The organism is Embleya sp. NPDC020630 (genome assembly GCF_044334985.1).
Lineage (GTDB): Bacteria > Actinomycetota > Actinomycetes > Streptomycetales > Streptomycetaceae > Embleya.
Genome location: NZ_JBIRUB010000031.1, coordinates 1 through 55,267, shown reverse-complemented (window position 1 = coordinate 55,267; position 55,267 = coordinate 1). Strand labels below are relative to the sequence as shown.

Here is a 55,267-nt window from a genome sequence, read left to right as displayed (position 1 = left end):
CGGTCGCCGGCGAGGTAGCGGCGGGCGCCCTCGACGAGCCAGGCAAGGATGCCGGGGCCTTCCTCGGAGACGAGGACCTGGGCGAGGTTGTCGACGCGGTGTTCGTCGGCGACGACGCGTTCGAACGGGACGAGGCGCATGCGGCGCCAGAACGCGAAGCCGCCGCTGGTGACTTCGGGGCGGTGGTTGCCGAGCAGCCAGAGCTTGTGGGTGGGTTCGAAGCTGAAGAAGTCCTGCCGCATGCGGCGGGCCTTGAGGCGGTCGCCGCCGGTGAGGAGTTTGAAGCGGGCCTCGTCGAAGCGGTCGCCGGGTTTGAGTTCGGAGCAGACGATGACGCGGCGGCCGTGGAGTTCGGCGAGGTCAGTGGGGTGTCCCTCGAACGGTTTGGCCATGAGGAATCCGGGTGGGGCGGCGTCGGCGTAGTCGCCGAGGAGTGTCACCAGCACGTCCAGGAGGACGCTCTTGCCGTTCTTCCCGAGGCCGTACAGGAACGGCATGATCTGCGCGCCGACATCGCCGGTGACGGAGTAGCCGAGGAGCAGGTGGAGGAAGTCGATCATCTCCGCGCCTTCGGCGTCGTCGCCGAAGGTGTCGGCGAGGAAGCGGTTCCAGCGCGGGGTGGGCATCGCGGCGGGGGCGACGGTGCAGGAGCGGGAGTGGTTGTGTTTCTCCGGGTCGGGGGCTTCGACTGCTCCGGTGTGCAGGTCGACGACGCCGCCGGGCGTGCACAGGGCGTAGGGGTCGGCATCGAGGTGCTCGGCGCGGAGCACCATGCCAGGCGCGGCCTGGGCCTGCATGAGCATGGATTTGAGGCCCGAGGTGGACAGCGATCGGCGGCGGTGTTTGCGCAGTTCGGCATCGGAGTGGACCCGGTGGGGGTCGGAGGTGGCAAGGGTCTCGGCCATGTCGCCGGCCGCCCACAGTACGGTGTCGTCCTCGTCGAGTTGCCAGCGGTGTTCGGCCCACCGGTACCAGCCCAGGCCGGGGACGTGGCGGAAGTCCGCGCCGTACAGGGCGACGAAGGCCTTCGCGTTGCCGCGGTCGGAGAGCGAGTCGGGGACCAGGCCGTGGCGGGTCGCTCCGCCCGGCCCCGGGGTCGGTACGGGGCCGGTGTCCTGGGTGGGGAACAGCGGCAGGGTCGCCTGGATCTGCGCGGCGACCGCCGCGGCGTCGAAGCGAGGTGAGGGCGGGGTACCGCTCACGGGCGGCCTCCGGGATTCAGGGGCCGGGCGCGGCCGGCGGTCATGCCGCCGCGGATGGTGGACAGGGACCGCTGGGCGTGGCCGGGGCGGGCATGTTCGGCGGCCTCCAGGAGCAGCCGTTCGGCATCGGCCGGGTCAAGGTGCCCGGCGGCGATCAGGCCGCCGGCGGTGTAGGCGGCCCGGTTGAGTTTGTCGTTGAATCCAGCGCCCGAGGGCACGAGCGCACAGTCGGCGACGTCCTGCAGGACGGTCGCCAACGCCTTGGCCGCGAGGTGTGCCCCGCCGCCCGCGGCCGCCACCGCGAGCCGGGCGCGTGGCGGTACCCGGTGGTGGCGGGTGGTGGGGTCGGGCCGGTCGGCGTGGCCGGTGCGGGCGAGTTCGGTCGCCAGCCATGCGGGCAGCGGCGCCGGGACGCGGCAGGAGCCTTCCGGGGTGTAAATGCCGACGGGGGTGCGGGTGCCGGGGGCAACGATGTAGCCGCCGACACCGCGTACGTCGACCTGCCAGGCCAGGGCGCGGGCGGTGCTCGATCCGCTGGAGCACAGCCACTTGCGGGTCGGGGTGGTGCGGTACCAGATGTGCATGCCGCCGGAGGGTGTGCGTACGCGGAGGGTGTCCTCGTCCTCCGTGGGGTCCGGGGCGCCGCGAAGCGCGGCGAGCAGGGCCAGGCTGTCGAAGCCGCTCGCGAGGCCGGTCAGGTCGACGTGGTCGCCGATGGTGATGCCCGGCAACAGGCGGTCCCGGGCGGGCAGGGGCGCGTCGTGGGCGTCGACGTCGATGACGACCAGGTCGGCCGGGCCGCACGCCACGCCCACGCCGAAACGCGATCCGCGGCCCCACCAGGCGCGGATGCGTTCCGGGTCGAGCGTCGCGGCGTGGAAGCCGTGGCACCAGCGACCGGCCGCCAGGCACGGGCACCCGAGGTGGGTGTGGCCGGGCTCGTGGCAGGCCTCGCAGTTCGCGGGCGGTGTCTTGCGTTGCGGGGCCAGTGGGTGCACCGGCCATCCGGAGCGTGCGCACCAGCGGGCCACCGCCAACGCCCCGGGCACCGCGTCCCGTTGCTGCCCCATCACACCGGCCTCCCCGATACCCGAGCCCTCGTGTCGACCGGCGACCGAGGCGTGACGACAACCGGAGCGAGGATCCGGCGGAGGGCGCCGGATGCCTCGGCGGGGTCGCCCGGACGGCGCGGTACGTGTACACCGATGGCCCTCGGTCCGGCCTCGGCCGCTCGCGCACGGTCGCTGACTGAACCTGTCGATCGGGCGTCGTCCTTTCGGTCGCTGACCGAACGGCCAGGTCACAGGGCTGTGGAGCAACAGTAGCGACCGAAGCGACTGAAGCTCCCAATTGGTTTCAGGGACGTCAGGGTAGCGGAGACCCCCACTCGGAACGGCTCGGACCGGTATTCCGCGTGTCAGCTACCCAAGACTCGCCGGACCAGCGACCGAAGAGATCGGTCGCTGACCCGACCGATACGGAAAAGGCCCAGGTCACAGCCCTGCGAACCAGGGATCAGCGACCGAAGCGACTGAACGTCGGACTCTATGACGCACACGCGCACACGCGAATGTCCTCATAATCCGGAAGTTCGGTCGCTTCGGTCGCTATCCGAAGGAACGCAACGCTGTGACCTGCGGATTCGCACAGCGACCGAAGCAACGACCGAAGGTTCCGGTCGCTCGCCGAGCGATGCCACGCACGTACCCCCACATACGGAAAACACAATTCCTCTTGTGAAGTTCGGTCGCTTCAGTCGCTCCGGCCGCTCCACCGGCTCACGGCGGCGCGTTCTCCGGCTCGTCGTCGCTCCAACGCCACGAGAAGGCGGCCGGGGCGGCGGAATACACAAACGTGTTGCCGATGTCCCGGCAACGGCCGTTGCAGCTACCGCAACACCCCACACCCGACCGAGGCTCGTCGCCGACACCGGCGGAAACGGCATCGGAGGTCCCGGGAACACCCTGTCCGAACAGCCCACCCCAGAGTCGGAACACGAGCAGGAGCCCGTACCTGGCCCACCCCCGTCGCGGCACCGACGACGCGTCATCGCACTACTCGGCCTGCTCCTGGCTACCGCGAAAAACTGCCGAGTACGGCGGAGCTCTTCCAGATCGTCGTCCTCGCCTACCGACTGGCCTGGCAAGCACGCGATGTTGTCGAGATCTACGAAGAGACCAGTAGGCCCCGGCCGTAGCCCTCTTGGTTCAAACGAGGTCGGCGGAGTTGTTGTCGTTCCAGCCGTCCTCGATCTGCATGTAACCGTGAAGGGAGTGGGAATGGCGGACCCCGGCCGCCCTGGTCGGCAATGGCCACCGCGTCGCGGCCCTTGCGGCGGGACATCGAGGCGTGGCCGACGCACAGCGAGTGTCCGGTCCAGGCGACCGCGACCCCGGCCCGGGCGCTCACGCGCTTCACCGCGCGGGTGATCGAGTCAGGGGTCATGCCAGCGGTGACGTGGCCCCATTGGTCGATGCCGACGAACGCCGAGGCCTCAGGCACGGACCAGCGGGCCGCCGCGTCGGTGGCGAGACGGGCCCGATAGGTCTCCCAGGCTCGGATTGTGGCCGCGCTCGTACTGCTCGCCCACCTGGAACAACACAAGCGCCCGCCCACCGCGCCAGCGCGATGGACACGGTGCGCCAGCTGTCGGGGATCCGGATACCTCGCGTCCCGTTGGACGAGCCTTTGCCCAGGGTCCCCAGGATTCCGCGTCCCCGGGACGCCTTCCGCGACGAACGCCGTCACGCGTCGCGGATGCGCGTGGTGGTGGATCGGTGCAGGAGCGAGGCGGCGGCGGGAACGCGGGCGTGAGGGCGGAGCCGGGCGCGCATGAGGGCGATCGCGGTGTCGGCCCGTCCGCAGCGCAGGTCCGCTTGGTCGTCCACGAGTACATTCCACGCTTCGCAGGCCTCCTCCAGGCGGCCGAGGTCGAGGAGCGTCTCGGCGAGGATTCCGGAGGAGACGGCGCGGTGGCTTCGTTCGTGGGAGGGGCGGGCCCGGTTGCTGCGGGCCATCGCGGCAGCCGCGGCCTTCAGGTCGCCCATGCCGCGGTGGGTCAGGGCAGCGGTGTGTTCGAGGGAGGCGGTGTGGAAGCCGCCGCTGGGGCCGGAGGTTTGGTCGGCGTGTTCCAGGGCGCGTTCAGTGGCGGCGAGGTTGCGCAGGGCCGCGCGGCGGTCGCGGGCGCCGCCGGTGGCGGTGGCCATCGCGGCGGTGACGAACGCGCGGTGCAGGGGTTGCGCATTGATGCCGCCTGCGGCGGTGACGGCCTGTTCGGCGAGGTGGACAGCTGCGTTGTGGTGGTGCAGTCCCCGGGCCTGGACGGACATGCCGCGCAGGACGGTGGCGTAGGCGGGTCCGTCGTCGGCGGACGCGGCGAGCCGTAGCGCGAGGATGTACAGCTTCTGCGCGGCGGGGTGTTGTTCGGAGTCCCAGAAGTACCAGCCCACGAGGTAGGCGAGGGTGGACGCGGCGCGGTGCAGGTCGCGGCGCACGCCGTCGGCGGCGTCGGCCTTCAGGTCGACGGCGACCTCGTTGGTTAGGTAGGCCAGGGCGGTGTCGCGGACCGCGCCGGAGCCGTGCATCTCGTCGACCTGGGTAAACACGCGGGTCATCGCGCGCACGGCGGCCACGTCGCCGATGCCGATGCGCGGGCCGGCCGCGCTGGCGGTGAGGGTTCCGCGTTCGGCGATCTCCCGCCAGTCGGGCAGTCCCCAGGCAGCGGCGAGGGAGTAGGCGCCGGTGGTGATCAGCGTGCGTCGTCGCATGGTGCTCCCGAGTTCGGCGAGGGCGGCGGCGGGATCGAGGGCGAGACCGATCCCGACTCCGGCGCTCAAGGGCGCCATGCCGATATCGGACACCGTCACGGGTTTACCCAATCGGCGGGTCAACGCCTCCGCCAACAGTTCGGGCACCGGGTCGCGCGGCCGAGTGCCGGCCAGCCATTGCGCCACCGAGGGCCGGGCGTAGTGCAAAGCGTGGCCCGCCTCGGCGCCGATCGTATTCACCGCGCGGGCGATCGCCTCGTACGGGCAGCCGCTCTCGGCGACCAGCGCCCGCAGTAACGCGTTGGGCGCGCGGCCCGTGTTCACCATCACGGCCACCCCCGTGGCAGACGACGTGTGACGTCGATTAACGCGCTTAACGCCCCCGGAACGCCAGAGGCATGGTCGCTCGGCGCGCTCGCGACTTCACTGTCACCAAGGGCCCCGCCCGCGGGCGGGCCACAGGAATTGGAAGAAGATAGGGGAACGAAATCATGACGCCGTTGATCCTCGGCCGCAGGGCCGCCGTCACGGGCGGCACCGGCCGGCCGCTGCCCGAGTACCGCTACGACCCGACCGTCTGCGCGAACGTGGTTGCTGACGGAACCCTGCTGGTCCGCGCCGTCGACCCGGCGCTGGTCGCCGACTACACCCAGACCCAGGAGCCCTCCGGGCTCAAGACGGATGACTGACCCTGTTCCCGGGGTTGTGGTCGTGGCCGCCGAGGACGATCTCACCGCCGACCTGGTGGTGGATCGGCTCGGCGGCCACGCCGCCGTGGTGCTGCGGCTGGACCCCGGCCGCATGCGCGAAGACTTGAGTGTCGTCGGCCGCCTCGACCGGAACCGGTGGAACACGCGTCTGTGCCAAGGGGATCGGTCCGTGGTCCTGGACGGCGGGTGCGCGGTGTACTGGCGCAAGCCCACCCGACCCGAGGCGCACCCAGGGGCCGACGAGCGGTGGCGGGCGCACGAGAACACCACCGCGCTGCTGGGGCTCCTCAAGGCGGCCCGGCTCAGGGTGTGGGTGGACGATCCGACGGTGGTCGCGGCCGTGCGGTCGAAACCGGCACAGCTCGCGGCTGCGGCCCGGGTCGGGTTCACCGTGCCGGACACGCTGCTGACGTCCGATCCGGACGCGGTGCGCACTTTCGTCGCCGCACATCGGGATCGGGTCGTGGTCAAGGCCCAGACCCAGCGGCACACCACGTTCATCCCCACCACCCGCCTGCGCGCGAGCGACAATCAGGCCGCCATCGCCGGGACCGTGCACTACCTGCAGGCCCTGGTCGAGGACCGGGCGTTCGACGCGCGGGTGACCGTGGTCGGCGACCGGGTCTTCGCGGCCGCGATCGCCCACGACGAACTCGACTGTCGGGACGCCCCCGTGGACCATCACGAGGCGATCACCGCTCCCGGGCACATTGCGCGGGCCTGCGTGGAGCACGTGCGCGATCTCGGTCTCGCGTACAGCGCGTTGGACTTCGTCGTCGACCGCCGCGGTGTGTGGCACTACCTGGAGACCAACGTGGTGGGCGAGTTCGGCGCGATCGAGACGTACACCGGCCTGCCCATCTCCGCCGCGATCGCCCGCCTTCTCGTCCACGGCCCCACCACACCACCCGAACCCGCAAGGATGTGATGCATGGACCCGCTCCTCGCCGCCGCGCTCACCGCCCTCGACGTCACCGAGACCCCGCAGCCCCTGAGCCCCCACCACACCGATGCCTGGCGCACCACCGACTGGAAGATCAAGACCGCCGTGAACCCCGGCGGCACGGCTTCGCTGCTGCACGAGGCCCGCGCCGTCGCGCTCCTGCGCGAGGCGGGCCTGACCACGATGACCGCCGCACACGGCGAGAGCGACGGCGGCGCCTGGGCCGCGTTCGGCTGGCTGCCAGGCACCACCCTGTGGCAATGGTGTCGGCCGACCCGGGACAACACCGCGCCAGCAGACTTCGCAGGGCGCCTGCGGGCCGTCGCGGCGGCCGCGTTCACTGCGCTGGAGAGCCGGCACGCGGCCGGGTGGCGCCACGGCGACATCCACCCGGACAACATCCTCATCTCCCCCGACGAAAGCCGGGTCGACCTCATCGACCACGACCTCGCGCACCACCCGCGCCTGTTGCCCCTCCCTGGCCCGTACCGGGGCGGCGGCGACCAGGCCACCGCACCCGAGATCGCCCGCCGGCTCTTGGACACCGCCCCGGACGTTGACCTGGAACTGACCGACGCCGCCGAGATCTACAGCCTCGGCGCGGCAATCCGGTGGGCCTGGACCGGTGCCACCCCGGCCACCGACCGCATGGCCGGTCCCGGTGTCGCGCCCGGCGACGTCCTGGAGGACATCGCCACCACCCGACGGCGCGTGCCCCTGACCGACGCCCGACCGTGGGTCGACGCCGAACTGGAGGCGCTGATCGACACCGCCATGACGCTCGAACCCGGCGAACGCACGGTCGCCGGTGCCCTCGCCCGCCTCTCCCCCCGGCGACCGTCCCTTCCGCGGGCTTGAGCGTCGACGGCCGGCCCCAGCCATCCGTCGCGGTGCCGGGACGGGTGGCCGGGCCTACACGGTTGCCCCGTGGAGACCGCGCACCAGCTGCGAGTGTCGATGCCGGACATCAAGCCGGTGATGTGGCGGCGGACCCATGTCCACTCGCACGCCGCTGTCCGGGCTGCACGCCGTTATCCAGGTCGCCATGGGCTGGGACAACGCCCACCTGTGGGAGTTCGGCGCCTGGTGGGAGACGTACGGGCGCAACGGCCGCGAACCCTCCGCGTACAGCGCGTCGTCCACCGAGGAGGTCTCCAACTGCCGCACTGCCACCAGCAGCGTCGCCGTCCGCCGCACCGGCTCAAGACCCGCAGCGTCGGCGCCTTCGACGCCAGCCCGTGCCGCCGCCCGGGAGATCAGGGCCCACCGCCGAGTTGCAGGTCGCGGCGTTGACCGTTCACCACGGCGATCCGCTGTCCGGGGGCCGCATGGCCGGCCAGGACGTCGACGTCCTTGTCCGCCGGTACGTAGAGCACGACCGATGCCAGCCGGTCCAGAACCGCAGGAACGGCAGTGGGATCCGGGCAGATTACCGCCCGCACCCGACCACCGATGGATACCGGCACGCCCCACGCCCACCGTGCTTGCGGCGGGTCGAACACCGCGGGCTCCCCGGTCTGCCGAGGCGCTTCCTCGGCGACCAGTTGCGCGATCCCCGCCTGATGGAGTCGGCGGCGCCGCACATCCGGTGGTGGAGGCGCCGGAGGAAGACCGCGCCGGTAGGCCGCGAGCGCCGCAGCCTGCGCGGCCTCCGCCACCTCCGTCGCCGCCACCTGTTCGGCTTCCAGCGCGGCGTACGCGGCGGTCGTCCACCGCACCACCCGGTCCTGCTCCCGCCACGCCTGGTGGACACCGCTGCGCAGGCGTAGCGGCCGGGTCGTGTCGTCGCGTATCGCGGCCGCCAAGCGCACCAGCGGCAACGGCTCCACCGGCTCCCAGTGCCCGTGTCCCGGACACGGGCCCACTGCGGCCAGGTGGCTGCACTTGTGCCGCTTCGGGCACCAGCTCGACACGAACCGGGCCAGCCCGTCGATGATCATCAAGGTGCCGTCGTCCGCCCGTTCGACGCGGATCGATGGGGCCTGGCCCAGCCACGGCAGGCTGCGGTCGCTCACCCAGCACACCCCGACGCCGTCCTCGCGCATCCGGCGGCCGCGTTCCTCGACGTCCTCGATGGTGATCGCCGCCAACTGCGCCTCCCACGCCAGCGGGCGCCCTTGCGTGGGGTGGGTGGACAAGACGTCGGCCCGCCAGCCGTGGCCGGCCACCTCCAGCGCGCACACCCATCCCGCCTCCCGGGCGGCGCCAGCGAGTTCGGCCTTGAGCAGGTGGTGGGCCAGGCTCTCGCCGTGGTGCGGGCAGTCGGGCGTGACGACGTCGTGGGCGAAGAACCGCAGTTTCTTCGGTGACCGCTTCGCGCGCACCGCCCCCGTACACCCCGGGCAGGTCAGCGGAGCCCGCGGCCGCACCCGGTGAATGTCCTCCCAGCGCGCGCCGCACCTCAGGTCCGGCAACGTCGCGTCCACCGGCCCCAGATCGGCATGCATGGACCGCCCACCTCCCTCCACACGGCAGGGCACCCGCCCGGATTCTCACCCGGCCCCTGTACGCGCCAACCCCATCGACTGGAAGAGACCGCCCCACCACCACATTCGGGCCGGCCTCGTTCCGAACCGGACCGAATGCCGCAAACCCCGGACGTACCGGGCCCGTGGCTGCAACCGTTCGGGTGCGCCTTCGAGGCGCACCCACCCCATCGAGGAGTGTGACCATGCCGAAGCCCACGGCCGAACAGGCAGCCGCCGTCGACGCGTTCAGCACCCGAGACGACCTCGTCCTGCAGGCTGGCGCCGGAACGGGTAAGACGACCACGCTCACCATGCTCGCCGCCGGCGACCGGCGGCCCGGCAAATACCTGGCGTTCAACCGCTCGATCGCGCACGCCGCCAAGCGCGTGTTCCCGCAACAGGTCGACTGCCGCACCGCGCACTCCCTGGCGTTCGCCGGGGTCGGCCACCGCTACGCCCATCGCCTCGGCGGCGCCCGTGTCCCCAGCTGGAAGATCGGCGAAAGGCTCGGCATGCGGCCGATGAGCATCGCCATGGGCACCCGCAAGGTGACCCACAAGGCGGTCTCCTACACCGCGCTGCAGACCGTCATCCGGTTCTGCCAGTCCAGCGCGGACGAGATCGGCCGCCACCACGTCCCCCACCTGCGCGGCCTCGACCCCGACTGGCACCACCACCTCGTCGACCTCGCCCTGCCGTACGCGCACAGGGCCTGGGCCGACGTCCAGAACCCCGAGAGCGACATCGTGAAGTTCGGCCACGACCACTACCTGAAGATCTGGGCCCTGCAACGCCCCCACATCCCCGGCGACTTCCTCCTCCTCGACGAGGCCCAGGACACCAACCCCGTCGTGGAGCGCGTCTTCCTCGATCAACGCCACCACGCCCAACTCGTCATGGTCGGCGACTCCGCCCAGGCCATCTACGGCTGGCGCGGCGCCCGCGACGTCATGACCGACTTCGACGGCAACCAGCTCACCCTGTCCCGGTCCTTCCGTTTCGGCCCGGCCCTGGCCACCGAAGCCAACCGCTGGCTGCGGATCGTCGACGCGCCCCTGCGGCTGACCGGAACCACCGCGCTCAACACCGAACTCGGACCGGTGGAGCGGCCCGACGCCATCCTGTGCCGGACCAACGCGGGCTCCATCCTCGAAATCATGCAACTGCTCGAACAGGGCACGCGGGTCGGTCTCGTCGGCGGCGGCGGGCCGCTCAAGTCCCTCGCCCTCGCCGCCCAGGACCTCAAGGCCGGCCGACGCACCAGCCACCACGAACTGTTCCTGTTCGAGTCCTGGGGCGAGGTCCAGGAGTACGCCGAGGAAGACCCCGGCGGCCGCGACCTCAAACCCTTCGTCGACCTCATCGACGACGTCGGCCCCGAAGCCGTCCTCGCCGCCGTCGACGCGCTCACCGACGAGAAGCGGGCCGACATCCTCGTGTCCACGGCCCACAAGGCCAAGGGCCGCGAATGGGACACCGTCCGCATCGGCGACGACTTCGCCGACTGCGAACCCGAAGACATCGAAGCCGATGACGGCCACACCTACCCCGGCTACATCCCCGACACCGAAGCCCGCCTCGCGTACGTCGCCGTCACCCGCGCCCGCCACCGACTCGACCTCGGCGGCCTGAACTGGATCAACCAACACCCCGACGGCCAACCCGACACCGGCGAAGCCAGCCCCGGCCACCAACCGCCGGACGACGCATCCCCCTGGGACTCTCTCGGACATCCGCCCGCCTGACCGACCGACGATGCGCCTGCCGGTGTCCGTAGCAGTCGTCCAGGCGTATGGCCATACGCAGGCGGTATACAGCCTGCGTATGGGTTCGAGGCTCTCGGTGGCGCAGGATCGCAACAAGCGCGGAGCAGACGCACCGCAACGATCCGGAAGGCCTTGATGGGCAGGCACCAGACCCGCCTCGGCGGTCTCAGTGGTGGACATGGGCCAGGATCCAGTCCACGGCGGCGCGGACGAGGGTGGAGACGACACCGCCCGCCACGAGATGCAGCAGACGCGGACGTTCGGAAGTACGCGGGGGCCGGGCATGCGGCATCAACGAAAGTCCCTTCGAGGAGTGGGATTGCGATACATCCAGCCTGGCCGTGGTGCGCGTGTGCCGGTCGTGCTCCGGGAGGCACGGGTACGAAACGAGGCGGGCCCGGTACGTGCATCGGCCTGCGCCCGGACGTGCGGCACACGAGACTGGGCGACATCTGGCCCGATCGGGCCCGACCCGGAGGGGGACAACCGTGGCCATCCCGATGCCCGACGAACGCGCGTTACCACTCGGAGCGCGAAGGGAGTTGGTCGAGGAGTTCCACCGGCTCTACCGCGACGCCGGCTGGCCCGGGACTCGTCGGATGGCCGAGGACATCCGACAGCACGACGCCTCACCCACGACAGTCGCACACGAGACGCTCGCCGGTCTGCTGCACGGCCGCGCCGTCCCGGACTGGCCCCGCCTGGAGAGCGCGGTGCGCCACCTGGCGTCCGTATCCATCCGGCGCCCCGACGCCGACGAACTCGTACTCAGGTTCCACGAGTTGTGGAACGCCGAACGCGACGCCGCACCGCCGCCCTCCGCCGACGAAGGCATGACCGGTGCCGAGTGGTTCGCGATCGCGATGCCGGACGATGACCTCAGCCTGTTCGGGGACATGACCGTCACGTCCATCCTGGCGGATGCCGACCTCGATCCCGACGCACCCCTGACGTTGCGGACCGCACTCGTGATGCTCGCCCACCTGGAACGCCAAAGGCACACGTCCGTGCGACGGGAAGAAGAAGGACCGGCAGGGCCGCGGTGATGCGCTCGGTTCCCCAGGAAACGCGGGACGAACCAATGTCCAAATGGCCGCAACGTCGGCCCAGCAGAATGACTCCTCCCCCGCACCTGTTCCCCAACGGTCGGGAGTGACGTCCACCGAACGAGGGCTACGGGAGACGGGTGATCGCTCCGGAGACGAACCACTGCACGAGGGTGGCGGCCGCGTGCACGGCAGCGCGGGCCTCCTCGAGGGTTTCCGGGCGGGTGGGGGTCTGCTTGCCGTGACGGGAGGTCTGGCCGTCCCCAGCAACTGCATCATCCCCGTCGGGATCGCGACCGGGTCGGTGCTCGCGGCGGCCGTGGCGGTGACGAAGGCGAACTTGTGCGGCACGTTCTTGAGTTCGCCGAACATCGTGCCGAGGGTGGCCCGCGCGTGGTTGGGCTGGACGACGGCGTGGGCGGCGCATTCCACGGCCTTGATGGCGTTGCTGTACGACGTCGACGGGTCGGGGTCGAGCCCGTAGACAGCCGTCCACGCCGCGGTGAGGTGTTCGGCGGCGGAGCCGGCGGTGCTCACGTTCGCGGCCTCGGTGACCGCCTCGCCCCGTCCGCCGTGGCCGACGTGGCGGCCGAGGCCGGGGCGGCGGCACCGTTGCCGACTCTCGATCACCCGGAGCAGCGAGAAACCGGACATTGTGAGGGGCTTTCCGGACGGGCGCGGCCGTTGCGGCAGCGGCGTGGGGGCGTGCGCGCGAGGGTGGCCCTGCTTCCCCGCGACGCCCGCCGACCGGTGCTGGCGGCGGTACTCGCGGAAGCGGTGCGCCCCGCGTCGGCGGCCCTCTCGGGGCTGCCGGTCCCTGCCGCCGGAACACGGGGATCGAAGGAGAGGACTCCGCGATGTCTTCCACGACCTTGTCCCGTCCGGCGCGTTCCCGGACGCCGCACAGGACCGCGGCCGCCCTCGTGTCCCTGGTCGTCGCGGCCGGCCTGGTAGCGGCGGCCGCGCCGGCCGCCCACGCGGCCGCGTCCACCACCTGCACCGGCACCGCCACCGTCGGCTACAGCCCCGGGCTGACGCTCACACCGCAGACGGTCACCCTGAACGAAAGCGACTCCGTCCCCTCCTGCGTGTCCACGGACCCCACCATCACCGGCGTGGTCACCGGCCCGTACTCGTACCCCCTCGCGAACGCCTCCTGCAACAACGTGCAGGTGGACCCCGGCAGCGTCCTGGTCATCCACTGGAACAACGGACGAAGCTCCACCGTCGGCGGCCTCACCTACGTGACGACCACCACCCTGGGCATCTCGCAGACCATCGGCACCGGCACCGTCTCCGCAGGCGAGTTCACCGGCGCCGCCGGGATCCTCACCTGGCTGTTCCCGCTCGTCAACCCCCTGTCGTGCCTGACACCCGGCGGCCTGACCGGCCAAAGCGGCACCATCGTCGCCGAGGTCGTCGGCTGACACGGCGAACGACGCCCGCCGCACACGACGACGAGGGACACCGGCGACAACGGCTCGCCGACGGGAGGACACGCACAACACGGCCGCGCCCTCCGCCCGGGCCGGAAGACGCGTGCCGACGTCGACACCGGCTGGCCGCCGCCCTCCCCATCGGGAGCCGACGACCCTAACGGGCGCCGACCGTTCGCGAGATCGACCGGGAACACCTCAATCGACGATGCGACCGCCCGATTCCCCGAAGGCGGGCACATCGTGGGGTGTCATGTCGTCCCGCAGGGCTGGTGACGGGTACGTACTCGGACCGTGCCGTATCCGGCGGCGGGCGAGGGCCCAGGCCCCCCGGAGGGGGTGGTGCAATGCTCCCGAGGTGTGGTCCTCGCCGTGTTCGGCGCCCGGACGTGGGCACCGTCGTGCGGGCCCGCTCCCTCGGTTCCGTCGCGATGGCGCCGGCAGCGGTTCGGGCAAACCGTGTCAGCCGGCCGCGATACGTAGCTCTTTGATCACCGCGTCGATGCCCTCCCGGGCGAGCAGGGTGGCCAGGCGGCCTCGGTAGGTCCGTATCAGCGAGAGGCCCTCGGCGCCGAAGTCGAAGATCTTCAAGGAGCCGTCCCGTGCCGAGGACAGCCGGAACTCCACGGCGCAGCGTTCGTCGGCGGATCGGGTGGTGGTGGCGGGAACCCTCCAGCCGCGGTCCCGGGGAAGCGGGTTCACGGTGCCGATGGCGGCGTCTCCGACCAGGACTTCGCCGAGAACAGCGTGAAGGCGTACGCCCGGGAGGTGACGTTGTTCGTGAGGTTTCCGGAGACGTCGCGGAACAAGAGGTCGATCCCGGAATGCGACAGCGAGGATCCGCGGGCCTGCGGCCGGGTCCGGTTGTGGTCGGGCGGCCCGGCCGCGAACGGTGGCACGAATCACCGCCCGCCGCGATCGGCGTCGCCGCGCGACGCCGATCGAGACGAGTGCCTTGATCCTGTCCGCGTCCAGGCCCGGTCGGGGGCAGGTGGCGAGGATGATCGAGACGACGGTGCAGGTGACGGTGTCGCTGTCGTTGGCCGCGTTCGCGTCGGTGGGTGCGGAGGCGGTGCGGGTGGCGGTGATGTGCCCGACGCCGAGGGGCCGATCGGCGGCTCGAACGTGGCGGTCGCGGTGGATCCGTCAGGTGGAGCTGATCTCCAGCACGATGGTCGAGGTGAGACCGGACACCGTTCCCAGGCCGAGGTTGCAGGTGAGGATGGGGGTGGCCGCGCCGATCTGGGTCTGTACGACCGTGTCGCCGGTGAACAGCCCGGCGGTGACGGTGCCGGTGATGACGGTGACGGTGGTCGCGCCGACGACGGTGGACACGCGGTTGCCGGTCACGGTGGAGGTCTGGCCGGTGTTCCAGGTGATGGTGGCCGAGATGGTTCCGCTGCCGAGCAGGTCGACGCAGGAGAAGCCGGGTGCGGTGTAGGTGAGGTTGCGTGCGCCGGAGGTCACCGCGGGGTCGGTGGACACGCAGGGACTGTAGGAGATCACGCGGGTGGTGGTGACGGTCTGGGGTGTCGAGGTGAGGGCCGGGTTGTAGGTCGCGGTTTCGCCGCCGGTGCAGGTGACGTCGAGGACGGAGGCGTGGGCCGGGGTGGCGGGCAGCAACAACACCGCGGCGGCCAGGACGAATCCGATCACGACGGCCGGGAGGGTACGGGTGCGAGACAGGGCGGACATGGTGCCTCTTTTCTCGCAGGTGGGCAGGTGGGCAGGTGGGCAGGTGGCGGGCGGCTCGGATGGGGCCGGTCGCGCGACCGGGGGCGGGCGCGAACGCGCCTCGCGACGGACGCGACGAAACCCCGATCCGCCGGACACGACGGAGACCACGCCCGGAGCCCCGGGCGCGGTGCGGCGCGATGCCGGGTTGCCCGGCGGGTGCGAGGAATTGCACGAGACCCCCCTCGTGGGGCGCCTGTTCGTCCGGCCTCGAGGCCGGAGAGAGTACGCCTCCCCCCAATTCCTGCACAATGTCCGCACCGATACGGGGCGTTTGCCACTAACCGAACCGCGCCCCGGCGCGAATGGCCTGATTCGCCAACAGCGCCGGAATCCGCCAGCCGGGCCGGCATCTCGCCCGGGACGGTCGCTCGCTCCGCAAGGATCGGGGACCACCGCCCCACGATCGGTACGCGCGCACCGGGCAGGACGGACGATCGGGTCCTCCCGACCCGACGCCTCCGGCGCGGATCCCCCTCGCGTCCTCGGGGCCCGTTCCGGAGCAGCTCGGTGCGGGCGGTCACGACGCCCCTGTCGGCGGGCGACACGGTCTCAGTGAGCTCGACGGAGCAGGACGTGGTCCACGGGCCGACCGGCGCGGTCGGCGTACCGATCGTGGGGCGCACTGCACGCGACTTCGGACCGCCCGAGGAATCACAGTCCCCTGCACATGGGCGACGAAGACCCAACCCACTCGCGCAGGCAGCTTCGGACATCAACACATAACGTTGCCCCGAGAGTCCGACTCGACCGACGCCGACGACGTCGAGCGCCACCCGTGCCCGAGGTGCGCGGTCGCGGCCGGGTCGCCGTGCCGCTCGCGCTCCGGTGCGGTCGCCGGCGCCTACCACACCGGCCGGTTCACCAAGGTCCCCCGACTGGCGAAGCTCCTGCGGGTGCCGACGCCGGCCGACCGGGGCCCGGGACGGTCGTGGCGGCCGGGCACCCCGGTCCCGCTCGCGATCGCGCCGGATACCCCGAGCGCCGACATCCGCATCGGGTACGCGCGTTGCTCGACGCTCACGCAGGAGCTCCAGTCGCGGTTGGACGCGCTCGCCGCGCACGGCGTCCAGAGGGACAAGATCTTCTCGGAGAAGATCAGCACTCGGGTGCGGGTGCGCCCGCAGTTCGAGGCCGCCCTCGCGCTCGCCCGCGAGATCAAGGCCCACGCCCCGCACTGCCGGGTGATCCTGGCGGTGTACGAGATGAAGCGGCTGGGGCGGGACGCGGCCGAACTCACAGCCCTGGCCGACCACTTGACCACGCACGGCCTGGTGCTGGAGATGCTCGCCGGACCGCTGCCCGGAATCTACGACCCCACCGGCCCCGGGCGCATCCTGTTCGGGTTCTTCGCGGCGATGGCGGAGACCGAACGCGAGAACGTCCGTGAGGCCACCCTCGAAGGACTCGACGCCGCCGCACGCAAGGGCAGGCACGACGGCCGCCCTGCGGCAATCACCGACGACATGCTGCACACCGTGCTCCGCCGCAAGGCCGCCGGCGAGAGCGTCGCAGCGATCCGCCCGGACCTGATCATCCCCACCCGCAAACGCAAGGGACAAAGCCCCAGCCTCGCCAGCGTCTACCGCGCACTCGCCGAGCACGACAAGGCCACGGCCTACCCCGAAGCCGTCGAACAGGCCCACGCCGACTTCGCCCACCGGGCCGACGACGACATCCCCCGACCCGTCCGGGCGCGCATCGCAACTCTCGACGCACCGCCGACACGCGAGGAGCTCGACCTTCGGCAACACCTGATCACACAACGAGCCGAACTGTCCGCGACCGAGGATCGACCCCACCACTGACCGGCAGTGTCAAGTGTTTTGACAGCAACGCCGGTTTTCCGTTCCGTTCCTACAACCGACCGCACCACTACGCGCTGCACTTCGTGACCACTACGTTCACGCCGCGGTGCCTGGCGCGGTCCGACCGGGTTACCTGTATCGGTAAGTCGGTAAATAGTTACCGGGGACACCGGCGGGTTCCTCACGGCCACCGACGACGAGGGAACCACGGAGTATCGACGGCTACGACGCGGCTCGCATCGAAGAGTACGCCGGGCACCTCGCCACGATGTCCCGGCAGCTCGGCGGGTACGCACGGCAGATCGTCGTGCCCTCGCAACCCGGTTCGGGCCGGTGTGTCAACGGCCTTTGAGTCCTCCCCGCTGGCGGCCAGATAATCAACGCGCTGGCGGCCGATATGCCCTCCCCAACGGCGGCCGGATAATTCCCCGCTGTTGGTGGGTGGGTCAGCGCAAGGGGATCACCCCTTGGCCGGAGGTTGCCTGGTTGAGCCGGAAGGAATCACCCTGGGTGACCACGACGTGGGCGTGATGCAGGAGTCGGTCGACGGTCGCGGTGGCGAGGGTCTTGGTCATGATCTCGTCGAAGCCGGACGGGTGGAGGTTGCTGCTGACCGCGAGCGCGCGTCGTTCGTAGGCGGCGTCGACCAGGCGGTAGAAGCCCTCGGCGGCGTCCGGACTGACGGGCAACAGGCCGATGTCGTCGACGATGATCAGGTCGGTGCGGATCAGACGGGCCATCGCGCGGGCGAGGGAATCGTCCGCCCGGTGTCGTCGGACCAGGGCGCCCAGGTCCTCGATGGTGAACCAGGCGACCGTCATGCCCGCCTCGATCGCGGCTTGCCCGAGGGCCTCGGTGAAGTGGGACTTCCCGGTCCCCGAGGGCCCGCAGATACAGAGATTCTCCTTGCGGGTGACCCATTCGAGCATCTTCAGCGAGTCCTGGGTCGGCCGCGGGATCGAGGAAGCGGTCTCGTCCCAGTCCCCGAAGGTCTTCCCGGCCGGGAACCCGGCCCGCTTTCGCCGGGTCCGCAGGTTGGCCGCGTCGCGGCCGGCGGCTTCCTCGGCGAGCAGGACCCGGACGACCTCGGCGGGGTCCCAACGTTGGGCCTTCGCCGTGGGGATGAGATCGGTCAACGCCCGCCGCATGTGCGGGAGTTTCAATCGTTTGGTGAGCTCGATGGCCTCGGACAGAGGGTTGCCATGGGCACCGGTGACGCGGATCGGGGTGGCCATCAGTTCTTGTCCTTCTCGTGGGCGAGACCGAAGTTGGACCAGGCGGAGGTGCCCGGCTGCAGGCTGTGTACTTCCGAGGCCCGGGTCGGTTCGATGCTTTCCAGACCGGATTGGTAGGTGAGGATGCGGATCAGGTCGTTCTCGGCGAACCGGCCGGCGATCGCCGCGGAGCCGAGCGCCCGGTCGACGTCGGCGGCCGAGTGAAGCTTGGCCAGCGCGACGGCCTCGGCCATCTTCGACTTGATCCGCCGGGCGCCCGCGGCTCCCGCTTCGACCAGCCAGGACGCCGCCCCCGGCCCGAGGGCCAGGAACGCGGCCTCCTCGGCCGAGTTCGCCCGCGGGGTCCGGTCGTTCTCCTTGTTCTCCCGCGGCGGGTAGTGCTCGTCGACGATCACCGGGCTGCCCGGGACGGAGCGCTTGTGGCGGGCGACCTCCGCCGGTCCCGCGTCGCCGACCGAGGTGACGATGAGTTCGTCGCCGTGGAAACGGGCCCAGACCCGGGTGTCGATCAGCTCGTGCGGGACCGAGTAGCGCACGCCCTCGACGGAGATGGTGGCGTCCCAGCAGACCCGGCGGGTGGTGCCGAACGCGACGGTGAACGGTTCCTTGGGCAACGGGTGCAGCCGGACCTGTTCCTCCACCAGCATCTCGGCGGGCGTGCGGCGGGTCTCGCGGTGGACGCGATCGTTGACGTCGTCGCAGAACTGGCGGCAGGCCGCCTCGAGTTGGCCGAAGCTCGCGTACTGGGCGAGCAGGTTCGCGTCGGTGGGCACCAGGTCGGCCTTCGCGATCCGCACGGTCGCCTCGGATCCGCCCTTGGACTCGGGGTCGGCGGGCAGGCAGGTGCGGATCGTCATGCCGTAATGCCGTCCGACCTCGACGATCTCGGGGTTGCGGATCGCGATGTTCGCGATGTGGGTGGCGGTGACGGTCTTCTCGTTGTCGGTCAGACCGTAGGTGGGAACCCCGCCGATCCGCCGCAACGTCGCGTCCAGGCAGGCCACGATCGTGGGCAGCGTCTTGTCGAACACCGGGATCACGACCCGGAACCGCGACCAGGACAACCACACGCACCACAGGGACGTTCGACGACCGCCGATCCTCGGACCCTCCCCCCAGTCCCATTGCATCCACAGTCCCGGCTCGACGATCCACGGCCGATAGACCCTGCGCTGTCCGGCTCGCAGAGCCGCCTTGGCCTCGGCGACCGCGCGGCGGGTGGTGCGTTCCCCGCCGGTGAAGCCCATCGCGGTGATCCGGCGGTGCACCACGTCGGCACGTATCCGGCCGCGCGAGTTGACCACCAACTCCTCGATCTTCCCCAGGTATTCATCGATCGGACGGGCCCGGTGGGCGCGGGCCACCGGGCGCTCCCCGGTCTCACGCATCCGGACATACCTGGCCACGGTGTGGTGGTCGCACCCGGCCAGCTCGGCCGCCGCACGGTAACTCCCCGTGAGGTCGTATGCCTCGAGGATTTCCATGATCTCCCTGCTGTTCTTCACACCGGTCAGCCTCGCCGACCGGTATATCCGTCCAGGTCCGGGGAGGTATCTGGCCATACGTGGGGAAGATCGTGGCCATCAGTGGGCCGATAAATGGCCGCCTACGGGGAGTATCCAATGACCGCTGTCACCGGTGAAAGCCGTCGGACGACGGCTCGATGTAGGTGGGAAACGACAGTGGTTGTGGGTGGTGGCGACGTGAGCGTGGCGTTGGCGACGACGTCGCAGTGGTGTCGCCGGTGTCCGGCGAACCCGCGACGGGGTTCGCCGGACACCGGTCGTGGAGCGGTTCGGTCAGGGGCAGACGGCGAGGATGACGGAGACGACGGTGCAGGTGGCGGTGTCGCTGTCGTTTGCGGGGTTGGGGTCGGGTGGGGCGGACGCGGTGCGGGTGCCGGTGACCGAGACGTGTCCCAGCGAGAGCAGGTGCAGGGGGACGCGGAACGACTTGGACGCGCCGGCGCCGTTGGCGATGGCCCCGTAGGTGCAGGTCACGGTGCCCGGGCTTACGGCGCATCCGGGCGAGGGGTCGGTGGCGCTCACGCCCGCCGGCAGGGCGGCGGTGATCGTGGCCGAGGTCACGGCGTCGGGTCCGGTGTTGTTCGCGGTCAGGGTGTAGGTGAGGTAGGGCACCAGGATGCCCAGGTGCGGTTGTGCGGTGACGTCGACCGCGATGTCGGCCTTGGGGTTGGGGAAGGTGAACACGATCAGACCGTCGCCGGCGTTGGCGCCGTCGGTGACCGAGGACGGCGAGCCGGGGACGGTGCCGGACACCAGGCTGGTGCCGCCGCCCCCGCTCCCGCCGGCACCGCCGGTCTGCCCGCCGCCGGGGAGGAAGCCCACGCCGCCGCCACCACCGGCACCGCCGGAGCCGTGGCCGGCGCCGCCCTGGCCGCCGTAGCCGGCGTTGAAGTAGACGTTGGGGCTGGGGAATCCTCCGGGCTTGTTCGGCCAGGACCCGGGGTTGCCGGCATTGGGTCCGGGGACTTGTCCGGCGCTCGCTCCCGTGCCGCCGACACCGCCCGTGGTCGCGGTGCCGGCGCCTCCGCCGCCGCCCCCGCCGCCGACCGAGTCGCCGGCTCCCGCGGCTCCCGAGGCGGCGCTGTCGCCGCCGGGAGTGCCGGGGAAGGCGGGGGTCGCGATGCCGGGTCCGCCGGCGCCGCCGCCGGAGCCGGCCGTGAGTAACGGGGTGCCGCCGGAGTCGACCACCGCGACCAGGCCGCCGCCCAGGCCCGAGGAGCCGGCGTAGCTGGACAGGCGCCCGCCCTGCCTGCCGACGGTGACGTTCAGCGTGGCGCCGGGGGTCACGGCCAGAGTGGCCTCGACGTGCGCGCCCTTGCCGCCGGGCACCCCGTCGGCCGAGGCACCTCCGGCCGCGCCGTCGAGGACGACCTGCCCGAAAGTGACGTCGGCGGGCACGGTCAGGCTGCCGGCGCCTCCGGCGGTGCAGGTAATCGTGGTGGTGGTCGCGGTCACCACCGGGGTCGCGCAGACCCCGGCGGCCGACGCCGGGGGCGCGGCCAGGGCGACCAGGCCCGCGCACAGCAGCGCGCACGAGGCCGCAGCGGCCCCCAGGCGCCGCCGCGGTCGCGGAAGACGTACGCGAGAGGGAATGTTCGTGGTCATGGGATCGTGGTCCCTTCCGAACCGTCGGCGCCGCGGCGGTCCGGGGTCCGGGTGGCCCCTCGCGTCCCCCGCCGGCGCGATCGTGCCCCACACGGAGGAGTCGCCGACGGGCCGACGGCGCGCACCGCGCACCGTCCGCCATCACCGGCCCCCACCGTGGTCCACGATGGCACGCGACCCCGATCGTCCGTGACGAAACGCGTGAATTGCCCACCCTTGCCGTCCGAGACCGCCCCGAACCGACCGCCGACGGTGCGGACTGTCGGTCGTCGGTCAGTCGGCGTGCAACTTGCGTTAGGTGTGGGCGTGTTCGGCGTGTGGGTCGGGCCGGCTTCGGTGGGCCACACGATCCACGGCCGTTGCCCCCTCGTCGACGGTGTACCGGCGGCCGTTGGGGTCGGTGACCTCGCGCTCGGCGGCCAGGGCACCCCCGCGGTGGTCGAGCAGGCGGTTCAGGGCGGTGGCCGACCTGGTGGTGGATCGGCTCGGCGGCCACGCCGCCGTGGTGCTGCGGCTGGATTCGGCCGCATGCGCGAGGACCTGCGCGTCACCGACCGCCTCGACCGGAATCGGTGGAACACGCGCCTGTGCCACGGGGATCGGTCCGTGGTCCTGGACGGCGGGTGCGCGGTGTACTGGCGCAAGCCCACCCGGCCCGAGGCGCACCTCGAGGCCGACCAGCGGTGGCGGGCGCACGAGAACACCGCCGCGCTGCCGGGGCTCCCCGAGGCGACCCGGCTCAGGATGTGGGTGGACGATCAGACGGTGGTGGCGGCCGTGCGATCGAAACCGGCACAGCTCGCGGCCGCGGCCCGGCTCGGGTTCACCGTGCCGAACACGCTGCTGACGTCCGATCCGGACTCGGCCCGTGCGTTTGTCGCCGCGCACCGGGATCGGGTCGTGGTCAAGGCCCAGACCCAGCGGCACACCGCGTTCATCCCCACCACCCGCGGGCCGGCCCGGGAAAAGGCCGCGTTGGCCGAGTTCGCGCAACGCCTGCGGGCCGTCGCGGCAAGCGCGTTCGCCACGCCGGAGAGCCGGCACGCGGCCGGGTGGCGCCACGGCGACATCCACCCGGACAACATCCTCATCTCTGCCCGGCCGCGGGTCGACGCCGAACTGGAGGCGCTGATCGACACCGCCATGTCGCTCGAACCCGGCGAATGTATGGTCGCCGGGACGCTCGCCCGCCTCACCCCCGGCGACCGTGCGCTCGCCGGGCTTGAGCTCCCACGGCGGTCCGTTGCAGTGTCGGGGCAGGTGACACCAGGGCGAGGAGGACGACCTGCGAACCCGGTCGTCACTCACCCCCTCGGCTGCGCAAACGGCGGCAGGCAGGGCCCGGGCCTGTCGGTTGCCCCGTGGAGACCGTGCACCAACTGCGAGTGTCGATGCCGGACATCGAGCCGGTGTGTGGCGGTGGATCCACATCCGCTCGCACACCCCGCTGTCCGGGCTGCACGCCGTCATCCAGGTTGCCATGGGCTGGGACGACGCCCACCTGTACGAGTTGAGGTGCCGCTAACGAACGGCGATCCACCCGACACGTGGCTGACCGTGACGGCGAGAGCCGTTCCAGCAGACCTCTGCGGCGTCCTGACCCTGCACCACCACCCCCCCCGGCCGAACATATGCCGGGCCCGTTGCCGCACGAGTCGCCCGACCTGCGGTTCGCCCGTGCGGGTGGAGCCGACCTCCCGCGCCGGCAACGAGGGGTGGCGGGAGCGAACGATCGTGTCCCGCGTCTGGGTTCGTCGGAGGTTCGTGACGGTGCGTCGGGTGTCGAGCGGTGTGGTGGCCACGGCCACACCGAGGAGGAGATCCGCTACACCGCCCTCCGCACGATTCCGTACATGCGGTCGAAGGAGTGGACCGTAAAGCCGTAGGGGAAGCTCGGCGCGACCCCGCGGTCAACCCGACACGGGGGCAGGTCCCGTCGATGTCGGCCGGACCCCGTCGGTCGTCAGGGCTTTCGACACCTGGGGCAGTACGGCGACGAGGCGGTCGACGAGTTCCGGATTGCTGAGGTTGACCCGGCCGCCGGTGGCGAGGCCGAAACCGCTGCCGGGGACGATGTCCACGCCGTGCCCGGCCAGGAGTTCGGTGAGGTCGGGCGCGGCCGCGTCGGTGTCCAGGTAGGCCGCGAAGCAACGGCTGCCGGGAACCAGGCGCACGGGGGTGCCGGCCACCGCCTTCTCCAGCACGTCCAGGTTGCGGGCGACGTCCTGTCGGGTCCGGCGCTGGTACTCCCGGTCCGCCAGGGCCGCGCGGGCGGCGACCAGGGCGAGGGAGGTCACCTCGGCGGGGCTGATGGTGCGCGCCAGGTGGTCCGCGTGCTCCCGGGGGGTCACCAGGTAGCCGATGCGCAGGCCGGAGAGCCCGTAGAACTTGGAGAAGCTGCCGATGAACAGCACGTTGCGGTGGGTGTCGACCAGCGCGGCCGCGGACAGTTCCGGGTGGACGGCGTCCGCCTCGTCGATCACGAACAGCGTGTCCGGGCAGGCGGTCAGCAACTCCGCCACCTCGCCCGCCTCCCACAGACGACCGGTGACGGCACTGGGGTTGGCCAGGATGAGGAAGTCGACGGCCCGGTCGCGGACGAACGCGGCCACCTCCACCGGGGTGAACGCGTAGGGGAATCCGGGCGAGTGCAGGCGGCTGACGCTCCCGCGTGCCCGCTCCGCGTAGAAACGGAAGCCGGGCCAATCCGGGGACAGCAACCCGATGCGGGTATCGGGCCCGGCGAACACCTCGAAGGCGTAACGGATCCCGCCGGTGGCCCCGGAGGTCAGCAGGATCTGTTCGGCACGCACGCCGTGCCGCCGCGCCAGCGCCTCGCGCAGGGTGCGGTCCTGGGAATCCCAGTGGTCGATCACCAGGTCCGGTGAGGGATTCGCGATCGCCTCGAGGGCAAGTTCCGACGCGCGGTGGTTCTCGCAGCCCGCCAGGTTGCAGCGGGTGCCGGTCTCGGTGCCGATGTCGCGAAAGCGGGTCGGCATCCAGATGGCGGGAACGGAAAACGGCGTGATCATGGCGCCTCCTGCGGGTATGCGCTTCTCGGGAATGTTGTCCCCCGCCGATGATCGGGAATCCCGGGGTCGCATGTACCCCGGGCGCGCGGCGCCGTCGCCGGATCCGGGGTGGGGGTCTTCACCGTGTCCGACCCGACCCGGGAGTGGACACTCGGAGCTCTCCGTTCCGGAGGCACGTGCTTCCGCTTCCGGCTAACCACCTCGGATAACATGCCAAATCCGAGGCGGTTGCACTTTCACTCTCAGCGGCCCAGTCGCCGCCCCCGGCAAGCGGTGTGTCGTTTCCAACGGGCACCACCTCGCGGTCTGCGTGACCATCGTCGTATGGAAGGCGATCGGATTCGCGCCCTGTACTACGCGGTCACGTGGGTCGACCAGCACACTCTGATCTGGGCCGAGGATGTCTTCCCGGCCTCCTATGAGATCGGCGACTGGTCTCTGCTGCTGAGCAGCGAGCGGCGGCTCGTCGCCACGCCGTCCATGGCTTTGAGCACAGACGAGGCCAGGGAAGAACTCAGACCCGTTCTGGAGGCCTGGTCCGTCAGCCTTGAGCTCGAACATCGGATGGTCGTCGAGTTTTCCTATCTCGGCGCGGATGTCCAACGCACCGACAGTACGAACGAGCTCGTCGCGACGGACTTCGTGGAAACCACGGACGACGCATGCATCACCGTCGGGCGCGGCGAGCTTCCGACACCGAACTGGTCGCTCCGGGAGACCGACAAGATCAGTCTGGTGCGAACGAGGTGTCTGCGACCGATGCGAATGGGCACTCGGACGGTTCCCGACGCCGGCTACTGGTTGCTGACACACCTCAAGGAATGGGCCGGGGACGAGGCTGGCGTGAAGCAGAAACTTCGCCTGTCCTCACGCTATTTCGCTCGAGTCTGGAAGTGGTGCGCGAGAAGCGGGGAACGGAAGGTCTCTCCCCAAGCGATCGACTTGACCGAGGATCAGAAGGCATCCCTGGTCTTGGTCCTGGAGGAGCTCGTGCGTCGCCTGTATCTGGTCGAAAGCGGACTGCCCCCCGGAGTCGAGTTGAACTTGGCCGATTGGCCAGGGAAACACCCGTGAGAACTGGGCGGTACCCGTTCGTGGCCGCACAGCCGACGCGCAGGGTTCCTTGCCACCGCTCAGACGAGATCGGCTGAGCTGTTGTCGTTCCAGCCGTCCTCGATCTGCATGTAGCCGTGCAGCGAGCGGGAGTGGCGGGCCCAGCCGCCCTGGTCGGCGATGGCCACGGCGTCCTTGCCCTTGCGGCGGGCCATCGAGGCGTGGCCCACGCGCAGCGAGTGTCCGGTCCAGGCGACCGCGACCCCGGCCCGGGCGCTCACGCGCTTCACCGCGCGGGTGATCGAGTCCGACGTCATGCCGCCGGTGACGTGGCCCCACCGGTCGATGCCGACGAACGCCGGGGCGTCGGGCGCGGACCAGCGGGGCGCGGTGTCGGTGGCGAGGCGGGTCCGGTAGGTCTCCCAGGCCCGGACCGGGCAGACTTCCGGGTCGTGCTGGCGCAGGATCCGGGCGTCGCGCACGGAGTGCTTGGTCTTGCCGGTGAGGATCGACACGACCAGGCCGCGCGGGTGCAGGGCGACATCGCGGGCGAGGAGTCCGGCCGGGTCCTGGGCACGGGAAGCGTAGTGCAGCCCGGTGAGGATCAGCGCGCGGTCGCGGTGTCCGGTGAGGGTGTCGGGGCAGGCCCGGACCACGGTGTACAGATCCCCCGCGTTGACGCCCTTGGCCTGGCCGCGTCCGCGCCGCTCGCCCTCCTGCAGGAGCCGCACGGTCAGCCCGTCCAGGGCTCGGCGGGCCTCGGCCTGGTCGTCGCGGGCGACGTGGACGCCGCGCTCGCGGAGCCCGACGACGACCGCGGCGAGGATGGTCGAGGCGGAACTGGGCGCGTAGCCGGTGCCGTTCGTCCGGCCTTGGCGCAGCATCCACGCGACGAACGCGACGAGCGAGCCGCGGCCGCCCTCGTCGACGGGCAGGCCCTGCGCGGTGGTGAACCGCTCCCAGGTCCGCCACGCCTTGTCGTAGGTGTCGGTCGTGTTCTTCGGGACGATCGCCTCGGCCACCGCGTCGGCCAGGTCCTCCGCCTGGGCCAGGCGGTGGGCGACGTCGACGCCGTGCCGTTCGGCCCAGCGCGTCACCAGCTCGTCGCGGGCGCCGTCCGAGGCGCCTTCGAGGACGTGGGTCACGGGCGGTCTCCCTCGAGGTGGTGACGCGCCCGGTTTGTCGCGTCGGATAACGGGAGCTTATCCGACGCGATGCCAACAGGGTTGGCACGACTCGGCGGCAACGACCCGTCGGGTCCCGACGTCCCGGGCGCCTCGCCGTTCGACCACACCTTCTACGCGATCGCCTCCGACGGCGACATGGCGGACGACGTGTACATCAGCCACGCGGGGACCGATGTATGCGTGGCGACGGCACCCGGCGACGGACGCGGAGCCGGCTCCTTCGGCCTGATCCACGAGTACCTGCATACAAATGTGATGTCTTTTCGAGTGACTTCGACGGGCGTTGTCCACAGGCGCGTTCGCCCCTCGACCTGGGTGTTTCGACCGGGAAGGCCACGATCGCCTGTCCAGGATTGAACGCGCGGCGTGAGCGTCCGCCGCAGGTCGCGCCCCTGCGGCGTCCTCCGACCATGGACAGGGCGGGCCGGCTTTCAACGCCGGTGGGCGAATGTTCAACTCCACGGCGGACGCGTTCAACCCTGATCGGTGGTCCACAGAGGGTGCGGGATGCGGTGATCGCACGCGCGCGGCCGGCCTAGTCTGCTGTCGAGCTCATCGGGCCGCCGTCGGAAACGGCGACGGCCCCCGGTTGCCCCCGGGAGCCGCCATACCGCAAGTCCGTACGATCGAGGAGGCAGCGTTGCCGCCCACCATCACCGACGAACCGCCCCCATGCTGTCACGCCGACCCACCGCCGGTCAGCCGGCCGTCCCGAAGCAGGTGGCGCCGACGCGCGTACACCGCGCTCGCCACCCTGCTCCTGGCCGTGCTGATGGGCATCGGTGAGGAGGCCGGCCACCACCTGGTGACCGACACCGTCCCCACCGTCGCGAACATCGCGAAGTAGTCCCACCCGGGCCCGGCCGCGTTCCGACCAGGAATGCCGCCGGGCCCGGCCGCGCCGTCGCCGAAGTCGCGGCCACGAGTTGCGCTTCGCCGAGCGATCGGTGCTCCCCTGCCCGGGAGACGACTCCGGCCGCCGAAGGACCGGCCCACGGGCGGGACTCACCATCCTTCGGACAAGGTGGCGACGAGCGCCCTCGTGTCCCGATCGGACATGGCCCGCATCGCCTGCCGCAGGTTCACCCGGTAGTCGCCGCCGATGGACGCCGCCACCGCGAGTACCGCCAACTCGCCGGAGGACTGCGGCAGCCCGCGGTCGATGAGTTCGCCGACCGTGTTCCACTCGACCCAGGGCCTGCCGTCCTTCCAGGTCACCGCGGCGGCCAGGAGGCTGTCCGGGTCCAGCAGCTCGTCCAGCCAGAAGCCGCGCCGGTGGGCGGCCAGCAGACCCACGGCCGCGTGCACGGCCTCGTTGCCGACGCCCGTCAACAGGCGGCGGGCGGAAGCCGGCAGAGCCGCGTCGGTACCGGTGGTCATCGGGGCACTCCGCTCGATCGGGGAGGGGACACGGCCCGATGGCCTCGGGGGATGGGCCGTCGGGCACACGGCGCCGGCCACGGGGAACGGACCGGCCACACACGCACAACGACGCACACACACGCCGGTGACGCACACACGGCCGTGCGTGCGTGCCGTGCGCACGACCGTGTGCGTTTCGGAACCCGACCGGGCGTCCATGGGGAACCCGAACGACGAGTACAGCGCGGCCATCGCCTGGGCCAGAGGCCTCAACCGGCTCAAGGTCACCCATTGGTGGGTCCCCTCGGAGATGGTGCTCCCCGCATACATCGAGCAGACCATCCCAAACAGGTGATCCTCCTGCGTTTCGCCACCCGGTCCCGCGCGGGGCCGCGATCATGTCGGTGCCCACTCGTTCGTCAACAGGAGCACGACATGGCCACCACCGAGTACGTCAACGCGGACTACCCGATCCCGACCCACCGGTTCGTTCTCGACATCGACGGAGACGGCCGGACCGACGGCACCTTCGGCTCGGTTTCGGGGCTGGAACTCGGCGTCGAGACGATCGAGTACAAGGACGGCGTCGGCGGTTGGCACCAGATGCCCGGCCAGCGGTCAGTCCTGAACATCACCCTGCGCAGGGGCGTCATCCCGAAGGACAGCCCGCTGTTCGCCTGGCTCTACACGGTCAGCGAGAACAAGGTCGATAAGAAGGACTGCAGGATCTCCCTGACGGACGAGGCCGGTTCGAACAAGCTCGTCACCTGGAACATCACCAACGCGTTCCCGGTGAAGCTGACCGGGCACGACCTCGACGGCTCGACCGGCGAGGGGACGATCGAAGAGGTGGCTCTCATGGCCGACCGGCTCACCGTGGAGTTCCACTGACCGGAGGGACCGGGACGCCGTCCCGGTTCAGCAACTCCCTCAGCCGGAACCGGGGCCGGAGCCCTACTGGCAAGCCGCCCCCGAGCAACCTCCGCGCACCTCGTCCGACCCCCTTCGCCACCCCCGTTCCGCACCGCCCCCGTCACCCCCTTGATCGGCCCGGAACGCGGCCTGCGATCGGGCCGCCGAGCTGGGCGGGGACCGCGCCGGGCCTGTAGATCGGGCCGTAGGGGCGGACCTACACCCGGACCTACATCTCTCGTACGCGCGGGCGCGCGTAGGGCGGTCCGAATATTCCGAAAACCCTGCGTCGGCAACGAGGGGTGCCGTTGACGAACGGCGATCCACCCGACATGCGGCCGTGCGTAATGCTCCGGCCCTTGAGTCCGCCGACGGCTCGTGCTCGACCTTGTTCCCCGGGGCCGTCGCTCCCGGACGTCCCTCCGCCGTGACGGGCCGTGGGGCACGTCCGTTGAGCACACGGCACACCCGCACGGTCCGGAGAGCAGGGACACACCATGGCGACGTGGCACCACTTCATCGGGCTCCTCAACCAGGCGCTCGGCACCGAGAACGTCGAAGGAGGGCTGGGGCCGGGCGACAGGACGGCGGTGGCCGGCTTCGAGCAGACCCTCACGCTCAAGGACGGCACCAGCGTGAAGCGCCGTCAAAAGCTGCACTTCGAGTACGACGGCAAGGACACCGGCTGGATCGCCGTCACCTCCTTCATCGGCCCCGTCGACACCGAGGACCTCCCCTCCTTCCTCGAGTTCCTCGGCAACGACGCGTCCAGGCCCGCGGCCGTCATCGCCGACGGGGAACTGGCCCTGCGCCACCACTTCGACCTCGCCGGAACCAACGGCCAAAAGTCCACGGACGACGCCGACAAGGCAGTGCTCGCCAAAGCCTTCATCGCGGCCGTCGCCCTCGGCAGCTTCGCCGACGTCCTCGAAGGCTCCTACTTCGTGGACGACGTGAGCTAGCCCCGACCCTCGAAGGACCGGGGAAGCCGAACCCGGCCGCAGGACCACCACTCGACGGGCACGGCGATCGACACAACCCCGCAGCGAACACCGTCCGTCCCCGGCGCGCCGGGGGACGGTTGCACGGGCCCGAACCCCTCACCGTAGGTCACGCTCAACCACGTGTCGGTGGGCCGGCTCGCGCCTGCTCGGCGGCGCCGCGATCCGTACAGGCGACGACCCTTCTTTAGTCAAGACCCGGAACTTGACTAAAGAAGGGGCTCTTCGCGTCGCCCCTGGTGGGGCGGGGTCGGGGCCTCGCGCGCGTACGCGCGCGAGGGTGGTCTTACAAGTCTCACAACCCGGGTCGGAAGGGCAGGCTCGATCACGGCCGGTGTCCTGTGTCATCGAAGGTTGAGCGCGTGCCACCGAAGGGCGAGCGGCGACGCCGGGGTGGCGGGCTTGCATCCGGTACCCGGGTACAGGTTTACCGTCAAAGGACAGCCCCACTCGGGGCGTACTTCGACGGGAAGGGGCCCGGCCATGGCCTGGGTACCGCAGTCCTGCACGCTGCCCACCGAGGAGCAGCCGTTGCGCGTCGCCGAGTTCGACACGCTGTTCGTCGATGCCCTGGTGCGCGTGGAGCGGCCCGCGCGGGTGCGGGCCCGGCTGGTCCTGGACGCCGCCGCCGAACCGGCCGCGCGGGAGCTGGCCGCCCGTGAGACGAGCTGCTGCTCGTTCTTCACGTTCACCTTCGAGCACGACGAGACCGGCCGCCTGTTGATGGACGTCGCCGTCCTTGAGGCGCACGTCCCGGTCCTGGACGCACTCGTCGCCCGCGCGGCCGGGGCACGAACATGACCGGCGCGTCGGGCGGTCTGCGGTCGGGTGAACTCGCAGATGCCGCAGGGGTCAACCAGCAGACGCTGCGCTACTACGAGCGCCGCGGGCTGCTCGCCGAACCCGACCGCACCCTCGGCGGCCACCGCGTCTACCCGCCCGAGTCGGTCGCGCTGCTGCGCGTGATCAAGGCCGCGCAACGGCTCGGGTTCGCCCTGGACGAGGTCGCCGAACTGCTGGAAGCCGGCACCCACCACCATGGCGCCGGCCGTCGCGCCAAGGCCGGGCTCCAGGACCTCGCCGCCATGAAGCTCGTCGAGATCGACGCGCGGATCGCCGACCTGCACACCATCCGCGCCGCGCTGGTCGACGCCGTGGACGCCGGCTGCGACGACCTCGCGGTGTGCGCGACCAGCCCGTGCTGCCCGCTTCCGTTCGCCGACCTCGCCCAGGAGGACCGCCATGCCGGACCCTGCTGCTGACCCCGCCGGCAAAGCCGCCGACGAGCGGCCCGGGCACCGCGCCGCCGGTCGACTCGCCTGGCTGGCCGGAGCCGCGTGCGTGGTGTGCTGCGCGCTGCCCGCGTCGGTCGCCGCCGGGCTGCTCGGCGGTGGCGCGCTTGCCGTTGCCGCGTGGCTGCCCACCGTCGCCGTCGTCCCGGCCGTCGCGGCCGTCGGGCTGATCGGCCGGTCGTGGTGGCACCGTCGCAGGGCCGCCGAACACGCGCAGGGCTGCACCGGATCGGCGTGCGGCTGCAACGATCCCGTCCTCCTCGGCCTCGCAGTACTCGCCATCCGAGGCCGCGTCAAACGCTGAAACCACTGACAGTGGATCCGGATCAGTGCGGGTGCCATGGGTTGTCCCGTCGGGTGGGTGGTAGGTCGTCGGGTTCAAACAGGCAGAGGCCGTACTGGACGTCGGCGGACAGGCCGAGCATGGTTTCGCCGTTGTCGTCCGTGTCGGTCTCGGGGGTGTGGTCGACGAGCAGGCCGGCGGTGATCGGGCTCGCCTTCGTGTAGTCGTCACCGAGGAACCCGTGGGCGTCTGTCTCGGACGACCCACTCGGCGTTGCGATGGCGGACCACCGCTACCTGACGGAGTCGTTCGACTCGGTGTGGTTGTTCGGCTCGATGCCGCGGATCCCGCGGAGCCAGTGGGCGAGGCCGTAGAGACCGGCTCCGAGGATCGCGCACGGGTGCCACGCCTCCACCAGCAGGGCGTGCAGGCCGTCGGTCGCGTCGATGTAGAGGGCGAGGGCGCCCACGGCCAGGGTGATGACGGCGTTCGTGCGGTTCGCCGTGCCGAGCACCCAGTCCACGGGCCGCCACAGCGGCCCGGCCAGGTCGCGCAGCCGCATCGTGACCGCCGCAACGAGGAACCCCCGGGCGAGCCGCCGCTGCGCCTTCGGGGTCGGCACCATCCCGTTCTCGGGGTCTCCCGCCAGGTCGGCGAGCCATGCCTCGCGAATTTCGCGGCGAGAGCCGGCCAGCATGGCGGCGAACGACGTTGTGCCGCGGGCCGAGCGGGATCGCCGGTCCAGGAACCAGGCCCGGAACTCCTCGACCCGACGCTCCAGGCGCTCGGACTCGGCCTCCTCCACCTGGTTCCATACCGCAAACACGAACATCCCCACCCCTGTCACCCAATTGAACTCCGTCGGCGTCAGGGGGATCCGACCGTACATGATCGCCATCGCGCATATCCCGAGCACGGCGAGGGTCGTGACGCCGACAGCGCAGCGGAGGGCCACGAGGATCCGGTTCATGACACTCCTCCGGTCAGTGCCCGGCGCAGGCCGAAGCGGCGGGCGCGGCGGGCGGTGAGAGCGGCTCGTGCTTGGGCGCGGCCGGTGCCGGTGAGTTCCCAGTAGCGGCGGGCGGGGCGGCCGGGGTGTGGACCGGTCTCGTCGCGGCAGGTCGCCCAGCCGATGGTCTGGAGGCGGTCGAGGATCGGGTAGACCGTGCCGGAACCGAGGTCCGCCTCCGCGCAGATGAACAGCCCCCAGGCGGGGGCCTCTGCGGTGGCGGCCAGCAGCACCTCCAGCACGGCGATGGTGGGCTTCGTGAGTCGTGGAGTCGTCATGCCTCCAGTGCAGCACCACAGCGAGCATATGTCGAGAACGAGATTCGCCTTCGTCGATCGAGCGGAGACGCCACCCGGCCCTCGACAGGCTGCCACCCGACCGGTTCACGACCGGACGCACCGAGAAGGCGACGCGAATCGTCCTCGACTCCGTCGTGTTCCGCTCCAGCGGCCAGAACCTCACCACCGCAGGCACCCACATCGAGATGACGTCCCGCTTCCTCGAACCCGTCCTCCTCGACCTCCTCGCACTCGCCATCCGAGGCCGCGTCAAACGCTGAAACCACTGACATTCGGTCGTGGCGAGAACCACTGACGCTTTCGTGTCCGACAACAGTGGTCGTGTCGTCCGCCATGAAAATGTCTGTGGGCTTTGCCAGTCGGTGTCAGCCGTTCCGCCATGAGGTTTGTCAGCGGGGTGCCGTGGCCAGCGGCTGCGGTCGGTGGGCGGTAGCTCGCGGGGTCGAACAGGTCGAGGCTGTAGAAGGCGGCCAGTCGGTCGTTTTCCGCAACCGGCGGCTCACTCCGGGTCGTCCTCGACGGCATGACGTCGCCCCTGGCACCTTCGCCCACACCCCCACCGTGGCCGCACTGCGCCGAGGGAGCCACCCCGGGCGACCCGGTCGGCTGCCGAGGTATCCACGTCACCGGGCACACACGATGCCTCGCCCACCTCAACCCCGCCGACCGGGCCACATACCTCGCGACCGTGACTCCCGGCTCCGACGTCGACCACCGCGGTACCACCTTCGACGAACCCCTGCTGATCGAACTTCTCGCCGCGCTCCGCGACCCGACCACCTACCGGCCGCACCTCGGCAACGCCCGGTTCGACCACGCGACGTTCTCCGCCCACGCCCGCTTCGACAGGGCGACGTTCTCCGCCGACGCCCGGTTCGACCGCGCGACGTTCTCCGCCCACGCCGGGTTCGGCGGCGCGACGTTCTCCGCCAACGTCCGGTTCGACCACGCGACGTTCTCCGCCCACGCCCGGTTCGACAGGGCGACGTTCTCCGCCCACGCCCGGTTCGACAGGGCGACGTTCTCCGCCCACGCCCGGTTCGACAGGGCGACGTTCTCCGCCCACGCCGGGTTCGGCAGCGCGACGTTCTCCACCAACGCCCGGTTCGAGCACGCGACGTTCTCCGCCAACGCCGGGTTCGGCGGCGCGACATTCTCCGCCCACGCCCGGTTCGATAAAGCGACCTTCTCCGCCGAGGCCGGGTTCGACGGCGCGATATTCGCCGCCGACGCTCGATTCGACAGCGCGGCGTTTTCCGCCCATGCCCGGTTCAACTACGCGACGTTCTTCACCCACGCCTGGTTCGACCACGCGACGTTCTCCGCCGACGCCCGGTTCGACCACGTGACGTTCTCCGCCCACGCCCGGTTCGAACACGCGACGTTCTCCACCAACGCCGGGTTCGGCTATGTGGTGGTGGGCGGCGATGCCGGTTTCCGGGGTGTCCGGTTCGAGTCTGCGTCGGTGTTGGGGCCGTTGTGGTGTTGGGGGGTGTTGGATCTTTCGGGAGCCGTGTTCGCCGCCCCGGTGGTGATCGAGGCCGCGGCCGCGAGGATGTGGTGTGTGCGGACGCGGTGGGAGGCAACCGCGACGTTGCGCCTGTGGCACGCCACTCTCGACATGAACGGCGCGGTCCTCAACTTCCCCTTGGCCGTCGTCTCGGCCGCCGGCGAGACCGACCCGGTGCAGGTGGAGACCATCGGCGGTGTCGACGCCGCGCACCTGGTCCTGACCGACACCGACCTCACCACCTGCCGATTCCTCGGCGCGTTCCACCTCGACCAACTCCGTCTGGAGGGCGACACCCGCTTCGCCCGCACACCCACCGGAACCGACCCACTCCGCGGAGTACCCCTACGCTGGACCGGCCGCCTGGTCCTTGCCGAGGAACACCACTGGCGCGCCCTGCCCTTGCCCGGCCGCCGCCCGCGACAACGCGCCGGCTGGACACCCGCTCCACCGCACCCCACCGGCTCCGCGCCCACCATCCCGGGGCCGGCCGCGCTCGCCGCGCTGTACCGCCAACTCCGCAAAACCTTCGAGGACGGCAAGGACGAACCCGGCGCCGCCGACTTCTACATGGGCGAAATGGAAATGCGCCGCCTCGATCGCCGCCCCGGCCGCTCCCGCGCCGAACGAGGACTCCTCACCGCCTATTGGGCCCTGTCCGGCTACGGCCTGCGCGCCTCCCGCGCTCTCGCCTGGCTCGGCCTCGCCATGACCACCACCGTTCTCGCCATGATGCTGTGGGGTCTGCCCACCAGCGACCCGAAACCGAAGGTGACAGGCACGCTCCCCGCCGCGGGACAAGCGGTGGACCTGACCGTCGATACCGGCGACCCCACCCTCACCGGCACCACCCACGACCACTTGACCGGCATACGCGCCGAGAAGGCCACCCGCGTCGTCCTCAACTCCGTCGTCTTCCGCTCCAGCGGCCAAAACCTCACCACCGCAGGCACCTACATCGAGATGACGTCCCGCTTCCTCGAACCCGTCCTCCTCGGCCTCGCAGCCCTCGCCATCCGAGGCCGCGTCAAACGCTGAAACCACTGACATCTGGTCATGGCGGAAGGCACTGACAAGTTCATGTCCGACAACAGGGGCCGGTGGTAGGGCCGTGGTGGCGTGTCGCGGGTCAGGGTGCGCGGCGGTCGGGACGATTGGAGGATGGCGGTGAGAGGTGATCGCCATGGGCGGAAAGAGCAGCGGGCACGAGGGCGGCAACCGGACGCCGATGACGCCGGCCGCCGCGTCACGAATCCAGTCCAGGGCTGCGCGGGCCCCGGATAGCAGGACGGCCAAGACCGACTGGGCACCGAGGGCCCAGTCGGCGGCGGCCCGGTCGACCGGGCCGGACGCATCGGGGTCCGCTCGGAGGTGACCACAGCCGTGCCGTGGGCGGGGTACGTGTCCGGGGTGCTGGGCGAGAACCGCTGGCTTCCTCCACACCGTTCGGACACGACGGGCCGCCGACGACAACGTGGCGCGAGAAAGACAGCCATGAAGAAACAGCCAGAGGACAAGCGGCGCGCGGACTACAAGGCGCGGACCGGCCGGGACGACTACGACGAGTTCATGAAACTGGGTGTACTCGCCCGGATGCGGTTTCTGCGGAACCCGCCCGTCGAAGGAGCGTGCGACCTTCACATCGAACAGAACCTGGCCCGCGCCGGGGGTCTGGGAACCACCAAAGGCCTTCGCTGGCATTGGTGGTTGACCGCTCCGGACGGTCGGATCGTGCACTCCGACTACCAACCCACCATGAAGATGTGCGACCGGGTCGGCCGTAGTTGGGCGGCCAGACACGGGATAGCGGTCAAGTGACTCTCTCCTCGTGGTGGTGCGGTGGGTCGGTGCGCGCCGGCGCGATGGTGCGCCGCAGGTCGGGCCGGTGACCGGCCGACCGCACCGACCGGGTGGGCCGGTGGGTGACCCCGGTCGGTGCGGTGGTGACCACACGGTGCGGTCGGTCGGTGCGGTCACCGGGCGCGGTGGGGTGCGCGATGATCCGGGGGTACGCACCGATGCGGTCGAGGGGTTGGGGTCGATGGTCGACGACGCGGAACGACGGCGACTCGGACGGGGACCCGCCGCGCCGCCGAACGGCGATCCGATCGACCGCAGGGACCGCCGGCGTCCCGGCCCGTTCGAGCACCTGGCGGGCATCCGGCCGGCCGAGTCGGCTCCGGCGGAGCCCGAGCCGACGAATCGCCGGCGTCTGGGGCGCGGCAACGGCAAGCGGAACTGAACGAGTCAACGCCGCGCAGCAAGTTGTCCCGAGAGCAATGCTCTCGGGGAGCCCGGCGTCGGCCGAGCAAGTTATGCCCAAAGCAATGCACCCGAGCCGACGGCCAGGGTGCATTGCTTTGGGCAGGCTCGCCCCGGGGGTGGCGGGCTCGTCCGCGTCCTCGGACCGCCCGGCGTTCCGCCGCCCGCCGCAGCCTCCTTCGGACACCCTCGCCCGCCTTGCGTGGCGTGGAGTTTCCGAAGGGACAGCTTGCTGTGCGAGCCGTCGCCGGACCTTCGGCGAGCGTTCGTCGAGGACTCGGCGAGGCCTCGCCGACTTTCCCCGAGGGCGTCGAATTTGCCGCCTGTCCGGTGTTCTTGTCGGCGTTCTCGGGCACCTCCACCGGCCCCGGCAACGCCGGCTCCCTGTGCGCCGAACGCGCGGTCCCGGCCTCGGACGTCCGTCGCGTGGTCGGTTTCTTCTCCGGCTCCGGGCCCGGGGCCGGGTCGGGCATCGGTGGCGGGTCCTCGACCGGTGCCGGGGCGACCTCGGCCGCCGGCGCCGGGTCCGGCTCGTCGACGACGGGGGGCGGGACGGGCGGGGTCTCGGGCGGGTCGGTGTCGGGCGGGACCAGGCGGGCGAGCGCCCGCAGGCCGGCCAGCGCGCGCACTGCGGCGGCGGCCGCGATCGCCTAGCGGTGCGCGACGCGCAGCTGCTCGCCGGTCAGGCCCAGGCCGGCGCCGTCGCGCAGGCCTGCCCGCACGTCGTCGAGCGCGACCGCCAGCTCGTCGCGCAGCTGCTGCTCGCCCGGCGCGTGCCGCTGCCGGTACGCGGCCTGTTTGCACGCGGGGCTGCAGTGCCGGCGGGGTCTGCCCCGCCGGGTTTTGCCGCCGAGGGTCTTGCCGCACACCTCGCACCGCCACGCGCCCGCCTCGGCGGCCGCGCGCTCCGGAGTCCCCGCGCCGATTTTCGTCACAGAACCGATTGTTACCCGATCGGGGTGGGGCGGGGGCGGGGTTCACCCGATCGGGCCCGTCCATGGGGAGCTTTCAAGAATCCGGCCCCGTGTGAGGCCGCCGCGCGTGCCGACTGGGGATGGCCTGCACGATGCGGGCCGCGATCGCGGTGCACCCGGAGGCGTGCCGTCACATCAGCTGGGCTCGCCGAAGCACAGGCACCACAGCACGAAGACGCCGGCCAGGATCAGGGCGTATTTCACCGCCTGCCGAACGTCGGGCATGAGAATGCCCAGCACGATGAAGGCGACGAGGAACGCGCCGGCGAAGACCCCGAGGCCCACGAGGATGCGTTTCGGCGTCATCTGCCGAGCGTTGCGGGCGAAGTTGGTGCCTGCGGCAACGATCATCCAGAGGATGAACCCGCCGACGAGCACGCCCAGCACGGTCGTGCCGATGATCACCTGACTGCGACTGGCGGTCTCCATCGCTTCCGTTGGCATCTTCGCCCCCCGACGGTCTTGCCTCCTGCGGCAGGAGCAAAGTGTCCCGGTTGCACGGTTCGGCCACAGGGGCTTTCCGAAGCCGTGACCTGCCTGCCCGGTGGCCGGGAGCAGCCGCGTGCCCAACCGATCCGCCTGCACGGAGGTGGCACGAAGGGTGCGCGCAAGGTGCACGGGTAGAGCTGGCACTTCCGGCCGCGCGCCCGACCCGCGTCATCCATTCGCGTGATGTCGCGATGTCGGTCCGACGGGCCGCAATCCTCCTTGCGGGCGAATGACGCCTCGCGGGACGACGATCGTTTCGGTCGGTGCGGGCAACGTCCGGACAAGGCGCCTCGCCGTTCGACCACACCGTCTACGCGATCCCCTCCGACGGCGACATGGCCGGGCGTCTTCTTCGATCGGCAGCGCGGACATCACCGAGTGGGTGCGTGGCGCCCGGAAGCTGACCGCCGGCAGCGCGGAGCCGTTCCCCGTCGCGCTGGCCGCAGGTCAGGTGGCGCCCCGCCACCTGACCTGCGGCTTAGAGCGAAGTCGATGCGACCATCCACCTATCGCCGATGTGCTCCACATCACGTTGATCGAGTGCGGGCAAACCTGCCCATCCTCACCGATGAGGTACATCCCCACGGAGCGCCACATCCTCAACTGCCGTTCCATGTAGCGGTTTTCGCACCCCCAGGACGTCACTTCGATGACATGGTCCGGCCGTCGTCGCCCGAACGCTCTCGTCTGTCGGATCGGGCCGTTCGCGCGAGAGGGCTGTGGCCATCACCGCAGGTCACGACCTCCGAGACGGAACATCCCCAAGCGCAGGACTCCGGGCGGGGGGAGGGTGAGCCGGTGCCGTGTCAAGAGAGTTGACAGGACATGGGGCGGCCCTGCCGGGGGTCGGGAACACATTTACCGTCGCGCTGCCGGCCTAGGCTGCTGTGAAGCTCATCGGGCTGACGCCGAAAAACGGCGACGGCCCCCGGTGCCAGCCGGGAGCCGCCATATCGCAGATCCGTCCGATCAAGGAGGCACAGCCTTGCCACCCACCACCGACGAACCTCCCCCATGCTGTCACGCCGATGGCAGCACGGTCAGCCGGGCAGCCCGAAGCAAATGGCGTCGCCGCGCGTACACCGCGCTCGCCACCCTGCTCCTGGCCGTGCTGATGGGCATCGGTGAGGAGGCCGGCCACCACCTGGTGACCGACACCGTCCCCACCGTCGCGAACATCGCGAAGTAATTCCACCCGGGCCCGGCCACTTCCGACCAGGAATTCCGCCGGGCCCGGCCGCGCCGCCGCCGAGGTCGCGGCCACGAGTTGCGCTTCGCCGAGCGATCGGCGCTCCCCTGCCCGGGAGACGACTCCGGCCGCCGAAGGACCGGCACCGGTGGCCCACCCCACGGGCGGGACTCACCACCCTTCGGACAAGGTGGCGACGAGCGCCCTCGTGTCCCGATCGGACATGGCCCGCATCGCCTGCCGCAGGTTCACCCGGTAATCGCCGCCGATGGACGCCGCCACCGCGAGTACCGCCAACTCGCCGGAGGACTGCGGCAGCCCGCGGTCGATGAGTTCGCCGACCGTGTTCCACTCGACCCAGGGCCTGCCGTCCTTCCACGTCACCGCGGCGGCCAGGAGGCTGTCCGGGTCCAGCAGCTCGTCCAGCCAGAAGCCGCGCCGGTGGGCGGCCAGCAGGCCCACAGCCGCGTGCACCCGTTTCCGCCCCTGTGAGCCACTAGATCGACGCCGCACCTCACCGGGCGGGCGGCGGACGCCTGGGAGTTGCTTCTCGGCATGGGGGTGTCGGGGCGGGTGCGGCCGTGCGGTGTCGGATGGCCGCGGCGTCACACCCGGCCACGCGGTGGGGCGGTGGATCGGGCTCCGGGGTCGTACGTGGGTCGGCCCCGGTCCCCGAAGTGGCGGCCGGGGCCGTGGAGATGGCGGTCCGCCTGGTGGGCGGCGAGCCGGGGTCAGGTCGTGGTGCGAGGGGTGACGACGGGCCAGTCGTTGGCGACCTGGGCGAGGATGTTGAAGTAGTTGGTCAGGACGTTGAGGGCGATGTGGCCGACGACTTCGCCGATCTCGGCGTCGGTGGCGCCGGCCTCGCGGGCGTCGCGCAGCACGCTGTCGTCGACGGTGCCCCGGCCGCGGGCCACCGCGTCGGACAGCGCCAGCAGCGCCGCGGTGTGCGGCTCGGTGGACTTGGCATCGCGGGCCGCGTCCAGCTCGGCTGCGTCGACGTTGGCGATGTTGGTGCCGATGTAGGTGTGCGCGGACAGGCAGTACTCGCAGCCGTTGTACTCGGCCGTGGTGAGCGCGAGGCGCTCGCGGACGCCGGCGGGCAGCACGCCACCGCCCAGCGCGCCGGACAGCGCGAGGTAGCCCTGCAGCAGGGCCGGGCTGTTCGCCATCGCCTTGGTCATGTTCGGCGTGACGCCGAGGGACTTGTGGACGTCGGCCAGCAGCTGAGCGGCCTTGCCGGTGGCGGTGGCGGGGTCGATGAGCGGGAATCCGGTCATGGGTGAAGCACTCCTTCAGCGAATTCTAACGGTTATTTGCTTCTCCAACCGTCAGAATCATGGACTGGCGACCCCCCGTCTGTCAACGCTTGGAACCTCTTGTAACCGTTGGAAGTTCGCTAGGGTGTGTTCATGGAGACCACCGCGCCGCTGCTGGGCGAACCGCTGCCCGTCGAGTTGATGAACACCATCTGGGCCGACCGCGAGGGCGTCCACGACGCGCTCGAGCGGCCCGACGACACGCGCGCGTGGCTGCACGCGGTCGCCCCGCGCGTCGCCCTCCTCGCCGGTCACGACCTGCGAGACATCCCCGCCAAGGACACCGCCGAACTGGCCGTACGCCTCACCGGGCTCCGCGACGCGCTGCGCCGGCTCGCCGCCGAGGCCACCGGCGACCCCCGCCCCGCCGCGGCGTCCGCCACCCGCGAATTGGACGCCGCGGTCGACGCCCTCAACGAGGCGGCCGGCGCGGTGCCGACCTGGTCCGCGCTGACCTGGACATCCGGCGGAGCACCCGCCCGCCACACCCGTACCCGGGGCCACGCCGCCGCGGCGACCGTCTCGGCCATCGCCGAGGAAGGCATCGAACTGTTCAGCCGCGGCACGGACACGCCGCTGCGCGCCTGCCTCGCGCCGGGCTGCGTCCTGTACTTCATCAAGGACCACCCGCGCCGCGAATGGTGCTCCCCGACCTGCGGCAGCCGCGCCCGTTCCGCACGCCACTACCAGCGCCACCGCAACACCACCCACTGACACCCGCACCGCGGCACCGTCGGCAGGCTCAAGAACGCGTCAAGTACGCGCAGCCTGCCGGGAAATCTGGCCGGCGTCCGTGGGGCAGGGCACCCGTCGACCGGCCCCCTTGATCGGACCGGACGCGGGCCTGCGATCGGGGGGCCGAGCTGGGCGGGGACCGCCGCGTCTTCCCCTCGGCCCGGCGCGCGACGTCGGCGGCGCGACGTCGACGGAGCTACGGTCGATGGTGTCCGGCGGCCGACGTGCGTGACATCGGCGATCTACAGCGCCGTGACCATAAGCGACACCGTCGCCACACACACCGTGAGCGTGGCCAGGAATGCGACCGCGCCCCGTTCGACACAGGCGACCGGGCGTCCTCCGTCGAGGCGACTCAACACGGCGGCAGCGACAGCGACTATCGCGGCGAACAGCACGGCGACCGCCAGTGCGAGGAGCAGCAGGGTCAGGCGAGTAAGGGAAGTGTCCATCGTGTGGGTCCCGGGGGTGGTAGGGATGCGTGGAACACACTGTCTTAGGTGGGGTGTTCGCCGGGGTTCGGGCGAACGAAGTCGAACGTGAGCGATCACGGTCTGGGGGCGTTGGGGTGGCGGGACCAGTCGAGAATCCGTTGGGGCGACTGGCCGAGTGTTTGCGTCGGTTACGTGCGATGCGCGGCCTCTCGGTGGACGCACTGCGGGCGCGGTCGGGGCTGGGGCGTACCACCGTGAGTCAGGCGTTGAACGGCCGGGCGGTTCCCTCACCGGGCACGGTGGTGGCGTTGGCGAGGGCTTTGCGCGTCGATCCGGAGCCGCTGCTGGACCTGCTCGCGCAGGGTTCGGCCGCGGCCGACACGTCGAAGGCGTCGGCTGCAGGGCGCGGGACCGAGGTGCTCGCGCGATCGGCGACGGAAATGCGATTCGACGAGCGGTACTTGGCGTACGTACGGGATCGGCACGCGAACCTGACGGTGTTCGGTCTGGATCTGGGGCGGACGCAGCAGGCCCGGTGGCCGTTGGACGCTGCCTATCTGAGCCTCGAGCTCGCGGTACACAAGGAGCGGCACCCGAGCCGTCACGTGGTCGACGAGGACGTGGAGCGGGCGCCGTCGGTGTCGGTGGAGCGGGCGGAGCGGGCGTTGTCCGGGTCCGCGCGACTGGTCTTGCGGGGCCACGCCGGTGGAGGGAAGACGACGTTGCTGCAGTGGCTGACGGTGTCCGCCGCGTCCGGCAAGGTTCCCGACGAGTTGGCGTCGTGGCGAGGGCGAGTGCCGTTCTTGTTGCCGCTCCGGACGCTGTCGCGACATGGCGCGCTACCGGGACCCGAGGGGTTCCTGAAAGGCGTGGAGTGTCCGCTCGCCGACGCACAGCCGCCCGGCTGGGCCGACGGGGTACTGGCGTCCGGGCGGGGCGCGATCCTGGTCGACGGCGTCGACGAGGTCCCCCAGGAACAACGCGCCGCAGCCGAACAGTGGCTGGAGGGGCTGGTCGCCGCCTACCCGACGACGGTCTTCGTGGTCACCACGCGCCCGACGGCGGTGCCGGAAGGATGGCTGCGATCGACGGGATTCACGGAAGTGGCGGTACGACCGATGAGCACGGCGGATACCGCGTTGTTCGTCGGGCGCTGGCACACCGCCGCCCGGCTCTGCGCCCAGGACACCGCCGAGCGCCGACATCTGGACGAACTCGAAGCATCGTTGCGGACGAGCGTACGCGCGCAGCGCGATCTCGCGGAGCTGGCGACGTCGCCGTTGATGTGTGCGGTGATCTGCGCGCTGCACCGGGAGCGGCGGGGCTACCTGCCCCACACGCGGATGGAGTTGTACGCAGCCGCGTTGTCGATGCTTCTGGTGCGTCGAGACCGCGAGCGGGGCGTGGGCACGCCCGAGGGCATGGACCTGAGCGAGCAGCAGAGCGTGCTGCTCCTGCAGCGTCTCGCGTACTGGCTGATTCGCAACCGACAACAGGAGATGGACATCGCGACCGCGCTGTCGGTGATCGACGTCGCCCTGCCCTCGATGCCGCAGATCGCCGAACAGGGCGACGCCGAACGGGTACTGGAACACCTGGTCGCACGCAGCGGGCTGTTGCGTCGACCGACCGAGGACACGATCGACTTCATCCACCGCACGTTCCAGGACTACCTCGGCGCGAAGGCCGTCGTGGAAGCCCGAGACTTCCCGCTCCTGGTCGACAACGCCCGGGACGACCAGTGGGAGGACGTCATCCGCATGGCCGTTGCCCATGCAGGCCCCACCGACGGCGCCAAACTCCTCCAACGCCTGATCCGCCGCGGCGACCAACGCCCCAAGCAACGCACCCGCACCCACCTCCTTGCCGCCGCCGCACTGCGCTACGCCACCGAGATCGACCCCGAAACCCGCACCCTGGTCGACGACCGCACCCGCGCCCTAATGCCCCCACGCACATACGAGGATGCCAACACCCTGGCCGCTCTCGGCCCAGGCGTCCTGGACCTGCTCCCGGCCACGGACGCGGGCCTGGACGAAGACGAAGGTACCGCCGTAATCCATACCGCTGGCATTATTGGTGGAGACCAGGCTCATGCCTTCCTCCATCGCTTCGCTAAAAACAGCCGACGGTCGTATCATGCTTTCGCCGACTACTGGGGCAGGTTCGACCCGGACGAATACGCCCGAGATATTCTCGCATTGCATGCCATGGGAAATTTGCGTATCGGTAGTCATGCGCAAAGAGAGGCGCTCCGGCATATCAGTTCGGCAGCCAATATTTCGTTCATCGGAAACTTCACAGCCGAGGAGATCGTCGAGCACGTCTCGGTCAAGAATCTCCTGGATCTGAAAATTTACGACAATTCTTTGAGCGATGTCTCGGCCTTGCAGAATATCCGGGCATTGACGCGTATATACCTGCACGACTGTCCAAATCTTTGTGATCTTGACGCTCTCGCAAGCCTCGATTTGAAAGATTTGACTCTCTTTAATATTGCCTCCGGATGCTCTTTTGATTTCCTTGTTGCTTTGCAGAAACTTCGAACTCTAATTTTGATTACAAGGCTTCCCTGGGGGGATCTGACGGAGCTCCGGGCCTCAAAGAATCTCGTAAATCTCCAGCTTGGGGGAGGGCCCTCGATCTCCGGAGTGTCGCGATGGCAAGAGTTGCGTGTTCTCGGGGCCTCCACGCCCATCACGCGATTGCATGAATGGCAGGAGCTTGCCGATCTCCCTAATTTGGACACACTCTCCATGGCGGGAAATTTCAGCAGGGCGATACCCCTCCCACAGGTGAAAGAGCTTTGGCTGGCGCCTCACGGGATTGGTCCTGTCGACTTCAATCATGTGGCGAGTACCTTCCCGGGTCTCAAACATCTGACATTGGCCGGAGTGCACTGGATACCGGATATTACGCCTCTCTGCGCCGTGGAGGGAATTCGCATCGATGCATCGCACGTGAAGAGCGTGATCGGCGCCGATAAATTCGACGGAAAACACCTTCAGATGCCGAGGAGTCAGCGATCCATGTAGGTGGCGTGCGTACAGCAGATCCACCACGAGCCCGATAACGATTTGTGGTAGCGACAGAAACTGTCGATCTCACGCGCCTGGAACTCGGTGACGCGTAGATCGTCGGGGCGGCTGAGGCGGACGATCCCGTCGATGCTGGCCTGACGGATGCACGGCAGAGCGTTGTCGATGGTGATGTGGGTCTGGCCGACGATCAGGATGCGAACGTGGGGATCGCGTGAGGGTCTCGCTCGACGATCTCCGTGTTGAAGCGCATGCCGAAATACGCGGATCGATCGGGCCAGGGCAAGAAGCTCGACGGGATCGTCGTCAACGGAAATGTCGGGGTCATCAACACGGCCGAGTCGTTGCGGATCATCAACTCGACCATGGCGGGAATCATCGATCGTGGTGACGCGCGGACCGCAGACGCGCCGTAAGCGAACTCAGCGCGGTGGACCAGGAGGATCCGAACCTCACCGACGAGGTACGCGCGCAACTGCTCGACCATGTCGCCGACGTCGTGGAGGCAGCGGCCGTGCCCGATGAACCCCGAAGGCTGAACCGTACCCGCGCCGCCCCGGCATCGATCACCGCAGCGGCCAGCGCATCGTCGCGGATCGCGCAGGCTGTAACCGAGTGGCCGGACGTCTTCCCGAGCTGACCCGGCCCGGCCGGACGTGCACCGCAACGTGGTCGGTCCGGGGGTCTCGTTCACGTGCCGGCCCCGACCCCGAGGATGTGCGCGACGTCGTGCAGGGAAGCCTCCTACCGCTTCACGAGGTGGGACCGGTCATGCCTCCGGGACGCGTGATGTACTCGAAGGCCGGATCGAGACCGATGAACTCCGTGGCGGTTTCTTGCAGCGCGCGAGCCACGGCGTGCTCCCAGAAGACGACACGGACCTTGAGGTTGCGCTTCTTGAGGGAATTCACGGTGGGTACGTAGTCACGGTCGCCCGCGATGAGGACAGCCATGTCCCCCCGCGCGGCCCGCATGTGCTCGTAGGAGTCCTCCATCATCGTGGTCGCGAGGCTCACGTCCACTTCCTTCTCCTTGTTCGCGGCGTTGCGGTCGAAGACCTCGACCTCGAACCCCTCGTTGCGGGCCCGATCCCACAGGGAGTCGTTTGCGGGGGGCCGCGAGCCGAAGAGGATGGAGCGGCCGACCTGTGCGGAAGGCGGGCAGGCCAGCTCGTACAGCTTCCCGAAGTCGTAACCCCACGTCATGTCTGTGATCTTGCGGTGCATGGCGTCTGCGGTGCTGACTGCATCGCCCTTGCGTACCGCGCTGAGCCTTTGGCCCTCGATCCACACATTCGAGTTGTCCACGTACACGAACAGCACCACGGAACTTCCTCCCCGGATCTTGCGATCGACGGGGACACGCTAGTCGGACACAGGCCGCCCGACCGCTGTTCGCGGGATTCGTGCCCGCCGCCACCCGGCCGGGGCCGGACCGCTCACGGGCCAGCGCCGAGCCCGTACGCGACGTCGGGCGCGGAGCGCCAGGCGATCCGCCGGCGCCGCCCGTCCGGATCGCCCGCGCGCAACTCGTCGATCAGCATGGGCAGCGTGTTGAAGCGGAGCAACACCGTGGCGAGCCTGTCGCCGTCGAGGTCGGCGGGCAGGTGGCCGGAACCGAGAGCCGCCGTGCACCGCTCGCGCCACGCGTTCACCGCCGCATGGTCCGGGAGCGGGCCGAGCACGTCGTTGCGTTCGACGTCGCCGCACGGATCGTGGTCGGGCCAGGAGCCGTCGGACGCGACGTGGTGCGCGACGACGCCGTCGAGGGGGATGTCCCCGAGAGCGCAGTACCAGCTCGCCGCCGGCACGCGGTCGCCGTGCACCACGTCCAAGGCGGAGCCACTGAACGCGGTGAGAGGGTGTTTATCAAGCCCGCTGACTCGGTAGGTGGACCTACCTGCGCTGATGGTCTTCCATCCGTTGGCCAAGGTCCCGACTTCCGATCTGCGAACGCGGCTGTCGTCCACGAACGGGTTCGCGCGTTCCTTCCCGAGGGATCGGGCCAATCGTCCGGTCGTCGTGTCGAGTCGACGGCCCGGGCGCGCTCCGGCGGAGCGGTTCCTTCGCTTCCTGTGGAGCCGCAGGCGGACCTCGGTCCGGGGTCGCGGCCGGCCCGTGTCGAGCATCCGACGAGTGTGCATGTGTCCGTCCCGGGCAATTCCCGCTCGTGCGGGGCTGACGGCTGTCGTTTCGGCAAGGTCAAAGAGCGCTCTTTGGTGGGTGTCGGGCAGGTGCCAGCGCGGTGTCGCGTCGGGCCGGTTCGGACGAGGCGCAGGCCGGGCTTGCGGGTGTTCGTGCATTGGCTGCCGCTGAGCGGCTGTTCGGGTGCCGGGGTGGCTAGATGACGAAGTCGTCGCGGTGTGCCAGGAGTCGGGCCGTGCCCATGGTGCGGACGGCTTCGAAGCCGTTCCTGGGAAGTCGGTAGATGCGGATGCTGTCCGTGTCGGTGTTGATGAGGCTTTTGACTGCGGCGAGGAGTTTGAGGAGGCCGATGTCGTCGGTGGCGATTTCGAAGACGGATTGTTGGACGCGGGTTCCGTAGCCTTCGCAGAGTTTGGCGACCTTGCGCAGGCGTCGGCGGCCTTCGGGGCTGGTGGTGTCGACGTCGTAGGTGAGGAGGAGGTCCATCATGCGGGGATCCAGGGGAGGTAGCCGGGGAGCTCGCCGCGTAGGTGGCGGGCGAGGATCCGGGCCTGCATGACGGGCAGGAGACCGGCGGGGACGGGGCGGGCGGCGATCGGGTGGTCCCATTCCTGACGTCGGGTGTCCTGCCAGCCTTCGAAGACGATCTTCCGGCCGTTCTCGTCGAGTTGCCAGGCGCCGCCGGGGAGTTCGTCGAAGTGTTCGACGCGGAGGGTGCGGCGGTTGATGAGGGTGAGCGCCAGGCGGTCGGCGAGGGCGGGACGGAACTCCTCCATGAGGTCGAGGGCCAAGGCCGGTTTCGCGGGGCGCAGGCTATGGAGGAAACCGACGTATGGATCGAGTCCCACCTGTTCCGCCGCGCCTTGGGCGAGATTGCGGAGGAGGCCGTAGAGGAACGAGATGAGGGCGTTGGTGGGATCGGTCGGCGGACGTCTCGAACGTCCGGTGAACGGGGGGAAGTCGGTCCCCTTGCGCAGGGCCAGGGGCAGCGCCGCGAAATAGGTGCGGCCCGCCTGGCCCTCCAGGCCCATGAGTTCGGTGAGGTCCTTGGCGTCCGGCAGCCAGGTCACGGCCTCGGCGAGTTCGTCGGCCGCGGCGCGCAGGCCGATCTGGGGCGAGCCGGTGGCGTCCCGGGCCGCACGGAGGAGTACGCGGCGGCTGTTGCGGATTTTCCCGGCGACGAACGCCCGGGCGATCTCCAGGCGCGCCGTGTCGTCGTCGTGGACTTGGTGTTGCGCGTGGCGGAGGAGGACGTTGCCTCGGGTCGGGCCTTCGAGGCGGGCGGTGAAGCGTCCGCCCCTGGACATCCAGACGATGGGTCTGTTGTCGTCGGCGCAGCGGGCGATGAGTTCGGTGGAGAGGTTGATGTGGCCGTAGACGACGATGGATTCGATGCGGCGTAGGGGGAGGGTTTTGCGTCCGGGGGTGTCGGGGAGGGCGACACGGATGCTGTCCTCGTCCAGGTGCAGTGAAGCGCCTTGGGTTTGTACGTAGAGGGTGTTGAGGATTTCGGTGGGCATGGGGGGCTCTTCGGGTCAGGTGGGCGTGGGTGGCTCGTCGGTGGGTGTGCGGTACAGGTCGGCGAGGGCCTGGCGGTAGCGGCGGTCGCCTGCGAGGACCTTGGGCATGCAGGATTCGGCCATGGAGCAGCGGCGGCAGCGTTTGTCGGCGGGTGCGGCCGGGAGGGCCGCCGCGGTGAGCATGGCGCGGACGGCGACCGTGGTGGCTTCGACGGTGGCCCGGAGGGCGGCGTCGACGGCGACTTCGTGGCGGCGGCGGTCGGTGGCGGACCAGACGACGGCTGTGTCGATGGTGGTGTCGAACATGGCCTCGAGGCACATGGCTTGTGCGGCGACCTGGACGTCGCCGGGGCCGCCGGGTTGGTAGCGGCCGGATTTGTGTTCGACGGGGGTGATGGTTCTGCGGCGGATCTCCACGACGTCGCACACCCCGGTCAGGCCGAGGGTGTCGTGCCAGAGGGGCAATGCGCGCAGGGTTTTGGTCCCGGGGCGGGTTTCGTGTCCGGGGGTGTGGACGCGTTCGTGGAGGATGGTGCCCCGGACCGTGGCGGCGTCGTCGGCGAACGCGTCCTCGAGGAGGATCAGGCCGGCTTGGCGGGGGCAGTACGTGTGGTGTTCCAGGGCCGAGATCGGCACCTGGACGGGTTCCGCGACCGCTGCTCCGCGGTGTTGGTGGGGTGGGTTCATCCCAGGATGCGGGTGAGGGTGATGCCGGCGGGGAGGTCGCCGTCGAGGATCTCGATCTTGTAGTCGTCGAAGCCTCGGGCGGGGCCGGTGCCGACGGGTTGCACGTGTACGCGGTCGAGGAGTTGGCGGGCGGGGGCGCGGCCGTAGGCGTCGTCGTGGGTGAAGACGTACAGGCCGCGCAGGCTCATGGAGCCGCGGGTGGATGCGCGGTCGTGGTCGAGCATGAGGGTGAAGGCGCGCCAGAAGGCTTCGAGGTCGTCGGTGGTGACGCCGGTGCGGGCGGCGAGGGGGGCGCTGAAGTGGCCTTCGCCGACGTACAGGCCGTAGGGGACGATGTGTTTGGAGCCCATCTCGGTGCTTTCGCCCTTGTCGATGTCGGCCTGGCGGGTCTGGGTGACGCGGGTGATGCCGATGTCGAGGGGCAGGACTTCGTCGACGGAGCGGGCGAAGGTGAGTTGCATGGGGCCTTGGACGCGTCCGGCGTGTTTGGTGCCGGTGGTCATGACGGCGCCGAACATGCGGATGTCGTAGAACGTTTCGCACATCCATTTCTGGGCGTCGACGGGGGTGGTGGTGTCGCCGAGGGCGGTGTAGGCGCGTTCGTGTTGGGCGTTGAGGGCGACGCCGGCCTCGACGTAGATGTCGTAGCCGGCGCGGCCTTCGTTGAGGAGGGGGATGACGTTGCGGACCTTGCGCTTGATCGCGACGTCGGTGATGAGTCCTTGGCTGGTGACGGGGTCGAGGCGGGGCATGCCGCCGGCGTCGGGGTCGCCGTTGGGGTTGCCGTCGCGGACGTCGACCATGAAGACGTAGTCGTGCTTGCGGGTGGGGTCGAGGTGCGGTGCGGTCACAGGGGTGCTCCTGGGAGTCGAAAGGGGTTCGGGGTGTTCCGGGGGCGCGGTCAGGGTTGGCGGGTGTCCGCCGCCGCGGCGGCGGCCTTGGTTTCGGCGCGTTCGGCGGCGGCTTCGAAGCCGGACTGTTGTTGGTGGTAGTAGCCGAGGGCGAAGCGCGCCTGCTGTCGCGGCGAGAGGGTGGCGGGCAGGACGTCCTCCGCGGTCGCGTCGAAGCGCGCCCAGACCGCGCCGATCTGCTTGCCGAGGGCGACCGCGGTTCCGGGCCGGTCACGGCGCAGCCGCTTGAGGTGGGCCTTGGATCCGCGGTCGAGGGTGAGCAGGACGTGCCTGGGGGCGGTGGTGGCCGAGCCGTAGAACTTGTCGGCGACCGTGGCGTTGACGCCTTGGCGGCGGCCGTTCTCCCCGACGGCGGAGAGCGCGGCGTATTGGGTGCTCTCGTACAGGGCGAAGAGCCGGCCGCACAGGTATCCCGGGTCGGTGGCGTCCGGGTCGAGTCCGGGCATGGTGGTTCCTCCGTGGGGCGAGCGTTCGAGGATCAGGCGTAGGAGTGCGGCGCGGGGGCCGTCGATGCGGCGGTCGGAGCGGATGCGGCCGAGCAGGTGCGCGAGCAGGTGTGCGGGGGGTGGTTGGTGGTTGAGGGCGCTGCGGAGGAGGGCGTTGTCGAGGCCGTCGGGGACGAGGGTGTTGGTGTAGCGGTTGGTGGTCTTGTCCCAGCGGCCGGCGGCCTGGGTCAGGCGCCACAGCGGGTACCAGACGGAGGTGCGGTTCCAGCCGTCGCGGGTTTCGTGGTCGGTGAACCAGGCGCCCTGGTTGCGGCGGAGTTCGCCGATGGGGATGTCGATCCAGTCGTGGACGACGACGCGGGAGCTGTTGGTGCCCAGGGTCAGGCCGTAGAAGCGGTTGGGGTCGACGCGCTCGTTCGCCGCACGGTTGTGGGCCGGTTCGTGGAGGGTGTCGAGGAGGTGACGGACGTCGTCCGGCTGGGGGGCGTCGAAGGCGGCGACGGGGTCGTCGTCGATGGGGTCGCGGGTCCACCAGACGAGGCTGGAGGTGGTGCCGCGGCGGCGGTGGCGCTCGTCGGCGAGGAGGGCGTTGAGGGCGGCGACGCCGGTGGATCCGCAGCCGTCGCAGATGGGCGTGTTGGCGAGTTGGAGCACACCCTCGCGGGCCTGGGCGGCGGAGTTGACGCTGACGAGCTGGGTCTTGCGGGCCTGCCCCGAGGTGGGGATGGCGCCGGCTTTAATGCTCTCCGGGAGGGTGGAAAGCAGGTTGCCGTGCTCGCCGCAGACCAGGCACAGGCCCTGGCGGCCGCCGCCCTTGCGTTCGGCGACGATCGCGCACCACTCGGTCTGCGCGGTCGGCCGCAGGTGCACCCACGCGGCGCCGACCATGATGCCCACCCAGTCCCCCGCGACGAGATCGTCGGGGATGGGGACGTGGGCCAGGCCGTCGGCGTCGAGGAACCGGGCGAGCGCGCGGGCGACGGGGTCGTGCCCGGCCGCGCGGTCCGTCCAGCGGCGGGCCAGTTCGACGAACGCGGCGCACCGGCGGTCGGCCTGGGCGTCGGCTTTGGGGCTGTCGTCGCGGGCGACGGCCAGGACGTACTCGGCGGTGTCGCACAGCAACAGCGGCGGCGGGTGGATGCTGCGGTAGGCGTCGGGTGCGGGGACGAGTTTGCCCTTGGGTCCTTTCGCCCCCTTGGCCGGGCGCAGGTCGACCAGGCCGCCGGGGGCGAGGTCGCCGTTCTCGGTGAGCGGGATGAACCAGCGCAGGGCCTTGGGGACGTAGTAGAGGGGCGGCATGTCGGTGCGGGTGAGGGCGTGGTCGCGGAGTTCGCGCAGGAGCATCGGTCAGCCCTCGGCGGCGCGTCGGGCCCGGGCGGAGCGTGCGGGCATGTCGACCTCGGTGTCCGACAGCGGGTGTTCGGGAACGTGCAAGATGCCCTGTTCGAGGCGGGCACGGAACCAGCGGTACCGCTCCCCCGTGTCGGTGTAGACGATCGAGTGGAGCATCACGCCGAGTTCTTCGCCGTCCTCGGGTGCCTCGTCGTGTCGGATCGGTGGGCGGGTGGTGGTGGGGCCGAAGTCGGCGGCGAACTCGCGGCAGCCGAGGAACGGCTGGGAGAAACACGCCCCGCGTTCGACACGGCGGCGGAACTGGTCGCGGTACTTGGCCTCGGTCGCGGTGGTGTGCGGCGCGAGGTCGACGTGCGCGTGGATGCGGTAGGCGACGTCGCGCAGGGCGACGGTGTTGCGCTGGTCCCGGTCCTCCTCCACGTCGTACCGGCGGCTCGGGTCCCGGCGCAGTTCGCGGATCCGCGGCGGGGTGACGACGGATTTGACCTCGTTGCGGCGCAGGCTGAACCAGCGCACGGGCGCGAGGACCTCGATCTTGACGACGTCGTACCGGAATTCCTTCTTCCAGAAGATCGCTTCCAGCAGACCTCGCGCCGCGGACGGCGTCATGACGGGATAGCTGACGCGTTCGACCTTGAGTTCCGGGCGGGTGAAACAGGCGAGCGGCCCGGACACCTCGACCACGAGCGGGGGAGCCGAATGCCGGTTGCGTTTGGTCACCAAGACGTGAAGTCCTCGCTGTTCTCGGGGTGTTCGAGATCGATACCGCGTTCGGAGTGGTAGTCGCTGACCCACAGCAACAGATCCCCGACCACCGGCTCGGCATGGCCCGCCCGGACCGCGGCGCGGGCCGCCGAACGAGGCAGCGACGCGGTGTAGGGCTGCAGGTCCCGCAGCGGCTGCGGGCCGCACGGGTACGGCGACCGCAGCGCCCGTACCGCCGCGCGCACGATGTCCTGGGCCTCGTCGTCGTCCATCAGGACGGCGACGGGGCTGGTCGCCTGGTCGTCGATCATGCGGAACTCCGCCGCCACCTGCGGATAGTCCAGGCGGGCGCGCAGGTCCTGGATGCGGCGGCCCAGGCCGTCGTCGCCGAGACGGCCGTACCGCAGCCGGTAGTAGCGGGCCAACGCGTCCAGGTCGTCCGGGTCGGCGAGACCGGGGCCGAAGTTCTCCGACGTCGCCTGCATCGCCTGCTTGTACGGTTCGCCGTTCGGGCGCCCACCGTCGCACGGGTCGAACACCACGACCCGACCGGGCGCGGGCAGGCGGCCTTCACGGTTGCAGCGACCGGCCGCCTGCTGCAGGGACTCCGCCGGGGCGAACGCGCGGTAGACCACGGGGAAGTCGACGTCGACACCGGCTTCGACGAGCGGCGTGGCGACGACGGCGACCGGCTCGCCCTCCGCGAGAAGCCTCCCGATCTCGGCGAGGTTCTCCCGCCGATGCCGGGGGGCCATGCGGGTCGACAGGTGCAGTGCCGGGCCGAGATCGGACGGGCGTTCCTCGGCCAGGGTGCGGTGCACGGTGGCCGCGTTCGCGGTCGTGTTCACCACGACCAGGGCCTGCGGCAGGTCCGCCGCCTCGGCGGCGATGTCCTCGAGCAACGGCTGCGGCGCCAGGCGCCACTCGTAGTCGACGCGCCGCAACCTCGCGTACAACGGCGCCGGATCGGGGATCACGTCGACCGCCCGCGCGCCCTCGAACCCGGACACCGCCATGAACTCGGGCTGGGTCGCCGACGTGAGCAGCACCGTCGTCCCGTAGTGGTCGCACAGCCCGCGCAGCACGGACAGGATCGGCATCAACAACGGATCGGGCAGTGCCTGGACCTCGTCGAGGACGATCACCGCGCCGGCAAGGCGGTGCAGCCGCCGCATCGCGGCGGGCTTGCGCGAGAACAGCGACTCGAACAGGCGCACCGTCGTGGTGACGACAAACGGCGAGTCCCAGTTCTCCGCGGCGAGCTTCGCCCCGCGCGGGGCCGCGTCGAGATCGACCGCACTGTGGTGTTCCAACAACGACGGCGCCGCGTCGCCGTCGCGCTCCAGGAGATCGCGGTAGACGGCCGAGTTCTGCTCGGTGATCGAGATGAACGGAACCGCCACCACGACCCGCCGCAGACCCCACTTCACCGCGTGGTGGAGCCCGAACCCGCCGGCGGCGAACGTCTTCCCGGCACCGGTGGGCACACCGAGGCGGTGGATGCCCGGCGGAAGCACTGCCGCGGCGACGGTACGGGCATAGACGTCGTCACGAAGCCGGGAGAGATCGTTCCTCGGCCGGGCGCGGAGCTTCTCCATACGGCGCTGCTCGAACCGGCGCAGGAGCTCCGGGACGGCCGGAGCCGGTGGGAGCGCCGCCGCCCCGCTGTCGAAGTGCGCCGAGGTGTCGAGGAAATCCGCGTCGACGACGCAACTGAACAGCATGCGGATCAACAGGTCATAGGCGAGACCGAGTTCGGCTTTCGGAACGGACGCCAACCACGTCGGAAGCGACGGCGACACATCCGGAAGGATCTCGGGCACCAACTCGGCGACCGCAGCGATGGTGGCCTCGAGTTCCTCGACAGCCCCGGCAGCCGCGTGGAGTTCGTCCTTCAGGGTTGGGGTGTCGGGGAGCCCGCCGTGATGCCCGATCACAATCCGCGCGAGCGTAGGCGGCAACGCGCGTTGCGCCAGGAGCGCTCCCGCGCGCTTGTGATCGAGCCCCACCCGCCCACCACCGGCCACCTCGACGGCCAGCAGTTTCGACTGCCAGACACACGCGCCCTTCCCGACGTCGTGCACGACCCCCAGATAACCCGCCGCCGCACCACCACCGAACACCGACCCGAACTCACCGGACCGGGCGGCCGTACCACGCAGGTGATCGTCGAGACCGTGGCGAACACCGGAATCGTTCACGCTGTGCGCCAATAAACGCATGAAGACTCCTTGGAAACCGGGTGGGGACGCGACGAACCGACCGGAGACGGAACCCGCCTCGGACACCCGGCAGATGAAAATCTAGGGCGTTGCCCGCACATCATGGACCCGAATCGAAAAAGCCCCCCGAGGGCGCCGCTTCGGAACCCCAAGCACACACGCGACACGCGAACCACACCGAAGCCGAAAGTCCGTTTCGACCGCAATTGACGACGCAGCGGTACCTCGCGAAGAATTTTTTCGGTACGTTTCCCCTGCTCAGACAGGATGGCGGTCAACCTTCGGGCTGGCCGGGGATCGCAACACGAGCACCACTGCCGCGGTCAGAGCAGCCATCCGGATGGCGGTCAACCTTCGGGCTGGCCGGGGATCGCAACGCGTGTTCGTGGCCCGCGGCGGCTGGCCGCGGGCCAATGGCGGTCAACCTTCGGGCTGGCCGGGGATCGCAACGCGATCTGCGCGACGTCGCCGGGACCGAGGTGCGGAAATGGCGGTCAACCTTCGGGCTGGCCGGGGATCGCAACACCGACTGCACAAGTCCGTCGGCGCCGCGCGGCCCCTAGGCCGCGTATCCAGTCGTGATCAATGAGTGGTGTGGGTGAGGGCGTTGAGCCAGATCATTGCGGCGCGGAGGTGGAGGGCGGCGAGGTAGC

General features: G+C 70.4%; 56 protein-coding genes, 1 pseudogene and 1 CRISPR repeat array (1 of these 58 cut by a window edge). Of the genes and pseudogenes, 26 read left to right on the top strand and 31 right to left on the bottom strand.

Annotated features, from left to right (window positions below):
- From ACH4XV_RS44650 to ACH4XV_RS44640, 3 genes are all read right to left on the bottom strand, one after another.
- Nucleotides 1-1,202: the 5' portion of a phage/plasmid primase, P4 family gene (locus ACH4XV_RS44650; protein WP_395799694.1), read on the bottom strand. The gene continues 310 nt to the left of window position 1, outside the view; 1,202 of the gene's 1,512 nt are visible here — the first part of the coding sequence; the start codon lies at nucleotides 1,200-1,202; the stop codon falls past the left edge of the window.
- On the bottom strand, nucleotides 1,199-2,272 hold the full coding sequence (locus ACH4XV_RS44645) for a bifunctional DNA primase/polymerase (RefSeq protein WP_395799693.1): 1,074 nt from the start codon (nucleotides 2,270-2,272) through the stop codon (nucleotides 1,199-1,201). Before ACH4XV_RS44645 ends, ACH4XV_RS44650 begins: the two co-directional genes overlap by 4 nt.
- 1,674 nt (nucleotides 2,273-3,946) lie before the next feature.
- A complete protein-coding gene (locus ACH4XV_RS44640; RefSeq protein ID WP_395799691.1) occupies nucleotides 3,947-5,296 on the bottom strand; it encodes a hypothetical protein in 1,350 nt (449 codons plus the stop codon).
- Nucleotides 5,297-5,460: 164 nt separating this feature from the next.
- Between ACH4XV_RS44640 and ACH4XV_RS44635 the strand changes: the two genes are divergently transcribed.
- The 4 genes and pseudogenes from ACH4XV_RS44635 to ACH4XV_RS44620 form a co-directional block, all read left to right on the top strand.
- Entirely contained in the window at nucleotides 5,461-5,658 is a 198-nt protein-coding gene (locus ACH4XV_RS44635) for a hypothetical protein (RefSeq protein WP_395799689.1), read from the top strand.
- Nucleotides 5,659-5,680: 22 nt separating this feature from the next.
- Nucleotides 5,681-6,607 carry a hypothetical protein gene (locus ACH4XV_RS44630; RefSeq protein ID WP_395799687.1) on the top strand — a complete coding sequence of 309 codons (927 nt, stop codon included), beginning with the start codon at nucleotides 5,681-5,683 and terminating at the stop codon, nucleotides 6,605-6,607.
- Between the two features lie 3 nt (nucleotides 6,608-6,610).
- Nucleotides 6,611-7,480, top strand: coding sequence for a phosphotransferase (locus ACH4XV_RS44625; RefSeq protein WP_395799686.1), 870 nt, complete (start codon nucleotides 6,611-6,613; stop codon nucleotides 7,478-7,480).
- A 136-nt stretch (nucleotides 7,481-7,616) separates the two neighbouring features.
- Nucleotides 7,617-7,730, top strand: a pseudogene (locus ACH4XV_RS44620) (hypothetical protein); the annotation flags it as partial.
- A gap of 148 nt (nucleotides 7,731-7,878) precedes the next feature.
- On the opposite strand, the gene ACH4XV_RS44615 reads toward ACH4XV_RS44620, so the two are convergent.
- Nucleotides 7,879-9,069: a hypothetical protein gene (locus tag ACH4XV_RS44615; RefSeq protein ID WP_395799684.1), complete on the bottom strand. Its 1,191-nt coding sequence runs from the start codon at nucleotides 9,067-9,069 to the stop codon at nucleotides 7,879-7,881.
- A 224-nt stretch (nucleotides 9,070-9,293) separates the two neighbouring features.
- Here ACH4XV_RS44615 and ACH4XV_RS44610 point away from each other — a divergent pair, with 224 nt between their 5' ends.
- Complete coding sequence (locus ACH4XV_RS44610; RefSeq protein ID WP_395799682.1) at nucleotides 9,294-10,835, top strand: UvrD-helicase domain-containing protein; 1,542 nt, start codon at nucleotides 9,294-9,296, stop codon at nucleotides 10,833-10,835.
- Between the two features lie 187 nt (nucleotides 10,836-11,022).
- On the opposite strand, the gene ACH4XV_RS44605 is transcribed toward ACH4XV_RS44610, so the two are convergent.
- On the bottom strand, nucleotides 11,023-11,148 hold the full coding sequence (locus ACH4XV_RS44605) for a hypothetical protein (RefSeq protein WP_395799680.1): 126 nt from the start codon (nucleotides 11,146-11,148) through the stop codon (nucleotides 11,023-11,025).
- Nucleotides 11,149-11,344: 196 nt separating this feature from the next.
- On the opposite strand from ACH4XV_RS44605, the gene ACH4XV_RS44600 reads away from it, so the two are divergent.
- The 3 genes from ACH4XV_RS44600 (at nucleotide 11,345) to ACH4XV_RS44590 (ending at nucleotide 13,329) form a co-directional block, all read left to right on the top strand.
- Nucleotides 11,345-11,902: a hypothetical protein gene (locus ACH4XV_RS44600; RefSeq protein ID WP_395799678.1), complete on the top strand. Its 558-nt coding sequence runs from the start codon at nucleotides 11,345-11,347 to the stop codon at nucleotides 11,900-11,902.
- A gap of 184 nt (nucleotides 11,903-12,086) precedes the next feature.
- Nucleotides 12,087-12,386: a hypothetical protein gene (locus ACH4XV_RS44595; protein ID WP_395799676.1), complete on the top strand. Its 300-nt coding sequence runs from the start codon at nucleotides 12,087-12,089 to the stop codon at nucleotides 12,384-12,386.
- A gap of 373 nt (nucleotides 12,387-12,759) precedes the next feature.
- Nucleotides 12,760-13,329, top strand: a complete 570-nt coding sequence (locus tag ACH4XV_RS44590) for a hypothetical protein (RefSeq protein WP_395799674.1) — start codon at nucleotides 12,760-12,762, stop codon at nucleotides 13,327-13,329.
- A 471-nt stretch (nucleotides 13,330-13,800) separates the two neighbouring features.
- Here ACH4XV_RS44590 and ACH4XV_RS44585 read toward each other — a convergent pair whose 3' ends face one another.
- The 3 genes from ACH4XV_RS44585 to ACH4XV_RS44575 all read right to left on the bottom strand — a co-directional run bounded on the left by ACH4XV_RS44585 (nucleotide 13,801) and on the right by ACH4XV_RS44575 (nucleotide 15,033).
- The gene (locus ACH4XV_RS44585) at nucleotides 13,801-14,040 is read right to left on the bottom strand and encodes an ABC transporter substrate-binding protein (protein WP_395799672.1); all 240 of its coding nucleotides are present in this window, start codon (nucleotides 14,038-14,040) and stop codon (nucleotides 13,801-13,803) included.
- On the bottom strand, nucleotides 14,037-14,237 hold the full coding sequence (locus tag ACH4XV_RS44580) for a hypothetical protein (RefSeq protein ID WP_395799670.1): 201 nt from the start codon (nucleotides 14,235-14,237) through the stop codon (nucleotides 14,037-14,039). Before ACH4XV_RS44580 ends, ACH4XV_RS44585 begins: the two co-directional genes overlap by 4 nt.
- A gap of 247 nt (nucleotides 14,238-14,484) precedes the next feature.
- Nucleotides 14,485-15,033: a hypothetical protein gene (locus ACH4XV_RS44575; protein WP_395799668.1), complete on the bottom strand. Its 549-nt coding sequence runs from the start codon at nucleotides 15,031-15,033 to the stop codon at nucleotides 14,485-14,487.
- A 767-nt stretch (nucleotides 15,034-15,800) separates the two neighbouring features.
- On the opposite strand from ACH4XV_RS44575, the gene ACH4XV_RS44570 reads away from it, so the two are divergent.
- A complete protein-coding gene (locus ACH4XV_RS44570; protein WP_395799666.1) occupies nucleotides 15,801-16,880 on the top strand; it encodes a recombinase family protein in 1,080 nt (359 codons plus the stop codon).
- Between the two features lie 446 nt (nucleotides 16,881-17,326).
- On the opposite strand, the gene istB is transcribed toward ACH4XV_RS44570, so the two are convergent.
- The 4 genes from istB to ACH4XV_RS44550 all read right to left on the bottom strand — a co-directional run bounded on the left by istB (nucleotide 17,327) and on the right by ACH4XV_RS44550 (nucleotide 21,840).
- On the bottom strand, nucleotides 17,327-18,115 hold the full coding sequence (istB, locus tag ACH4XV_RS44565) for an IS21-like element helper ATPase IstB (RefSeq protein ID WP_395799664.1): 789 nt from the start codon (nucleotides 18,113-18,115) through the stop codon (nucleotides 17,327-17,329).
- Entirely contained in the window at nucleotides 18,115-19,620 is a 1,506-nt protein-coding gene (gene istA, locus ACH4XV_RS44560) for an IS21 family transposase (protein WP_395799662.1), read from the bottom strand. Before istA ends, istB begins: the two co-directional genes overlap by 1 nt.
- 294 nt (nucleotides 19,621-19,914) lie before the next feature.
- Entirely contained in the window at nucleotides 19,915-21,246 is a 1,332-nt protein-coding gene (locus ACH4XV_RS44555) for a hypothetical protein (protein WP_395799660.1), read from the bottom strand.
- A 294-nt stretch (nucleotides 21,247-21,540) separates the two neighbouring features.
- Nucleotides 21,541-21,840 carry a hypothetical protein gene (locus ACH4XV_RS44550; protein ID WP_395799658.1) on the bottom strand — a complete coding sequence of 100 codons (300 nt, stop codon included), beginning with the start codon at nucleotides 21,838-21,840 and terminating at the stop codon, nucleotides 21,541-21,543.
- Between the two features lie 817 nt (nucleotides 21,841-22,657).
- Here ACH4XV_RS44550 and ACH4XV_RS44545 point away from each other — a divergent pair.
- Nucleotides 22,658-22,771 (top strand): hypothetical protein, encoded by a 114-nt coding sequence (locus ACH4XV_RS44545; protein WP_395799656.1) that lies wholly within the window; start codon nucleotides 22,658-22,660, stop codon nucleotides 22,769-22,771.
- 385 nt (nucleotides 22,772-23,156) lie between these two features.
- Here ACH4XV_RS44545 and ACH4XV_RS44540 read toward each other — a convergent pair whose 3' ends face one another.
- Nucleotides 23,157-24,278, bottom strand: coding sequence for an aminotransferase class I/II-fold pyridoxal phosphate-dependent enzyme (locus ACH4XV_RS44540; RefSeq protein ID WP_395799654.1), 1,122 nt, complete (start codon nucleotides 24,276-24,278; stop codon nucleotides 23,157-23,159).
- A 324-nt stretch (nucleotides 24,279-24,602) separates the two neighbouring features.
- Between ACH4XV_RS44540 and ACH4XV_RS44535 the strand changes: the two genes are divergently transcribed.
- Nucleotides 24,603-25,352, top strand: coding sequence for a hypothetical protein (locus ACH4XV_RS44535; RefSeq protein ID WP_395799652.1), 750 nt, complete (start codon nucleotides 24,603-24,605; stop codon nucleotides 25,350-25,352).
- 59 nt (nucleotides 25,353-25,411) lie between these two features.
- Here ACH4XV_RS44535 and ACH4XV_RS44530 read toward each other — a convergent pair whose 3' ends face one another.
- Nucleotides 25,412-26,476: an integrase gene (locus ACH4XV_RS44530; RefSeq protein ID WP_395799650.1), complete on the bottom strand. Its 1,065-nt coding sequence runs from the start codon at nucleotides 26,474-26,476 to the stop codon at nucleotides 25,412-25,414.
- Between the two features lie 682 nt (nucleotides 26,477-27,158).
- On the opposite strand from ACH4XV_RS44530, the gene ACH4XV_RS44525 reads away from it, so the two are divergent.
- Nucleotides 27,159-27,365, top strand: a complete 207-nt coding sequence (locus ACH4XV_RS44525) for a hypothetical protein (RefSeq protein WP_395799648.1) — start codon at nucleotides 27,159-27,161, stop codon at nucleotides 27,363-27,365.
- A 158-nt stretch (nucleotides 27,366-27,523) separates the two neighbouring features.
- On the opposite strand, the gene ACH4XV_RS44520 is transcribed toward ACH4XV_RS44525, so the two are convergent.
- Nucleotides 27,524-27,898: a hypothetical protein gene (locus ACH4XV_RS44520; protein ID WP_395799646.1), complete on the bottom strand. Its 375-nt coding sequence runs from the start codon at nucleotides 27,896-27,898 to the stop codon at nucleotides 27,524-27,526.
- 199 nt (nucleotides 27,899-28,097) lie between these two features.
- On the opposite strand from ACH4XV_RS44520, the gene ACH4XV_RS44515 reads away from it, so the two are divergent.
- The 6 genes from ACH4XV_RS44515 to ACH4XV_RS44490 all read left to right on the top strand — a co-directional run bounded on the left by ACH4XV_RS44515 (nucleotide 28,098) and on the right by ACH4XV_RS44490 (nucleotide 31,389).
- Nucleotides 28,098-28,235, top strand: coding sequence for a hypothetical protein (locus tag ACH4XV_RS44515; protein WP_395799644.1), 138 nt, complete (start codon nucleotides 28,098-28,100; stop codon nucleotides 28,233-28,235).
- A gap of 80 nt (nucleotides 28,236-28,315) precedes the next feature.
- Nucleotides 28,316-28,771, top strand: a complete 456-nt coding sequence (locus ACH4XV_RS44510) for a phage tail protein (RefSeq protein ID WP_395799642.1) — start codon at nucleotides 28,316-28,318, stop codon at nucleotides 28,769-28,771.
- Nucleotides 28,772-29,289: 518 nt separating this feature from the next.
- A complete protein-coding gene (locus ACH4XV_RS44505) occupies nucleotides 29,290-29,754 on the top strand; it encodes a hypothetical protein (RefSeq protein WP_395799640.1) in 465 nt (154 codons plus the stop codon).
- A gap of 522 nt (nucleotides 29,755-30,276) precedes the next feature.
- Nucleotides 30,277-30,594, top strand: coding sequence for a hypothetical protein (locus ACH4XV_RS44500; RefSeq protein WP_395799638.1), 318 nt, complete (start codon nucleotides 30,277-30,279; stop codon nucleotides 30,592-30,594).
- Nucleotides 30,591-31,055 carry a MerR family transcriptional regulator gene (locus ACH4XV_RS44495; protein ID WP_395799636.1) on the top strand — a complete coding sequence of 155 codons (465 nt, stop codon included), beginning with the start codon at nucleotides 30,591-30,593 and terminating at the stop codon, nucleotides 31,053-31,055. Before ACH4XV_RS44500 ends, ACH4XV_RS44495 begins: the two co-directional genes overlap by 4 nt.
- Nucleotides 31,036-31,389: a hypothetical protein gene (locus tag ACH4XV_RS44490; protein ID WP_395799634.1), complete on the top strand. Its 354-nt coding sequence runs from the start codon at nucleotides 31,036-31,038 to the stop codon at nucleotides 31,387-31,389. Before ACH4XV_RS44495 ends, ACH4XV_RS44490 begins: the two co-directional genes overlap by 20 nt.
- 271 nt (nucleotides 31,390-31,660) lie before the next feature.
- Here ACH4XV_RS44490 and ACH4XV_RS44485 read toward each other — a convergent pair whose 3' ends face one another.
- Entirely contained in the window at nucleotides 31,661-32,338 is a 678-nt protein-coding gene (locus ACH4XV_RS44485) for a hypothetical protein (protein WP_395799632.1), read from the bottom strand.
- A complete protein-coding gene (locus ACH4XV_RS44480) occupies nucleotides 32,335-32,655 on the bottom strand; it encodes a PadR family transcriptional regulator (RefSeq protein WP_395799630.1) in 321 nt (106 codons plus the stop codon). Before ACH4XV_RS44480 ends, ACH4XV_RS44485 begins: the two co-directional genes overlap by 4 nt.
- Nucleotides 32,656-32,810: 155 nt before the next feature.
- Here ACH4XV_RS44480 and ACH4XV_RS44475 point away from each other — a divergent pair, with 155 nt between their 5' ends.
- From ACH4XV_RS44475 to ACH4XV_RS44465, 3 genes are all read left to right on the top strand, one after another.
- Nucleotides 32,811-32,936 (top strand): hypothetical protein, encoded by a 126-nt coding sequence (locus ACH4XV_RS44475; RefSeq protein ID WP_395799629.1) that lies wholly within the window; start codon nucleotides 32,811-32,813, stop codon nucleotides 32,934-32,936.
- A gap of 263 nt (nucleotides 32,937-33,199) precedes the next feature.
- Complete coding sequence (locus tag ACH4XV_RS44470; protein WP_395799627.1) at nucleotides 33,200-35,224, top strand: pentapeptide repeat-containing protein; 2,025 nt, start codon at nucleotides 33,200-33,202, stop codon at nucleotides 35,222-35,224.
- Between the two features lie 456 nt (nucleotides 35,225-35,680).
- Entirely contained in the window at nucleotides 35,681-36,004 is a 324-nt protein-coding gene (locus tag ACH4XV_RS44465; protein ID WP_395799625.1) for a hypothetical protein, read from the top strand.
- 1,094 nt (nucleotides 36,005-37,098) lie between these two features.
- Here the strand turns inward: ACH4XV_RS44465 and ACH4XV_RS44460 are convergent.
- A complete protein-coding gene (locus tag ACH4XV_RS44460) occupies nucleotides 37,099-37,383 on the bottom strand; it encodes a hypothetical protein (RefSeq protein ID WP_395799623.1) in 285 nt (94 codons plus the stop codon).
- Between the two features lie 174 nt (nucleotides 37,384-37,557).
- Nucleotides 37,558-37,851, bottom strand: a complete 294-nt coding sequence (locus ACH4XV_RS44455) for a hypothetical protein (protein ID WP_395799621.1) — start codon at nucleotides 37,849-37,851, stop codon at nucleotides 37,558-37,560.
- Nucleotides 37,852-38,896: 1,045 nt separating this feature from the next.
- Here ACH4XV_RS44455 and ACH4XV_RS44450 point away from each other — a divergent pair.
- Nucleotides 38,897-39,100: a hypothetical protein gene (locus ACH4XV_RS44450; protein WP_395799619.1), complete on the top strand. Its 204-nt coding sequence runs from the start codon at nucleotides 38,897-38,899 to the stop codon at nucleotides 39,098-39,100.
- A 171-nt stretch (nucleotides 39,101-39,271) separates the two neighbouring features.
- On the opposite strand, the gene ACH4XV_RS44445 is transcribed toward ACH4XV_RS44450, so the two are convergent.
- Together ACH4XV_RS44445 and ACH4XV_RS44440 are read right to left on the bottom strand one after the other, a co-directional pair.
- Nucleotides 39,272-39,574 (bottom strand): hypothetical protein, encoded by a 303-nt coding sequence (locus ACH4XV_RS44445; protein ID WP_395799617.1) that lies wholly within the window; start codon nucleotides 39,572-39,574, stop codon nucleotides 39,272-39,274.
- Nucleotides 39,575-39,831: 257 nt separating this feature from the next.
- Nucleotides 39,832-40,380: a carboxymuconolactone decarboxylase family protein gene (locus ACH4XV_RS44440; RefSeq protein WP_395799615.1), complete on the bottom strand. Its 549-nt coding sequence runs from the start codon at nucleotides 40,378-40,380 to the stop codon at nucleotides 39,832-39,834.
- 132 nt (nucleotides 40,381-40,512) lie between these two features.
- Here ACH4XV_RS44440 and ACH4XV_RS44435 point away from each other — a divergent pair, with 132 nt between their 5' ends.
- Nucleotides 40,513-41,133: a CGNR zinc finger domain-containing protein gene (locus ACH4XV_RS44435; protein ID WP_395799613.1), complete on the top strand. Its 621-nt coding sequence runs from the start codon at nucleotides 40,513-40,515 to the stop codon at nucleotides 41,131-41,133.
- A 263-nt stretch (nucleotides 41,134-41,396) separates the two neighbouring features.
- On the opposite strand, the gene ACH4XV_RS44430 is transcribed toward ACH4XV_RS44435, so the two are convergent.
- Complete coding sequence (locus tag ACH4XV_RS44430; RefSeq protein WP_395799611.1) at nucleotides 41,397-41,606, bottom strand: hypothetical protein; 210 nt, start codon at nucleotides 41,604-41,606, stop codon at nucleotides 41,397-41,399.
- 116 nt (nucleotides 41,607-41,722) lie between these two features.
- Between ACH4XV_RS44430 and ACH4XV_RS44425 the strand changes: the two genes are divergently transcribed.
- From ACH4XV_RS44425 to ACH4XV_RS44415, 3 genes are all read left to right on the top strand, one after another.
- Complete coding sequence (locus tag ACH4XV_RS44425; RefSeq protein ID WP_395799609.1) at nucleotides 41,723-44,623, top strand: NACHT domain-containing protein; 2,901 nt, start codon at nucleotides 41,723-41,725, stop codon at nucleotides 44,621-44,623.
- 245 nt (nucleotides 44,624-44,868) lie between these two features.
- Nucleotides 44,869-45,042, top strand: a complete 174-nt coding sequence (locus tag ACH4XV_RS44420) for a hypothetical protein (protein ID WP_395799607.1) — start codon at nucleotides 44,869-44,871, stop codon at nucleotides 45,040-45,042.
- Between the two features lie 14 nt (nucleotides 45,043-45,056).
- The gene (locus tag ACH4XV_RS44415; RefSeq protein ID WP_395799605.1) at nucleotides 45,057-45,266 is read left to right on the top strand and encodes a hypothetical protein; all 210 of its coding nucleotides are present in this window, start codon (nucleotides 45,057-45,059) and stop codon (nucleotides 45,264-45,266) included.
- 112 nt (nucleotides 45,267-45,378) lie between these two features.
- Here ACH4XV_RS44415 and ACH4XV_RS44410 read toward each other — a convergent pair whose 3' ends face one another.
- The 9 genes from ACH4XV_RS44410 to ACH4XV_RS44370 all read right to left on the bottom strand — a co-directional run bounded on the left by ACH4XV_RS44410 (nucleotide 45,379) and on the right by ACH4XV_RS44370 (nucleotide 54,614).
- Entirely contained in the window at nucleotides 45,379-45,951 is a 573-nt protein-coding gene (locus ACH4XV_RS44410; RefSeq protein WP_395799603.1) for an NYN domain-containing protein, read from the bottom strand.
- 113 nt (nucleotides 45,952-46,064) lie between these two features.
- Nucleotides 46,065-46,556: a hypothetical protein gene (locus ACH4XV_RS44405; protein ID WP_395799601.1), complete on the bottom strand. Its 492-nt coding sequence runs from the start codon at nucleotides 46,554-46,556 to the stop codon at nucleotides 46,065-46,067.
- 409 nt (nucleotides 46,557-46,965) lie between these two features.
- On the bottom strand, nucleotides 46,966-47,259 hold the full coding sequence (cas2, locus tag ACH4XV_RS44400) for a CRISPR-associated endonuclease Cas2 (protein ID WP_395799599.1): 294 nt from the start codon (nucleotides 47,257-47,259) through the stop codon (nucleotides 46,966-46,968).
- Nucleotides 47,256-48,290: a type I-C CRISPR-associated endonuclease Cas1c gene (gene cas1c / locus ACH4XV_RS44395; protein ID WP_395799597.1), complete on the bottom strand. Its 1,035-nt coding sequence runs from the start codon at nucleotides 48,288-48,290 to the stop codon at nucleotides 47,256-47,258. Before cas1c ends, cas2 begins: the two co-directional genes overlap by 4 nt.
- A gap of 15 nt (nucleotides 48,291-48,305) precedes the next feature.
- Entirely contained in the window at nucleotides 48,306-48,977 is a 672-nt protein-coding gene (gene cas4 / locus ACH4XV_RS44390; RefSeq protein ID WP_395799595.1) for a CRISPR-associated protein Cas4, read from the bottom strand.
- Nucleotides 48,974-49,828, bottom strand: coding sequence for a type I-C CRISPR-associated protein Cas7/Csd2 (gene cas7c, locus ACH4XV_RS44385; protein WP_395799593.1), 855 nt, complete (start codon nucleotides 49,826-49,828; stop codon nucleotides 48,974-48,976). Before cas7c ends, cas4 begins: the two co-directional genes overlap by 4 nt.
- Before the next feature lie 50 nt (nucleotides 49,829-49,878).
- Nucleotides 49,879-51,678 (bottom strand): type I-C CRISPR-associated protein Cas8c/Csd1, encoded by a 1,800-nt coding sequence (gene cas8c, locus ACH4XV_RS44380; protein WP_395799591.1) that lies wholly within the window; start codon nucleotides 51,676-51,678, stop codon nucleotides 49,879-49,881.
- 3 nt (nucleotides 51,679-51,681) lie between these two features.
- The gene (gene cas5c / locus ACH4XV_RS44375) at nucleotides 51,682-52,407 is read right to left on the bottom strand and encodes a type I-C CRISPR-associated protein Cas5c (RefSeq protein ID WP_395799589.1); all 726 of its coding nucleotides are present in this window, start codon (nucleotides 52,405-52,407) and stop codon (nucleotides 51,682-51,684) included.
- The gene (locus ACH4XV_RS44370; RefSeq protein WP_395799587.1) at nucleotides 52,404-54,614 is read right to left on the bottom strand and encodes a CRISPR-associated endonuclease Cas3''; all 2,211 of its coding nucleotides are present in this window, start codon (nucleotides 54,612-54,614) and stop codon (nucleotides 52,404-52,406) included. The genes cas5c and ACH4XV_RS44370 overlap by 4 nt, the downstream gene beginning before the upstream one ends.
- Nucleotides 54,615-54,881: 267 nt before the next feature.
- Nucleotides 54,882-55,138: a CRISPR direct-repeat array (repeat unit 37 nt; unit sequence ATGGCGGTCAACCTTCGGGCTGGCCGGGGATCGCAAC).
- Between the last annotated feature and the right edge of the window lie 129 nt (nucleotides 55,139-55,267).

Excerpts from the sequence above, each read along its gene's own strand:
- ACH4XV_RS44645 (WP_395799693.1), bottom strand. The coding sequence starts at position 2,272 with ATGGGGCAGCAACGGGACGCGGTGCCCGGGGCGTTGGCGGTGGCCCGC.
- ACH4XV_RS44640 (WP_395799691.1), bottom strand. The coding sequence starts at position 5,296 with ATGGTGAACACGGGCCGCGCGCCCAACGCGTTACTGCGGGCGCTGGTC.
- ACH4XV_RS44635 (WP_395799689.1), top strand. The coding sequence starts at position 5,461 with ATGACGCCGTTGATCCTCGGCCGCAGGGCCGCCGTCACGGGCGGCACC.
- ACH4XV_RS44625 (WP_395799686.1), top strand. The coding sequence starts at position 6,611 with ATGGACCCGCTCCTCGCCGCCGCGCTCACCGCCCTCGACGTCACCGAG.
- ACH4XV_RS44615 (WP_395799684.1), bottom strand. The coding sequence starts at position 9,069 with ATGCATGCCGATCTGGGGCCGGTGGACGCGACGTTGCCGGACCTGAGG.
- ACH4XV_RS44610 (WP_395799682.1), top strand. The coding sequence starts at position 9,294 with ATGCCGAAGCCCACGGCCGAACAGGCAGCCGCCGTCGACGCGTTCAGC.
- ACH4XV_RS44605 (WP_395799680.1), bottom strand. The coding sequence starts at position 11,148 with ATGCCGCATGCCCGGCCCCCGCGTACTTCCGAACGTCCGCGTCTGCTG.
- ACH4XV_RS44590 (WP_395799674.1), top strand. The coding sequence starts at position 12,760 with ATGTCTTCCACGACCTTGTCCCGTCCGGCGCGTTCCCGGACGCCGCAC.
- ACH4XV_RS44575 (WP_395799668.1), bottom strand. The coding sequence starts at position 15,033 with ATGTCCGCCCTGTCTCGCACCCGTACCCTCCCGGCCGTCGTGATCGGA.
- istB (WP_395799664.1), bottom strand. The coding sequence starts at position 18,115 with ATGGCCACCCCGATCCGCGTCACCGGTGCCCATGGCAACCCTCTGTCC.
- ACH4XV_RS44555 (WP_395799660.1), bottom strand. The coding sequence starts at position 21,246 with ATGACCACGAACATTCCCTCTCGCGTACGTCTTCCGCGACCGCGGCGG.
- ACH4XV_RS44540 (WP_395799654.1), bottom strand. The coding sequence starts at position 24,278 with ATGATCACGCCGTTTTCCGTTCCCGCCATCTGGATGCCGACCCGCTTT.
- ACH4XV_RS44535 (WP_395799652.1), top strand. The coding sequence starts at position 24,603 with ATGGAAGGCGATCGGATTCGCGCCCTGTACTACGCGGTCACGTGGGTC.
- ACH4XV_RS44520 (WP_395799646.1), bottom strand. The coding sequence starts at position 27,898 with ATGACCACCGGTACCGACGCGGCTCTGCCGGCTTCCGCCCGCCGCCTG.
- ACH4XV_RS44515 (WP_395799644.1), top strand. The coding sequence starts at position 28,098 with ATGGGGAACCCGAACGACGAGTACAGCGCGGCCATCGCCTGGGCCAGA.
- ACH4XV_RS44510 (WP_395799642.1), top strand. The coding sequence starts at position 28,316 with ATGGCCACCACCGAGTACGTCAACGCGGACTACCCGATCCCGACCCAC.
- ACH4XV_RS44505 (WP_395799640.1), top strand. The coding sequence starts at position 29,290 with ATGGCGACGTGGCACCACTTCATCGGGCTCCTCAACCAGGCGCTCGGC.
- ACH4XV_RS44500 (WP_395799638.1), top strand. The coding sequence starts at position 30,277 with ATGGCCTGGGTACCGCAGTCCTGCACGCTGCCCACCGAGGAGCAGCCG.
- ACH4XV_RS44495 (WP_395799636.1), top strand. The coding sequence starts at position 30,591 with ATGACCGGCGCGTCGGGCGGTCTGCGGTCGGGTGAACTCGCAGATGCC.
- ACH4XV_RS44490 (WP_395799634.1), top strand. The coding sequence starts at position 31,036 with ATGCCGGACCCTGCTGCTGACCCCGCCGGCAAAGCCGCCGACGAGCGG.
- ACH4XV_RS44485 (WP_395799632.1), bottom strand. The coding sequence starts at position 32,338 with ATGAACCGGATCCTCGTGGCCCTCCGCTGCGCTGTCGGCGTCACGACC.
- ACH4XV_RS44480 (WP_395799630.1), bottom strand. The coding sequence starts at position 32,655 with ATGACGACTCCACGACTCACGAAGCCCACCATCGCCGTGCTGGAGGTG.
- ACH4XV_RS44470 (WP_395799627.1), top strand. The coding sequence starts at position 33,200 with ATGACGTCGCCCCTGGCACCTTCGCCCACACCCCCACCGTGGCCGCAC.
- ACH4XV_RS44465 (WP_395799625.1), top strand. The coding sequence starts at position 35,681 with ATGAAGAAACAGCCAGAGGACAAGCGGCGCGCGGACTACAAGGCGCGG.
- ACH4XV_RS44455 (WP_395799621.1), bottom strand. The coding sequence starts at position 37,851 with ATGGAGACCGCCAGTCGCAGTCAGGTGATCATCGGCACGACCGTGCTG.
- ACH4XV_RS44440 (WP_395799615.1), bottom strand. The coding sequence starts at position 40,380 with ATGACCGGATTCCCGCTCATCGACCCCGCCACCGCCACCGGCAAGGCC.
- ACH4XV_RS44435 (WP_395799613.1), top strand. The coding sequence starts at position 40,513 with ATGGAGACCACCGCGCCGCTGCTGGGCGAACCGCTGCCCGTCGAGTTG.
- ACH4XV_RS44430 (WP_395799611.1), bottom strand. The coding sequence starts at position 41,606 with ATGGACACTTCCCTTACTCGCCTGACCCTGCTGCTCCTCGCACTGGCG.
- cas2 (WP_395799599.1), bottom strand. The coding sequence starts at position 47,259 with ATGATGGACCTCCTCCTCACCTACGACGTCGACACCACCAGCCCCGAA.
- cas1c (WP_395799597.1), bottom strand. The coding sequence starts at position 48,290 with ATGCCCACCGAAATCCTCAACACCCTCTACGTACAAACCCAAGGCGCT.
- cas4 (WP_395799595.1), bottom strand. The coding sequence starts at position 48,977 with ATGAACCCACCCCACCAACACCGCGGAGCAGCGGTCGCGGAACCCGTC.
- cas8c (WP_395799591.1), bottom strand. The coding sequence starts at position 51,678 with ATGCTCCTGCGCGAACTCCGCGACCACGCCCTCACCCGCACCGACATG.
- ACH4XV_RS44370 (WP_395799587.1), bottom strand. The coding sequence starts at position 54,614 with ATGCGTTTATTGGCGCACAGCGTGAACGATTCCGGTGTTCGCCACGGT.